This window comes from Azospirillum himalayense (assembly GCF_042657465.1).
In the GTDB taxonomy this organism is placed as follows: domain Bacteria; phylum Pseudomonadota; class Alphaproteobacteria; order Azospirillales; family Azospirillaceae; genus Azospirillum; species Azospirillum himalayense.
In genome coordinates this window covers 1-42,673 of record NZ_JBHSLC010000039.1, presented here as the reverse complement: position 1 = coordinate 42,673, position 42,673 = coordinate 1, and the positions used below count along the sequence as shown (strand labels likewise).

37 protein-coding genes, 3 tRNA genes, 1 rRNA gene and 1 pseudogene are annotated in these 42,673 nt (G+C 70.3%); 13 read left to right on the top strand and 29 right to left on the bottom strand.

The genetic code is table 11. The features are described from left to right. Nucleotides 1–81 (top strand): 5S ribosomal RNA (gene rrf / locus ACFPMG_RS35420); the annotation flags it as partial. A gap of 159 nt (nt 82–240) precedes the next feature. On the opposite strand, the gene ACFPMG_RS19195 is transcribed toward rrf, so the two are convergent. Next, the gene (locus ACFPMG_RS19195) at nt 241–867 is read right to left on the bottom strand and encodes an MSMEG_1061 family FMN-dependent PPOX-type flavoprotein (RefSeq protein ID WP_376996670.1); all 627 of its coding nucleotides are present in this window, start codon (nt 865–867) and stop codon (nt 241–243) included. 83 nt (nt 868–950) lie between these two features. Here ACFPMG_RS19195 and ACFPMG_RS19190 point away from each other — a divergent pair, with 83 nt between their 5' ends. Further along, entirely contained in the window at nt 951–1,718 is a 768-nt protein-coding gene (locus ACFPMG_RS19190) for an AraC family transcriptional regulator (RefSeq protein ID WP_376996669.1), read from the top strand. A gap of 87 nt (nt 1,719–1,805) precedes the next feature. Here the strand turns inward: ACFPMG_RS19190 and ACFPMG_RS19185 are convergent. The 18 genes from ACFPMG_RS19185 to ACFPMG_RS19100 all read right to left on the bottom strand — a co-directional run bounded on the left by ACFPMG_RS19185 (nt 1,806) and on the right by ACFPMG_RS19100 (nt 14,811). Continuing rightward, nucleotides 1,806–1,880, bottom strand: a tRNA-Gly gene (locus tag ACFPMG_RS19185). 4 nt (nt 1,881–1,884) lie between these two features. Beyond that, a tRNA-Asp gene (locus tag ACFPMG_RS19180) sits at nt 1,885–1,961 on the bottom strand. 4 nt (nt 1,962–1,965) lie between these two features. Next, nucleotides 1,966–2,041: transfer RNA gene (locus tag ACFPMG_RS19175), tRNA-Asn, on the bottom strand. Between the two features lie 94 nt (nt 2,042–2,135). Further along, nucleotides 2,136–2,498 (bottom strand): response regulator, encoded by a 363-nt coding sequence (locus tag ACFPMG_RS19170; protein ID WP_014200077.1) that lies wholly within the window; start codon nt 2,496–2,498, stop codon nt 2,136–2,138. 153 nt (nt 2,499–2,651) lie between these two features. Continuing rightward, nucleotides 2,652–4,100 carry a pilus assembly protein TadG-related protein gene (locus ACFPMG_RS19165; protein ID WP_376996668.1) on the bottom strand — a complete coding sequence of 483 codons (1,449 nt, stop codon included), beginning with the start codon at nt 4,098–4,100 and terminating at the stop codon, nt 2,652–2,654. Beyond that, nucleotides 4,097–4,696 carry a TadE/TadG family type IV pilus assembly protein gene (locus ACFPMG_RS19160; RefSeq protein ID WP_376996667.1) on the bottom strand — a complete coding sequence of 200 codons (600 nt, stop codon included), beginning with the start codon at nt 4,694–4,696 and terminating at the stop codon, nt 4,097–4,099. Before ACFPMG_RS19160 ends, ACFPMG_RS19165 begins: the two co-directional genes overlap by 4 nt. Before the next feature lie 5 nt (nt 4,697–4,701). After that, on the bottom strand, nt 4,702–5,271 hold the full coding sequence (locus ACFPMG_RS19155) for a TadE/TadG family type IV pilus assembly protein (RefSeq protein WP_376996666.1): 570 nt from the start codon (nt 5,269–5,271) through the stop codon (nt 4,702–4,704). A 9-nt stretch (nt 5,272–5,280) separates the two neighbouring features. Then, nucleotides 5,281–6,114, bottom strand: coding sequence for a tetratricopeptide repeat protein (locus tag ACFPMG_RS19150; RefSeq protein ID WP_376996665.1), 834 nt, complete (start codon nt 6,112–6,114; stop codon nt 5,281–5,283). Further along, nucleotides 6,111–7,133: a type II secretion system F family protein gene (locus ACFPMG_RS19145; protein ID WP_376996664.1), complete on the bottom strand. Its 1,023-nt coding sequence runs from the start codon at nt 7,131–7,133 to the stop codon at nt 6,111–6,113. Before ACFPMG_RS19145 ends, ACFPMG_RS19150 begins: the two co-directional genes overlap by 4 nt. After that, nucleotides 7,130–8,095 carry a type II secretion system F family protein gene (locus ACFPMG_RS19140; protein WP_376996663.1) on the bottom strand — a complete coding sequence of 322 codons (966 nt, stop codon included), beginning with the start codon at nt 8,093–8,095 and terminating at the stop codon, nt 7,130–7,132. Before ACFPMG_RS19140 ends, ACFPMG_RS19145 begins: the two co-directional genes overlap by 4 nt. 16 nt (nt 8,096–8,111) lie before the next feature. Continuing rightward, on the bottom strand, nt 8,112–9,503 hold the full coding sequence (locus ACFPMG_RS19135) for a CpaF family protein (protein ID WP_376996662.1): 1,392 nt from the start codon (nt 9,501–9,503) through the stop codon (nt 8,112–8,114). Then, complete coding sequence (locus tag ACFPMG_RS19130) at nt 9,500–10,717, bottom strand: AAA family ATPase (protein ID WP_376996661.1); 1,218 nt, start codon at nt 10,715–10,717, stop codon at nt 9,500–9,502. The genes ACFPMG_RS19135 and ACFPMG_RS19130 overlap by 4 nt, the downstream gene beginning before the upstream one ends. Then, nucleotides 10,714–11,379, bottom strand: a complete 666-nt coding sequence (locus ACFPMG_RS19125; protein ID WP_376996660.1) for a CpaD family pilus assembly lipoprotein — start codon at nt 11,377–11,379, stop codon at nt 10,714–10,716. Before ACFPMG_RS19125 ends, ACFPMG_RS19130 begins: the two co-directional genes overlap by 4 nt. Before the next feature lie 23 nt (nt 11,380–11,402). Beyond that, on the bottom strand, nt 11,403–12,851 hold the full coding sequence (locus ACFPMG_RS19120; protein ID WP_376996659.1) for a type II and III secretion system protein family protein: 1,449 nt from the start codon (nt 12,849–12,851) through the stop codon (nt 11,403–11,405). Nucleotides 12,852–12,881: 30 nt separating this feature from the next. Continuing rightward, entirely contained in the window at nt 12,882–13,760 is an 879-nt protein-coding gene (gene cpaB / locus ACFPMG_RS19115; protein WP_376996658.1) for a Flp pilus assembly protein CpaB, read from the bottom strand. Beyond that, nucleotides 13,751–14,323, bottom strand: a complete 573-nt coding sequence (locus ACFPMG_RS19110) for a prepilin peptidase (RefSeq protein ID WP_376996657.1) — start codon at nt 14,321–14,323, stop codon at nt 13,751–13,753. The genes cpaB and ACFPMG_RS19110 overlap by 10 nt, the downstream gene beginning before the upstream one ends. 39 nt (nt 14,324–14,362) lie before the next feature. After that, nucleotides 14,363–14,575 carry a Flp family type IVb pilin gene (locus ACFPMG_RS19105; RefSeq protein WP_051140969.1) on the bottom strand — a complete coding sequence of 71 codons (213 nt, stop codon included), beginning with the start codon at nt 14,573–14,575 and terminating at the stop codon, nt 14,363–14,365. Further along, entirely contained in the window at nt 14,572–14,811 is a 240-nt protein-coding gene (locus tag ACFPMG_RS19100; RefSeq protein WP_376996656.1) for a hypothetical protein, read from the bottom strand. The genes ACFPMG_RS19105 and ACFPMG_RS19100 overlap by 4 nt, the downstream gene beginning before the upstream one ends. A gap of 484 nt (nt 14,812–15,295) precedes the next feature. On the opposite strand from ACFPMG_RS19100, the gene ACFPMG_RS19095 reads away from it, so the two are divergent. From ACFPMG_RS19095 to ACFPMG_RS19065, 7 genes are all read left to right on the top strand, one after another. Further along, a complete protein-coding gene (locus ACFPMG_RS19095) occupies nt 15,296–16,465 on the top strand; it encodes a cytochrome-c peroxidase (protein ID WP_376996655.1) in 1,170 nt (389 codons plus the stop codon). Nucleotides 16,466–16,639: 174 nt separating this feature from the next. Continuing rightward, nucleotides 16,640–17,920, top strand: coding sequence for an imelysin family protein (locus ACFPMG_RS19090; protein ID WP_376996654.1), 1,281 nt, complete (start codon nt 16,640–16,642; stop codon nt 17,918–17,920). Between the two features lie 165 nt (nt 17,921–18,085). Continuing rightward, nucleotides 18,086–19,342: a di-heme oxidoreductase family protein gene (locus ACFPMG_RS19085; RefSeq protein ID WP_376996653.1), complete on the top strand. Its 1,257-nt coding sequence runs from the start codon at nt 18,086–18,088 to the stop codon at nt 19,340–19,342. 33 nt (nt 19,343–19,375) lie between these two features. Next, the gene (locus tag ACFPMG_RS19080) at nt 19,376–20,488 is read left to right on the top strand and encodes an imelysin family protein (protein WP_376996652.1); all 1,113 of its coding nucleotides are present in this window, start codon (nt 19,376–19,378) and stop codon (nt 20,486–20,488) included. 3 nt (nt 20,489–20,491) lie between these two features. After that, entirely contained in the window at nt 20,492–21,601 is a 1,110-nt protein-coding gene (locus ACFPMG_RS19075; protein ID WP_376996651.1) for a DUF1513 domain-containing protein, read from the top strand. A 135-nt stretch (nt 21,602–21,736) separates the two neighbouring features. Then, on the top strand, nt 21,737–21,994 hold the full coding sequence (locus ACFPMG_RS19070) for a hypothetical protein (protein WP_376996650.1): 258 nt from the start codon (nt 21,737–21,739) through the stop codon (nt 21,992–21,994). A gap of 30 nt (nt 21,995–22,024) precedes the next feature. Beyond that, on the top strand, nt 22,025–23,611 hold the full coding sequence (locus ACFPMG_RS19065; RefSeq protein ID WP_417281709.1) for a gamma-glutamyltransferase family protein: 1,587 nt from the start codon (nt 22,025–22,027) through the stop codon (nt 23,609–23,611). A gap of 45 nt (nt 23,612–23,656) precedes the next feature. On the opposite strand, the gene ACFPMG_RS19060 is transcribed toward ACFPMG_RS19065, so the two are convergent. Together ACFPMG_RS19060 and ACFPMG_RS19055 are read right to left on the bottom strand one after the other, a co-directional pair. Continuing rightward, nucleotides 23,657–24,997 (bottom strand): amidase, encoded by a 1,341-nt coding sequence (locus ACFPMG_RS19060; protein ID WP_376996649.1) that lies wholly within the window; start codon nt 24,995–24,997, stop codon nt 23,657–23,659. Nucleotides 24,998–25,161: 164 nt separating this feature from the next. Further along, complete coding sequence (locus ACFPMG_RS19055) at nt 25,162–26,229, bottom strand: Ldh family oxidoreductase (RefSeq protein WP_376996648.1); 1,068 nt, start codon at nt 26,227–26,229, stop codon at nt 25,162–25,164. 553 nt (nt 26,230–26,782) lie between these two features. Here ACFPMG_RS19055 and ACFPMG_RS19050 point away from each other — a divergent pair. Continuing rightward, nucleotides 26,783–27,262: a hypothetical protein gene (locus ACFPMG_RS19050; RefSeq protein WP_376996647.1), complete on the top strand. Its 480-nt coding sequence runs from the start codon at nt 26,783–26,785 to the stop codon at nt 27,260–27,262. 39 nt (nt 27,263–27,301) lie between these two features. Here the strand turns inward: ACFPMG_RS19050 and ACFPMG_RS19045 are convergent, their stop codons facing one another. Further along, nucleotides 27,302–28,318 (bottom strand): sensor domain-containing diguanylate cyclase, encoded by a 1,017-nt coding sequence (locus tag ACFPMG_RS19045; RefSeq protein WP_376996646.1) that lies wholly within the window; start codon nt 28,316–28,318, stop codon nt 27,302–27,304. A gap of 266 nt (nt 28,319–28,584) precedes the next feature. On the opposite strand from ACFPMG_RS19045, the gene ACFPMG_RS19040 reads away from it, so the two are divergent. Next, nucleotides 28,585–29,895 carry a solute carrier family 23 protein gene (locus tag ACFPMG_RS19040; RefSeq protein WP_114860497.1) on the top strand — a complete coding sequence of 437 codons (1,311 nt, stop codon included), beginning with the start codon at nt 28,585–28,587 and terminating at the stop codon, nt 29,893–29,895. Between the two features lie 68 nt (nt 29,896–29,963). Here the strand turns inward: ACFPMG_RS19040 and ACFPMG_RS19035 are convergent, their stop codons facing one another. From ACFPMG_RS19035 to glf, 4 genes are all read right to left on the bottom strand, one after another. Beyond that, a complete protein-coding gene (locus ACFPMG_RS19035; protein ID WP_376996645.1) occupies nt 29,964–32,918 on the bottom strand; it encodes a PAS domain-containing protein in 2,955 nt (984 codons plus the stop codon). A gap of 209 nt (nt 32,919–33,127) precedes the next feature. Next, nucleotides 33,128–34,894: an ABC transporter ATP-binding protein gene (locus ACFPMG_RS19030; protein ID WP_376996644.1), complete on the bottom strand. Its 1,767-nt coding sequence runs from the start codon at nt 34,892–34,894 to the stop codon at nt 33,128–33,130. Next, nucleotides 34,891–36,054 carry a beta-glucosidase gene (locus tag ACFPMG_RS19025; RefSeq protein ID WP_376996643.1) on the bottom strand — a complete coding sequence of 388 codons (1,164 nt, stop codon included), beginning with the start codon at nt 36,052–36,054 and terminating at the stop codon, nt 34,891–34,893. Before ACFPMG_RS19025 ends, ACFPMG_RS19030 begins: the two co-directional genes overlap by 4 nt. A gap of 142 nt (nt 36,055–36,196) precedes the next feature. Then, nucleotides 36,197–38,515, bottom strand: coding sequence for a UDP-galactopyranose mutase (glf, locus tag ACFPMG_RS19020; RefSeq protein WP_376996642.1), 2,319 nt, complete (start codon nt 38,513–38,515; stop codon nt 36,197–36,199). 576 nt (nt 38,516–39,091) lie between these two features. On the opposite strand from glf, the gene ACFPMG_RS19015 reads away from it, so the two are divergent. After that, nucleotides 39,092–39,484: a ribbon-helix-helix domain-containing protein gene (locus ACFPMG_RS19015; RefSeq protein ID WP_376996641.1), complete on the top strand. Its 393-nt coding sequence runs from the start codon at nt 39,092–39,094 to the stop codon at nt 39,482–39,484. 84 nt (nt 39,485–39,568) lie between these two features. Here ACFPMG_RS19015 and ACFPMG_RS19010 read toward each other — a convergent pair whose 3' ends face one another. Genes ACFPMG_RS19010 through ACFPMG_RS19000 form a run of 3 tightly spaced genes read right to left on the bottom strand, consistent with a single transcriptional unit; the run spans nt 39,569 to nt 42,184 of the window. After that, nucleotides 39,569–41,140 (bottom strand): GMC family oxidoreductase, encoded by a 1,572-nt coding sequence (locus ACFPMG_RS19010; protein WP_376996640.1) that lies wholly within the window; start codon nt 41,138–41,140, stop codon nt 39,569–39,571. A gap of 28 nt (nt 41,141–41,168) precedes the next feature. Then, complete coding sequence (locus ACFPMG_RS19005; RefSeq protein WP_376996639.1) at nt 41,169–41,735, bottom strand: Twin-arginine translocation pathway signal; 567 nt, start codon at nt 41,733–41,735, stop codon at nt 41,169–41,171. Nucleotides 41,736–41,788: 53 nt separating this feature from the next. Beyond that, the gene (locus ACFPMG_RS19000) at nt 41,789–42,184 is read right to left on the bottom strand and encodes a VOC family protein (protein ID WP_376996638.1); all 396 of its coding nucleotides are present in this window, start codon (nt 42,182–42,184) and stop codon (nt 41,789–41,791) included. A 190-nt stretch (nt 42,185–42,374) separates the two neighbouring features. Between ACFPMG_RS19000 and ACFPMG_RS18995 the strand changes: the two are divergent. Beyond that, nucleotides 42,375–42,673 (top strand): annotated as a pseudogene (locus ACFPMG_RS18995) (hypothetical protein); the annotation flags it as partial.

The window sequence follows — 42,673 nt, the reverse complement described above, 5'->3', positions numbered from 1 at the left end:
CCATTCCGAACTCGGCCGTGAAACGCCTCAGCGCCGATGGTACTGCGTCTTAAGACGTGGGAGAGTAGGTCGCCGCCAGGTCACCACGGCACACGCCAAATCATCCAAGGACGTGGACGCAGAAGGCTTCACGCACACTTGACAATCGGCTTCATGAACGGCAAGGCCGGCGCTTTCCCCCTGGGGGAAGCGCCGGCTTTTCGTTGTGTCCGACAGAGGGCGTTTCTGCCGCCCTGTGCCTCAGCCGTAGAGGTCGTTTCGCATCGCATGGTCGTAGTGCGCATTGATGGCCTCCGCGGCAGAGGCGTCCTGCCTGGTCATGGCGGCGAGCATCTGGCCGGGGGTCGGGAGCACGCCGCGCCCGACCCGCGATTCCGGAGCCCACAGCTTGGCCCGGTTCACCGCCTTGCCGCAGTGGAACAGCACCTCGTCCACGCTCACGACGATAACCGTCTTGGGAATTTTCGTCCCCTCAGCGAAGCTGGCGCGGAGATCCGCATCGTCCGAAACGCGGCCGCGCCCATTGATCCGCATGAAGACGTCCAGGCCGGGGAACAGGAAGAGCATCCCCAAGCGGTCGTCCTCCAGCAGGTTGCGCATGGACTCGATCCGGTTGTTGCCCGGCCAGTCTGCGAAGGCGACGGTCTTGGCATCGAGTATTCTGACGAATCCCGGCGGGCCGCCGCGCGGCGAGGCGTCCAGACCCGCAGCGCGACCGGTCGCGAGGCAGAAGAAGGTGGCCTTGGCGAGGTAATCGGCGTGGAAGGAGATCAACTCCGTCATGACCGCTTTCTGGACATGCTCCATGGGCGGGTCATAAAGCCGGTCGAGGTCGGGCGGGGGGGAGGGGGTATTCGGTGGGGTCATGGCTTTCTCCTGTCGCAAGCAGTCTAGCGGGCGATCGAAGGCAGCGCTAAGCTATGGCGGCCATTCGATAGCGGGTTGACGCCATGTCCGAGGAGCGGTTCGCCTTCGCCGCGAGTGATGCGCGCGACCCGATCATCGTCGCCATCTACGAAACGCAGGCTGAACATCGCGCGCTGGGGCTGCACAGCCACCCGCGCGGCCAACTCTCCGGTCTGCGCCACGGCCTGCTCACCATCGGCACGGAGACGGACACCTGGGTGGTTCCCGCCGAGCATGCGGTCTGGCTTCCGCCCCACCAGCCGCACCACGGCTACACTCACGGGGCCGTCGAGGGATGGAGCTGCTACATCGCGGAAGCCGCCTGCGCGACGCTGCCGGACCGGCCCTGCATCATCAAGGTGTCCGGCCTGTTGCGCGAGGCGGTGATCCGCGCCTCCGGATGGCAGGGGTGGGAGCTGGACGAGGCGCAATGGCGCCTTGCCATGGTCCTCCTCGACGAACTTAGGGCCTCGCCCGTCGACCCCTTCACCCTGCCCATGCCGCGCGATCCGCGCCTTCTCCGGATCGCGCGGGCCTTGCTCGACGATCCCGGGGATCGGCGCGGCATGGACGCCTGGGCCTCCTGGGCAGGCGTGTCCGAGCGGACGCTGAGCCGCCGTTTCGTGGCGGAGACGGGTTACAGCTACACCGCGTGGCGGCAGCGGGCGCGCCTGATGCGCGCGCTGGAGATGCTGGCCGAGGGCGCGCCGGTGACGACCGTGGCCATCGACCTTGGCTACGACAGCGTCAGCGCCTTCATCGCCTTGTTCAAGCGGACGCTGGGCGTGACGCCATCGGCCTATTTCGGCTGAGCGGGATGGGGCGGAGCGGGTGCCGGAAACGACGAGGGGCCGCTTGATGAACAAGCGGCCCCTGTAGACACTGTGGTGCCCCGAAACTGGAGCGGGCGAAGGGATTCGAACCCTCGACCCCAACCTTGGCAAGGTTGTGCTCTACCCCTGAGCTACGCCCGCAATGTGGCGCGAGTGACGGGACTTGAACCCGCGGCCTCCGGCGTGACAGGCCGGCGCTCTAACCAACTGAGCTACACCCGCAATATGGCTCCGGATGCTGGACTCGAACCAGCGACACGCGGATTAACAGTCCGCTGCTCTACCGACTGAGCTAATCCGGAACGGAGGCCGGCTTATACGGGTCCCAGCGGCGCAGCGCAAGCAGGAACTTCACCGGAGGGCGAATTTTTTCGCTGCCACCCTCCGGCGGTCCGGTCAGGCGACCCCGAGCAGGCTCTGCACCGCACGGACGATGCTGTCCTCGGAGAAGGGCTTCTGCACGACGGAGAGCTGGCCCGGCTCTTCCTTGGGAAGGTTGTCGCTGTAGCCGGTGGTGACCAGGATGGGCAGCTCGGGGCGCTGCTCCTGCATGCGGGCGATCAGGCTGGTGCCGTCGAAATGCGGCATGCGCAGGTCGGTGATCAGGATGTCGGCGGGATCGTTCTGGTCGATCTTGAAGGCATCGAACCCGTTGCGCCCGATGGTCACGCGGAAGCCGCGCTCCTCCAGGGTTTCGGCAATGGTGACCGCGACGACGGGGTCGTCCTCGGCAACGATCACATGAAAGGTCTGGGACATGACGGGCGGGCCTCTTGTCTGCACGGTCCTGAATCCTGTAGCCCATCGGGCGGCGGCGGACCAATGCGCAATAGGTCATAAACCGCCGTCTCCGCCATACCGCCCCCGGCCATGTAGCCAGCCATTCAGCGCCGGCCATTCAGTGCAGGTTGTTCAGCGAATGATCCGCAGGTTGCTGAGCTGGCCGGCGATGGTGCGGAACACCGTCTGCAGGTCCGCCGGCGTCGGGCTGTCGAAATAATGGTTCGGGCCGGGCGAGGCGCAGCTTTCGTAGAGGGTGCGGGTGGAGCTGCTGGCGCTGTCGCCGACGGTGATGGTGAAGAGCGTGATCCCCGCCGCCTTCATGTTGCTGCACAGCGTCAGCATGCGGTTGTTGATCGCCGTCGTCACCTGATTGGTGTCGGTGGTGCCCAGCAGCCCGTCGCTGAGGCGCTGGTAGCTGGTGTAGTCGCCCTGCGGCTTGTATTTGTACCACTCGTTGTTGCCGTCGGTCAGCAGGACGACCGCCTTGGACATGTCGGGCGTCCCGTAATCGAGCGGAAGCGTGTTCGGCGTCGTGCCGCCCCACAGGCCGCGCCATTTCGGCGACAGGGTGAACCATCCCGCCTGAAGCCCCTGGTTCGCCATGGTGCCGCCGCGGTTCACCGGCTTCAGCCCGGCGATCTTGGACAGCAGGGCCGAACGGTCGTTGGTCAGCGGCATGACCGGCGGCGGGCAGCCGAGGTTCGGGCCGGCCATGTCGTTGGTCTGGCGGTAGGTGCCGTCGTCGGTGATGTTGTTCGGGGTCCAGGGGTTGTCGTTGTTGTTCCCGTTGTACTGGTTGTTCGGGTACCAGAAGGGCTTGAAGGGCGCGGAGGCGGGCGGCGTGTCGGTCTGGTCCTGCGGCTGGGTGCGGGCGAGGACGCAGCCGCGCCAGCCCTGGGACGCCCATTTGGTGGCGTCGTAGCTGCCCGCCATCAGCCAGCTCGTCCGGGTCTTGCCGATGTTGACCTCCGCCGCGTAGGGGGCGATGGAGACCCACAGGTTCTTCGGCGGCGTGCTGCCCGGCCCGAACAGGATGTTGACGAGGTCGGTGGCGGCGCTGCGCAGCTCCCCGATGCGGTTGTTGGTCGCCATGGAGCCGGTGACGTCGAGCACCAAGGCCAGCTCCAGCCCGGCGTTGGCGCGCTGCACCTGGTTGGTGACGGAGATGGTCAGCTGGTTCACCCGCAGGACGCGCAGGAAGGTCGTCGGCAGGGTGGCGGTGACGGAGACGCCGACGCGCTGGTTCGTCTGGTCCAGGGTCACCGCCGGGGTGCCGATGGCTGCGCCGAGGAAGCCCGGCGGCAGGTTGGCCGCGACGAACATGGCGATGTCCTTCTGGGCGTCCGCCGACGAGTTCAGCATCTTGCCGGCGGCCAGCGCGCCGGCGTCGATGGCGGTCTGAAGCCGCGACTGCACCAGGAAGGCCCGGCCGTAATCCACCGCCAGCCCGACCATGCCCAGCAGCGGCACCGCGGCGGCGGCGAACATCAGCGCGGTGGCGCCGCGGCGGTCCCGCCGCACCCCTCCCAGAGAGGCGAGCAGGCGGGCCGCAGGCAGGAAGGACGTCCTCATCCTCATGGCCCGGTCTCCAGCGTGGTGAGCGTGCCGAGCCGGGGCTGGTAGACGGCCCTGGCGTAGAGCGTCGTGGAGGTCCCGGCGTTGCCGAGCCACGGCCAACTGAGAAGGTAGGGGGTGAAGCGGTAGAACAGCTCCGTGAAGATGGCGTTGTCGCCGCTCTGCTGAGTGAAGCCGGCGGGCAGGGTGGCGACCGCTCCGGCGGCGCCCAGGCGGCTGGCCGTGGAGCCGGAGCCGGCCCGCTGCTGCCACATCACCCGTGAGCCTTGGCCCATATTGGCGACCGAGCTGACGATGATCTGCCCGCCAGCCATCAGGTCCAGCGGCTGGGCGACCTCCGTCGCGGCGAGGAACAGCACGCCGACCTCGTTCCCCTTCACCACGGTCATGCCGGCGCGCAGCTTGTCGAACTGGGTGGCGATGTCGCTGACGTTGGCGGCGGTGCGGTTCAGGGTCAGGCTGATGCTGACGTAGCGCACCACGTCCACCGTGGCGGTGACCAGCAAGAGGAGGACCGGCGCCATCAGCGCCATCTCCAGGGCCGCGACACCGCGGCGGTCGCGCAAACGAATTTGGCGGAGTGGACAATGTCCCGTCATGCCGGTCACTCCCCCACCATGAAGGGCTCGTTGCGTACGGCCAGCCGGGCTTCGTGGACCAGCTCGGCCCGGCCGAGGATCGTGGCGCCGAGTCCGGTCAGCACCGGCTGGGTGTAGCGCAGCGCGTAGACGACGACCTGCCCGCTGCCGCCGAGCGCCGCCCCGGTCTGCTTGGCGTCCCAGTTGGTCGAGCCGCAGTTCAGGTCGGTCAGCGCGGTGGAGGGCGGAACCCCGCCGTTGACCTGCCCCAGCGTGGTGAAGGAGGCATAGCTGTGGCTGCGCACCGACAGGCGGCTCTGGTCGAGCACCCGCGAGGTCAGCCGGCGCACCGTGTCGCAGACCTGGGCGCGGCGGTCGGTGAAGCCGGTCGCCAGTTCCCCGGTGAAGCCGCTGCGGGCGGCGGCGCGGGCGGCGTGGTTGAGCAGACCGTCCACGGTCAGCGAGTAGGACACCTCGGCCAGCGCGATCATGCCCGCGATCAGCGCCGGAGAGACGATCGCCAGCTCCAGCGTGGTCAGGCCCCGGCGGTCACGCGGGAGACGAAGGCCAGGAAGAGGGCGGCTGCGGCTGCGCATGGGGCCGCCTCACGGTTTGAAGGCGACGAACTGGCGTGCCGTCTCGTAGAAGGCCAAGTTCGAGCGTACGTTGGCGTCGTCGAGGTCGAGCCGGGCCACGCGGGCCGCCGCCTCCAGATCGCCCTTCAGCCCATAGGCCAGCGCGAGGTTCTGGCGGACGCGGGGGGAGTCCACGCCGCCTTGGACCAGACCTTCCAGGATCGCCACGCCCTCCGCGCTGCCGTTCAGCGCCAGCGACAGGCCGAGGTTGGCCATGGCCGCCGCGTTGTTCGGCTCCGCCTTCAGGACGTGGCGGTATTCGCCCTGGGCCTCCGCGTGCCGCCCGGCGAGATCGAGGGCGACGCCGCGGTTCAGGCGGGCGCGCAGGTCGTCGTCGTTGCGGCGCAGCAGGGCATCGAAGCGGTTCAGCGCGTCGACGGGGCGGTTGGCGCGGACCAGCGCGCGGCCCAGCGCCGTCTGCACCTCCACATTGTCGGGCACCGCGGCGGCGGCCTTCTGAAGCTCGACCACCGCGTCGGCGGCGGACCCGCTCTCCGACAGGGTCTCGCCGAGCCCGAGCAGGGCGCCGACATGCCCCGGCGCCTGATCCAGCACCGCCCGGTAGAAGCGCACCGCGGAGCCGGTGTTGCCGGCCTCCTGCGCGGCGCGGGCGAGGCGGAGCTGCACGCGCGCCTTGTCGTCGAGCGTGGCGTTGGCCGTCGGGCCGCTCTTCGACCCCACCGGCCCGCCGCCCGGTGCCGAGGCGCAGGCGCTGACCGACAGCAGCAGGAGGGCGGCCGCCGCGGCGCGGCCCAGACCGGAGAGGCGCTTTCTGGAGGGCAGAAGGGACGGGGTGGCGATCATGGCTGACCTCCCTTGGTCTGGCTGTGGGGCGGGTTGGAAGGGGACTGGCTGGAATGGGCTTGCTGGCTGGTGCCGGCGCTGTCGAAACTGCGCGAGACGTCGAGCATGGCGGGGCCGCCGACGACGATGAAGACGCAGGGCAGGATGAAGACCACCATGGGCAGGGTCAGCAGCACCGGCAGGCGGGCCGCCTTCTCCTCGAACCGGGCGAGGCGCTGGGCGCGCATCTCCCCGGCCAGGACGCGCAGCGCCTGGGCCAGCGGCGTGCCGTAGCGCATGGCCTGGATCAGCGTCGTCGCCATGCCTCGCACGCCCTCCATGTCCAGCCGGGCGGCCAGATTGTTCAGCGCGCCGCCGCGGTCGGACAGCACGCGCATCTCCGCCGCGGTGGCCGACAGCTCGGCGCTCAGCGCCGGGTAGGCGGTCGCCACCTCACGGGCCACGCGGTCCACCGCCGCTTCCAGGCCGAGGCCGGCCTCGCCGCAGATCACCAGAAGGTCGAGCGCGTCGGGCAAGCCGTTGCGCACCTCCTCCAGCCGGCGGTCGCGCATCCGGCCCAGCGCCAGATCGGGCAGCCGCCAGCCGAGCAGGGCGCCGGCCACCACCTGGGCCGCGGCACCCGGCGCACCGATCAGCGAGGGCAGCAAGTCCCCCGCCGCCGCCGGGACCAGCGCCATCCCGGCGCCGATGCACAGCAGCTTGATGCCGAGCAGGGAATAGAGGTGGCCGGGCTGGTTGTAGCCGGCGGCGATCAGGCTCCTGCGCATCCGCTCCCGGTCGGCGGAGCCGACGAGCGGCGTGCGGGCCAGTGCGGCGCCGATCCGGCTCAGCAGGCTCCGGCGCTCCGCCTCTGGCAGGGCGGAGGGCGCGGTTCCGGCGCGCAGACGCTCCAGCCGGGCCTGCAGCCGCTCACGCAGAACGCAGGAGCGCAGCCCGGCCACCCCGGTGAGGATCATCAGCACGCCGAAGCCGAGCAGGACCGGTTGCGGGATCAGGCCGCCCATCACGCCGCCGCTCATGACAGGGTCCTCCGGATGAGGAGCTGCATGGAGCCGACGCCGACCAGCAGCAGCCCGCCCGCCACCGCCAGCATCGTCTGGCCGCTCGGCTCGTCGATCAGCCGCATCGCGTAGTCGGGGTTCAGCATCGCCATGCCGCCGCCGGCCAGGAAGGGCAGGGCGGCCAGCACGGCGGCGGAGCTGCGCGCCTCCGACGTCAGGGCGCGGGTGCGCATCTGCACGCGGCGGCGCTGGCGGATCATGTCGGCCAGATTCTCCAGCGGCTCCGTCAGGTTGCCGCCGGTCTCCCGCTGCAGCAACAGGGTGACGACGAAGAAGCGGAACTCCGGCAGGCGGACGTTGGCGGCGGCGCGGGCCAGCACGGTCTCCAGGTCGATGCCCATGGCCGTCTCGTCGACGATGCGGCGGAACAGCGGGGCGATCGGCTCGGACAGTTCGGTCCCGACCATGCGCAGGCTTTCCGAGACCGGGATGCCGGCGCGGGTGGCGCGAACGACGAGGCTGATCGCGTCGGGAAGCTGGTTCATCAGCGCCTCCAGCGTCCTGCGGCGGCTGGCGGCGAAGACGAGGCGCGGGGTGACCAGCAGGGCCACGGCGGCGGCGGTCGTGGCGCCCGCGTCGCCCATCACCGGCCCGCCCAGCCACCAGCACAGGCCGGCGGCGATCACGGCGTAGAGCAGCGCCCGCCACAGCCGGATGCCCGGCGGCAGATAGACGGTCTGGCGCCGCGCGTAGAAGCGCGACATGCGCCGCTTCACCCGGTCGGCGAGGGTCAGGGACCCGGCGCCGGTGATGTCGGGGCTGCCGTCCTCCGTCACCGTCCGCGCCTCCGCCGACAGGGCGGCCAGCCGGCGGCGCAATGCCTTGTGGCGGCGGAAGGCACGCAGGGTGGAGAGGGCGAACAGCAGCGTCCCGACGCCGAGGAGGAGGGTGGCGAGCTGAAGGGCCTGGATGCGGTCCATCGCGTGTCCTCTCCCGCTACAGGCTGGTGGTGGCGGCGTTCCAGGCCGCCTCCTGCCCGAAATAGGCCAGCCGCTCGGCGAAGCGCGGGCGCAGGCCGGTGGTGGCGTAGCGCCCCTCCAGGATCCCGTCGCGGTTCTCGCCGCGGAACTCGAAGGTGAAGAGGTCCTGGGTCAGGATCACGTCGCCCTCCATGCCGACCAGCTCGGTGACGTGGGTGATGCGGCGCACGCCGTCGCGCATGCGCTGGACCTGGACGATGACGTTGACCGCCCCGGCGATCTGCTGGCGGATGGCCCGGCTGGGCAGATTCATCCCGGCCATCAGCACCATGTTCTCGACGCGGCTCAGCGCGTCGCGCGGGTTGTTGGCGTGGATGGTCGACATCGACCCGTCATGGCCGGTGTTCATGGCCTGGAGCATGTCGAAGGCCTCCGCCCCGCGCACCTCGCCGATGATGATGCGGTCAGGGCGCATGCGCAGCGCGTTGCGGACGAGGTCGCGCTGCGTCACCTGCCCCTGCCCTTCCAGGTTGGGCGGGCGCGTCTCCAGCCGGACGACGTGGGGCTGCTGGAGCTGGAGTTCGGCCGCGTCCTCGATGGTGATGACACGCTCGGTCGCCTCGATGGGGCGGGACATGGCGTTGAGCAGCGTCGTCTTGCCCGAGCCGGTGCCGCCGGAGATGATGACGTTCAGCCGGCAGCGCCCGATGATCTCCAGCGCGCGGGCCATCGGCTCCGACAGGCTGCGGAACTCCACCAGCTCGCGGAAGCCGATGGTGCGGCGGGCGAATTTGCGGATGGAGATGCAGGCGCCGTCCAGCGCCAGCGGCGGCACCACGATGTTGACGCGGCTGCCGTCGGCCAAGCGGGCGTCGACCATCGGGCTGGACTCGTCCACCCGCCGCCCGACCGCCGAGGCGATGCGCTGCGCGATGTTCAGCAGATGCCCGGCGTCGCGGAAGCGCACCGGCATCTCCACCAGCTTGCCGCGCTGCTCGGCGAAGGTGCGCGACGGGCCGTTGACCATGATGTCGGTGATCGCGTCGTCGGCCAGCAGCGGTTCCAGCGGGCCGAGCCCGATCATGTCATGGACCAGCTCCGTCGCCAGCGTCGCCTGCTCGCGCCCGTTCAGCTGGCTGCGGCTGGTGGTGGCGATGTCGTCGATCAGCCGCTCGACCAGCGGGCGCAGCGTCTCCGCCGGCATATCGGCGATGGTCGCCGGGTCGATGCGGGCCAGCACCTGCGACCGGATGTCGTTCAGCGAGCGGTTGACCGGGCGGACTGCGGCCAGCGGCGGTGCGGGCGCCGCCACCGGGGCCAGCGCGGCGGCGGGCTTCGGTTCCTCGGCCGGCGGGCTGGCGACCGCCAGGGAGGGGGGTGCGGCCTTGCGGCCGAACAGCGTGCTCATCGCCGCACCCAGCGGCGGAACAGGCCGTCCTGGGCGGCGGGCTGACCGGCGACGTCGGCGCCTAGCCGCTCCATCGCCTCACGGAAGCGGCGGCAATGGCGGAAGGCCGGCTCGCCGACGCCCGCGGCGACGGCCAGCGGCACCGGGCGGTAGGGCAGGGCGTGTTCCGGCGGTTCGCCCAGCGTGCGCATCAGGTCCGCCGCGGGAAGCTCGCCGGGGGCACCGCGCCGGTTCAGGACGGTGACCAGACGCCCGCCGCCGGCCCGGCGCGCGATGGCGGCGCGCAGCCGCACCAGATCGCGCAAGCCCGCGACGCTGGCGTCGCCGACCAGGACCACGATGGACGCCGCCTCCAGCGCGGCGCGGGCGGCTCCGCCCTGGGCGCGGCCGGCGTCCACGACGACGTAGTTGTGGCGGGCCTGCAACCGGTTCAGCACCGACAGGGCGGCGGTCGGCGCGATGTCGATCACGTCCTCCACCGGCTCCTCGGCCGCCAGGACGGACAGGCGGTCGGAGGCGGCGACCATGGCGCGCTCCATGAACACGTCGTCCACCCGGTCGGGGGCCTCAACCGCCTCGCGCAGCGCCGGCTCGGGCCGCAGGTTGAGGGCCAGCGCCACGGTGCCGTTCTGCAGGTCGAGGTCGACCAGCGCCGTGCGCCCGCGCGCCCCATCGGCCAGCCAGCAGCCCAGATGCACCGCCACCGTGGTCGTGCCCACGCCGCCGCGCGCGCCGACCACCGCCACCAGCTTGCCCAGACGGCCCGGCGTCTCGTCCGCCGCGGCGCCGGCGCCGGCGCCGGCAGCGCGCAGCGCCCCCTCCAGCAGGTCGCGGGACAGCGGCTTGAACAGATAGTCGGTGACTCCGATCCGGCGCAGGTCGCGGTAGAGGCCGATGTCGTTGCTGTCTCCGACCGCGATGACCCGCACCGACGGGTCGCAGACTCCGGCCAGCGCCTCCATGGCGGCCAGCGGCTCGGCGACGCCGGACAGATCGACCAGCAGCAGGTCGGGGGAGCGCTGGCGCGCCAAGTCGCGGGCGGCGTTGCGGATGTCGCCGGTCCGCACCTCGCAGGGCAGCAGGGATGGGGCAGTGCGGGTCAGCAGGGCGGCGCTGGCCGCGTCGGCGACGTAGGCGAGCAGGCGGGGACCGGTGCCGCGGGCGGCGTCGGCCGGCGACGGCGCGTCGCCGAGCAGGGTGGCGAGCAGGCTCATTGGTCCTCCTGGCTTCCGTTCAGGGCGGGGGCCAGCAGGAAGGCGCTGGATGTGTTCCCCTTCACGAAGGGCTTCACCTTGTCGGCGCGGTAGCGCTGGACGGCGCCGGCCATGCGCTGGCCGTCGGCCGGCACGGTCTCGCGGCCCTGCAGGAGGTCGCGCGGGTCGGCCAGCATCAAGGCGAGGTTGCGCTGGTTGCTGCAACCCAGCGCCGCGGTCGGGCTGTTCTGGTACCAGCCGCTGTAGATGTCGCTCCACGCCGCGCAGTCCGGGGCCAGAGCGACATAGCTGGTCACCTGGAGCGCCGGGGCGCCGGTCTGGTCGGGGGCGAAGGTGACGTTCTCCGCCGGCACGCCGGCCCCGCCCAGCAGGGAGACGGTGGCGGCCCGCGCCGGGGCGGCCAGCAGCGGGCCGGTGACCGTCACGTGGGGGGTGGTGTCGCGGCCCAGCCCGGCGACCGTGCGGACCACCCGGGCGCGCTCCTCCGCCGCGATGGCGCCGCTGCGCGGGTCGATGGCGAAGGGGACGGCGTTGCTGAGCGCCTTCACGGCGGGCGTCTGGGCGGCGGGCATTGGCGGAGGTGTCTGTGGTACGGCGCAGCCGCCCAGCAGACCCGTGAGGAGTGGCAGAAGCAGCATCGGCGTTCGCATGGCTCTGGGCATGGCGCTGTGCTCCGCGAAGGGGGTCATTGCAGGGTGAATCCGGCGTCGCCGTGCAGGCGGGTGGCGCCTGGACCGATGGTGATAGGGGCGGTGCCGGCCGCGCTGCTGCCGCCCGGCGGGGGCTGCAGGCTCTGGGCGCGGTTCAGGAAGATGCGCTCGACGTCGGTCGCCGCGACGAAGCCGTCGGTCGGGGCGGACAGGGCGTTGGCGGCGGACACCGGACGGACGAGGTAGGGAGTCACGACGATGACCAGCTCCGTCTCGTTGCGGCGGAACTTGCTGGAGTGGAACAGCGCCCCCAGCACCGGCACGTCGCCCAGCCCCGGCACGGCGTCCAGCGTCGCCGAGGTGTTGTTCTGGAGCAGGCCGGCGATGGCGAAGCTCTGCCCGCTGGCCAGCTCGATGGTCGTCTCGGCACGCCGCACCGACAGGCCGGGGATGCGGATGGAGTCGACCACGACGGCGCCGTTGTTGGTCAGCTCGCTGACCTCCGGGCGGACGCGCATGCTGATCTGGCCGCCACCCAGCACGGTGGGGGTGAAGTCCAGGCTGACACCGTATTTCTTGAACTGGATGGTGGTGGTGCGGTCGTACTGGGCGACCGGGATGGGGAACTCGCCGCCGGCCAGGAAGCTGGCGGTCTCGCCGGACAGGGCGGTCAGGTTCGGCTCGGCCAGCACGGTGATGAGACCGTCCTCGGCCAGCGCGTCCACCACCGTGTTGATGTCCACCCGCCCATTGCTCGAACGGTAGCTCCCTCCGATGGAGTTGGTGGGGGGGAGGGCACGGATCAGGTTGCCGGCGGCATCGAGAATGGGGCGCCCGGTGGCGATCCCGAAGGCGAAGGAGCCGATGTTGAACATGCTCTCGAAATTGACGCCCAGATCCTTGGTCACCTGGCGCGACACCTCGGCGACGCGGACCCGCAGGTTGACCTGGGCGGGGGAGGCGACGGTCAGGCGGTTGGTGACGGTCTGCCCCTGCCCGACGTAGCGTTCGGCCAGCTCCACCATCTGCCGCGCCGTGGCGGGGGAGGAGACGGTGCCGGTCAGTGTGATGCCGTTGCCGGTGCTCTGCACGTCGATGGCGGCGTTGGGCACCTGCGCGACCAGCTTGGAGCGCAGGTCGCCGATCGGCATGGTGACGACGACGCTGAAGGAGGCGAGCGGCTTGTTGTCCGCCGACAGGGCGTAGACGCTGGCCCGCCCCGGCGTCTTGGCGACGATGAAGAAGGCCTGCGGGCCGGACGCCTGCACGTCGGCGATTTCCGGGGCGGAGGTGAAGACGCTGGCCGCCGGGGCCGGCAGGTTGACCGGCTGTCCGCCGCCGACCTCCAGCGTGATCTCGCGGGGACGCTGCTGCGCTTGGACGGGCGATCCGGCCAGCGCCGCGAACAGCCCGGCCAGGAGGGCCGCCCCCATGATCCTGAAGGCCGCGACCCGGCTTGTGGTGTTGATGATTGCCATCGTCATGAGTTCGTCCCCCTGGGTCGGCGCGCCGGTTCAGCGTTCGAGCGTTTCCGTCTTGGAGCCGCGGATGATGAGCAGAGCCGGGCGGCGGGCGGCGGGCGCCTCCGCGCTGTGGGCTGCGGGAAGCTGGCGCAGGGCGGGCGACACGTCCTCGGCCCAGGTGGGGGCCGAAGCGGCTTCCGATTCCCCGGCGGCGAGAACGGTCTCGTCGGCGAGCAGGCTGCGCAGCGCCAGCGAGAGCTTGCCCATGGTGGCGGCGACGGTGACCGTCTCGCTCTGACGGGCGGTGACCTCCAGCGTCACGGTGCGGGGGATGCGCCCGTCCGGCCCGTTCTTCGCCATGCCCGCCTCGCCGAGCTGCTGGTCGATGGCGATGACGCGCAGGTTCTGGAGCACGGTCTCGCCGACGGCCCGGCTGCGCAGGTCGCGCCCCGCCTGGGATTCGAAATTCTGGGTCAGGATCAGGTCCACGCGGTCGCCGGGCCAGATCAGCCCACCGGTCGCGCTGACCGCGTCCACCGCCACCGAGACGGCGCGGCTGCCCGGCGACAGGACGGCGGCGAGGAAGCCGCGCTCCCCCGGCGCCACGATGTGCCCGGCCATGATCGGCTCGCCCGCCGCGAAGGACCGGCGGGTGACGGCGCCGCTGTAGGCGCTCTCGACCACGCGGCCCCGCACCATGTAGCCGTCCACCAGACGCCCCGGCGGCCACGGCTCCCAGCGCAGATCCTCGGCGCGCAGCAGCATGCCGGTGGAGATCGGGCGGGCGGCGACCAGCACGGAGTCCATGGGCGCCTGGGGCGCCGGGACCGCGACGGCGGCGGTCGGAGCCGGCAGCATCGAGAAGGACACGTAGCCCACCAGCGACAGACCGACGAGCAGCAGGGACAGGAAAAGCACTCTCAGAACCATGCCGCTCCTCCGGTGGGGTTGGAGAGGGTGAGCAGTCCGCCGGCGGCCAGGGCGACGCCGTAGGGCACGGAATGGCGGGTGGCGATGCGGTGCGCCTCGGCCGCCATGACACGGGCGAGAAGGCGAACCGGCGTGGACCGTCCGCCGAAGCGGCGCAGCAGCCGGCGCGCCGGGCGCGCGTTGCGCAGGGCCAGCCACCCGGCGAGATAGAGAAGGGAGAGACCCCCGCCGGCCAGCGCGGTGGCGGTCGCAAAGGGGGCGGCCCGCTCCACCCCGACCAGCAGCAGGATGGCCGAGGCCAGCTTCACGTCGCCGCCGCCCAGCCAGCCCCGCCCATGAAGGGCGCACAGGGCCAGGAACAGTATGGCGGCGGCAGCAAGGCTGACCCAGGGGAAGGGAGCGCCCTGCCACAGCGGAAGCACGAGGCCGAGGGTGGCGAGGAGGATGGACACCGTGTCGGGGATGATGCGCCGGCACAGGTCGTCCGCCGCCGCCCAGCCCAGCGCAAGCCCCGCCATGGGCAGTGCCAGGGAGAGGGGATCGAAGACCGCGATCGTATCCATGGCAGGGCTTTGCGTGGGAGGGAGGAAAGGTGGCGGCGCTTACGGGATGGTCGTCGAGGTGCCGCTGACCGTGGTGCCGATGCCGGTGAACAGGGTGCTGACGTTGGTGCCGAAGGTACGGGCGCCGCCGATGATGACGAGCGCGACGAGCGCCGCCGCCAGACCGTATTCGAGGGCCGTGATGCCCTTGCGGTCCTTGGTCGCGGCCTGGACCGGGGAAATGATGGCGCGGATGTTGGCGAACAGGGTCATTGATTGTCTCCGTTGATAATTGTGATGCGAAGGGTTTTCGCTTCAGTGCGGTGAAGCGGATGGGCTTGATTACTGATTTTCAGGGAATGCACGGCGTCTGTGATTTGAAGGATGGCGAAGGCCGGTATTTTATTAAACCTATCGATAGGGGTAGTCCGGCGGGCCTGCGCTGTTGTCTTTGCCATCCGAAACGCAACTTTCCGCACTGCTTCCAGGCAAAGCGCGGGCATCGCCATGCGCAAAGGCGTCCCGTCAAAGAAACGGGAAGAAGAACGCCATGTGGGGAGGCGAATGACGGACGGATTGCTCTGGAAGGAAATTGTTAGAATTTGAAGTGATTATCGGATTATGCCGGGATCGCGCCGGTGTGGTGGCCGCCGCTCCCTTCGCGGCGTGCGGAGAATTTGGAGTCCCGACGGTGGTGCCGGCTCACCCCGGAATGGCGGGAAGCCCGCCGGTTGGCGAAGCAGAGTCGGTAGCCGGGTCGGGGTACCCTTTTCCGTCAGGCCGGAGCGCCCGCACCGGATCGTCCATCCGGGAACGGGGCTGGACGAACGGGGCGAGGAGTTAATCCCACCGGTCCTACGACCAGTGGCAATAGGTCGCACCTTCGTGATAATGAGAATAACTATCATCCAGGCCGAAGGGCATGGATACTGCCGGCGGCCCCCGCCATGGATTGCGGCCCTGGGCCATCGCCGTCAAGGAGCGAGAGTCAGGATGTCATTGTTCGGCAAATATGTCGCGCCGGCCGCGGCGCTGCCCTCGTTGTTGATCGCTGGCCTGTTGATCGCCAGCGCGTCCAGCATGGCCGCCGATCCGGCGGAGTTGCAGAAGGCCAAGGCCGAGCTGGGCAAGGCGCTGTTCTTCGACAACAACTTGTCCTCCACCCGCAGCCAGTCCTGCGCGACCTGCCACAACCCGGAATTCGGATTCGCCGATCCGCGCGGTGCGGCGTCGCTGGGGGCCGACGGCAAGTCGCTGGGCGACCGCAACGCGCCGACCGCCGCCTACGCCCACCTCGCCCCGCGCTTCGGCTTCAAGGCCAGCGGGGTTCCCTTCGGCGGGCAGTTCCACGACGGCCGGGCCGCCACCCTCCAGGAGCAGGCCGGCGGCCCGCCGCTGAACCCCGCCGAGATGGCCATGGCCTCCAAGGCGGAGGTGCAGGAGCGGCTGAAGGAGAACGCGGATTACGCGCGGAGCTTCGTCGCCCTCTATGGCGCGGGGGTGCTGGACGACGCCGACCGCGCTTATGACGCGATGACCGACAGCATCGCCGCCTTCGAGAAGACCGACGTCTTCTCGCCCTTCGATTCCAAGTACGACCGCTATCTGCGCGGCGACTACAAGATGACCGGCGAGGAGGAGCTGGGGATGACCCTGTTCTTCTCGCAGCAGTTCACCAACTGCAACGTCTGCCACAAGCTGAACGCCATGCCGGCGGCGACGAACGAGGTCTTCACCAATTACGAGTACCACAACATCGGCGTTCCGGTGAACGCGGAGCTGCGGGCGGCCAACGGGGTGGCGGCGACGCACATCGACCGCGGGCTGGCCGAGAATCCGGCGCTGAAGGGCCAGAAGGCGCATGAGGGGAAGTTCAAGACGCCGACCCTGCGCAACGTCGCGGTGACTGGCCCCTACATGCACAACGGCGTCTTCAAGGACCTGGAGACCGTCGTCCGCTTCTACAACAAGTACAACAGCACCAAGCCGGCGGACCAGATCAACCCGGAGACCGGCAAGCCCTGGGGCAATCCGGAAATCGCCGCCACCCTCTCCATCAAGGAGCTGGAGGAGGGGCCGGCGCTCGACGACCGCCGAATCAAGGCGCTGGTCGCCTTCATGAAGACGCTGACCGACGCTCGCTACGAACCGCTTCTGAAGTGAGCGCGGGCGGGCGGGGCCGCCACCATGGCCCCGCCGTCCGCCGCAAATTCGGCAATGCGCGCCCTGCTTGGCAATTGCATCTTGACAATAAGAGTGATTAGCGGCGCATGTTGAGAATGCTTCGCACTTTCATGGCTCTCACGCCACCGATCACCGACGCTTGAGGAGACCTTCATGTTCAAGCACGCCTCCGGCTTTGCCGCCGCGGCTCTCATCGCGCTGGCGCCGCTCGCCGCCGACGCCCAGTCGTCCAAGCCCGCCTACAAGGACGTGGTGAAGACCTACGCCGACATCGCCCAGGCCAGCTACGAGGACTCCGCCAGCACCGCCAAGGCGCTGAAGAAGGCCGTCGACGCGCTGGTGGCCAACCCGTCGGAGGCGACGCTGGCCGCCGCCCGCACGGCGTGGCTGAACGCCCGCGTCCCCTACATGCAGACCGAGGCTTTCCGCTTCGGCAACCCGATCGTCGACGAGTGGGAAGGCAAGGTCAACGCCTGGCCGCTCGACGAAGGCCTGATCGACTATGTGGACGAGGGCTACGCCGGCGGCGACAGCAACCCCTTCGCCAAGGCCAACGTGATCGCCAACCCGAAGATCAAGGCCGGCGACAAGACCATCGACGCCCGCAAGATCACCAAGGAGCTGCTGGCCGACAAGCTGCACGAGGCCGGCAAGGTCGAGGCCAACGTGGCGACCGGCTACCACGCCGTCGAATTCCTGCTGTGGGGCCAGGACCTGAACGGCACGGGTCCGGGCGCCGGCGCTCGCCAAGCGACCGACTACGCCAAGGGCAAGGACTGCACCAACGGCAACTGCGACCGCCGCGCCCAATTCCTGACCGTCGCCACCCAGATGCTGGTCGAGGATCTCGAGGAGATGGCCAAGGCCTGGAGCGCCAAGGGCAAGGCCCGCGCCTCCGTCGCCAAGGCCAAGGAGTCAGAAGGCGTCGCCCGCATCCTGACCGGCCTCGGCAGCCTCAGCTACGGCGAGCTGGCCGGCGAGCGCATGAAGCTCGGCCTCATGCTGCACGATCCGGAGGAGGAGCATGACTGCTTCTCCGACAACACCCACAACTCGCACTATTACGACCAGGTCGGCATGGTCAACGTCTACAACGGGCGTTACACCCGCGTGGACGGCAAGGTCGTGACCGGCCCGTCGCTGTCGCAGTACGTCGCCGCCACCGCGCCGGAGGCCGACGCCAAGGTGAAGGAGGCGATGACCGCCACCACCGCCGCCATGAAGGTCATGAAGGACACCGCCGACAGCGGCAAGATGGCCTACGACCAGATGATCGGCACCGACAACGCCGAGGGCAACGCGATCGTCTCGACCGCGGTGGACCGTCTGGTCGATCAGAAGAAGGCCCTGGAAGGCGTCGTCGCCGCCCTGGGCGTCTCGGTCGAACTGGCCGGTTCGGACAGCCTCGACAACCCGTCGGCTGTCGGGAAGTAAGACGTCGGCAAGTAAGCCGGCGGACCACGGGTTGCGACCCTTCTTCCCGCGTGGGGCGGCGTTGCCCGCTCCCCACCGACCGCCCGAGCGGGGGGAGGGGCCGCAGCCCGGCCTTTTCGTCTTCATGAAATGGGGCACTCCGCCCGACCGATGCCCGCCCGACCTATGAAAGCCCGTCTTGCCTTCCTGCTCGCCCTGCTGCCGGCCCTGCCGGCGGTGGCGGGCGACCTCGACACCCGGATCGGCGAGAAGCTGTTCCGGCGGATGTGGGTCAGCGCCCCGACGGTGACGCACGCTAACGACGGGCTGGGGCCGCTCTACGACGCCCGCTCCTGCGCCGCCTGCCATCCGGCAGCCCGCCAGGGGCGGCCGCCCGATCCCGATTCGCCGGACGACCGTGGCGTCGGCTACGCGCTGAAGCTCAGCGGCGACCCCGTCTATGGCCGGCAGATCCAGACCAACGCGGTGCTCGGCTTCGCCATCGAGGGCAAGCCGTCCCTGAGCTACCGCGAGGAGACGGTGCGCTTCCCCGACGGCGACACGGCGACGCTGCGCCGGCCGGTGGTGACCGTCACCGACCTCAATTACGGGCCGCTGGCCGAGGCGACGACCATCTCCGCCCGCATCGCCCCGTCCGTGCGCGGCATGGGCCTGCTGGAGCGCGTCCCCGAGGCCGACATCCTGGCCGGCGCCGATCCGGAGGACCGCGACGGCGACGGCATCGCCGGACGCCCCAACTGGGTGGCGCCGGAGGGCACGCGGCAACTCGGCCGCTTCGGCTGGAAGGCCGTCCACCCGACGCTGCACCGCCAGAATTCGGAGGCCTTCAGCCTCGACATCGGCATGTCGACCCCGGTCTATCCCGAGCCCTGGGGCGACTGCACCCCGGCGCAGACCGAATGCCGGAACGCCCCGCACGGCGACTCCCCGCAGTATGAAGGGCTGGAGATCCCCTCCACGGTGATCGGGCTGATCGACGGCTATCTGCGCACCCTGCCGCCCGACGGCGGGCTGGAGGCGCCGCGCGACACGGCGGGAAGCGCGCTGTTCGCCGCCACCGGCTGCGCATCCTGCCACCGCCCCTCCTTCACCACGGCGGAGGACGCGGCGCATCCCGCGCTGTCCCGCCGCACGATCTTCCCCTACAGCGACCTGCTGCTCCACGACCTGGGCGAGGATCTGGCCGACGGCGTGGCGATGGGCGAGGCGCGGGGCCGCGACTGGCGTACGACGCCGTTGTGGGGGCTGAAGCGGCTGGCCGATGCCGACGGCACACTGGCCCTGCTCCACGACGGGCGGGCGCGCAGCGTCACCGAGGCCATCCTGTGGCACGGCGGCGAGGCGGACAAGGCGCGCGGCGCCTTCATGGCCCTGCCGCGCGGCGACCGGGAAAAGTTGGTGCGTTTCGTTCTGGGGCTCTAAAGTCCACACGGTTTGAATGGCATAGGTGATGAGATGCAACGCCGCCGCATGATCGGCCTGATGTCGGCCGCCGCCCTGTCGATCCTCCTGCCGGGCCGCTTCGCCCTGGCGGCGCGGGAGCCGGCGGGAGACGCCGCCGTGCTGGGCGGTCTGGTCCGAACCCACGCCCTGCCGCGCTTCGACGCGCTGGCCGCCGCCGCCGGCATCTACGCGGAGCGGCTGGCCCAGTTCGCCGCGGCGCCGACGGTGGACGGGCTGGAGGGCTGCCGCGCCGCCCACCGCGCCGTCTACGACGCCTGGGCCGGCGTCCAGCATCTGCGCGCCGGGCCGCTGTCGACGGAGCTGCGCGCCGACCGCATCGCCTTCTGGCCGGAGCGGGCCGGGGTGGTGCAGCGCCAGATCCTCGCCATGCTGAAGGCCCGCGATCCGAAGCTGCTGGAGCCGGGCGGGCTGGCCCGCCAGAGCGCCGCGGTGCAGGGGCTGACCGCGCTGGAGCGGCTGCTGTTCGACGAGGGCGTCACCGCCGCGTCGTTCCAGGGCGACGAGGCCGGGCGCTTCCGCGGCGCGCTGGCCGCCGCGGTGGCGCAGAACGTCCTCACCATCACCCGCGAGGTCCGCGACGGCTGGAAGGCGCTGGAGGCGCCGCTGGCCGCCGGGGAGCCGACCGCGCTCGGCCCCGACGCCGGGTCGGCGGTCAACGTCCTCTTCACCGGGTCGCTCACCGCGCTGCAGGTGGTCGCCGACCAGAAGCTGCTGGCGCCGCTCGGCCCCAACGCCGGAGAGGCCAAGCCGGCGGTGGCCGAGGCGCTGCGCAGCGGCCAGTCGGCCCGCAACGTCCGCATCAACCTGGAAGCCCTGCGCGCCCTGATGCTGGGCGAGGGCGGCGGCCCCGGACTGACCGCGCTGCTGCCCGCCGGCGACGCCGGGGCCCAGGCCCGCCGCGCGCTGGAGGAGGGCTTCACCGCCGCGGTCCGCGCCGCCGAGGCGATCCCCGCGCCGATCAATGTCGCCGTCGCCGATCCGGCCAAGCGCAAGACCGTGGAAACCACCCTGCAACGGGCCAAGGACCTGCGCAACCTGCTGACCGGCACCGTCGCGCCGCTGCTGGACATCAGCATCGGCTTCAACGAACTGGATGGAGACTGAGCGATGGATGCGACCCGCCGGGGCACCCTGCTCTTAATCGGTGGCGGCCTGCTCGGCGCCCTCCTGGGGCCGGCGCGGGCGGAGACCGCGGGAGGCACGCTGTTCCTCAACGCCTACGCCACCGCGGCGGCATCGCCGGACTATGGCGTGGCGGCTCTGGACGGGGTGGGCGGGGTGCGCTTCACCACCCCGACGCCGGGCCGCGCCCATGGCGTCGTCCCGCACCCGACGCGGGCCGAGGCCGTCGCTTTCGCCCGCCGTCCGGGACGCTGGTTCATGCCGCTGTCCTTGGTTGACGGGCGCCCGGGGCCGGTGATCCGCGCGCCGGACGACCGCCGCTTCACCGGTCACGGCGCCTTCTCCACCGACGGGCGGCTGCTCTATGTGGCGGAGGACGACGTGCCGCGCGAGACCGGGTCGATCGGAATCTACGATGCGATGGACGGCTACCGCCGCGTCGGCGCCATGCCGACCCATGGGCTGGGGCCGCACGAGCTCCTGATGATCGCGGACGGCACGGTCCTGGCGGTCGCAAACGGCGGCGTCATCACCCACCCGGACACCGGTCGGGCCAAACTGAACCTCGACGAGATGGACTCCTCGATCACCTACGTCGAGGTGGCGAGCGGGAAGCTGCTCGACCAGGTCCGCCTGCCGGAGGAGCACGCGAATCTCGGCATCCGCCACATCGCCGCCCTGGCCGACGGCGGCATCGCCTTCGGCGCGCAGGACGAGCGGCCTGTCGGCATGCTCCAGCCGCTGACCGGCACGCACCGTCCGGGCGGCGGCGCGGTGCGCCTGTTCGAGACGCCGGACGACGAGCTGTCCCGCTTCGAGGGCTACATCGGCAGCGTCGCGGCCGACAAGGGCAAGGTCGCGGCCAGCTCGCCCAAGGGCGGCATCATCGGACTGTGGGACGACGCCACCGGCGCATGGCTGGGGTCGGGGGCGCTGCCCGACGGCTGCGGCATCGCCCCGGACGGCGACGGCTTCCTGGCGAGCAGCGGGCTGGGCAACCTCCGGACGGTCGGCGCGGCGCCGGACCTGCCGGGCGACGGGCTGCGGCTGGCCGACTTCCGGTGGGACAATCATATGACTCGTTTTGCCATATGACTCGTTTTGCCACCTGATGCGCCGTCCGTAAGTCCCCTATGAAAAAGCGCCGGGCGGCGGCCTGTACGGTGGCCCGCCGCCCGCCGTGCTGGTAGGCTTGGGATCACTGCCGCCAAGACACTGCCGCCGGACGCCATGATCGTCGATGAATATCTGGGGTTTCGCGCCGGGGACGAGGTTCTGGACCTTGCGGAGCTGACCGCCGGAACCGCGCGCATCAAGGAACTTCACCTCGTGCCCAGCGATTGGGCGAACGGGCCGACCGTCATCGCCGTGATGGTCAACGGCGCCGAGCGTTACGTCATCCAGCTCAAGAAGGTGCAGATCCACTCCGCGAAGGAGCCGGAGGTCCGGAACCGCCGCGTCATCCCCCTGCGCCGCGACCCGCACTGACCCGTTTCCCGATCTGGAGGGCGCCCCGTCGTGATTCGTGACTTCTGCCGGCCCGGACGGTCGGCGCTGGTGGCGACGGAGGCCGCGGTGGCCACCTCGCACCCGCTGGCGAGCGCGGCGGCGCTGGAGATCCTGGCGGCGGGCGGCAACGCCGTGGACGCGGCCATCGCCGCCGTCGCGGTGCAATGCGTGGTCGAGCCGCACATGACCGGCATCGGCGGCGATGCATTCGCCCTCTACGCCCCGGCGAACGGGGCGGTGGTCGCCCTGAACGGCAGCGGACGCGCGCCCGCCGCCGCGAGCGTGGAGCGCTTGGCCGGGCTGGGCGTTACCGGCGAGATCCCGCGCCACGGCGCCCACGCCGTCACCGTGCCGGGCGCCGTCGCCGCCTGGACGCGGCTGCACGCCGACCATGGGCGGCTGCCGCTCGACCGGGTCTTCCTCCGCGCCATCCGCTACGCCGAGGACGGCTACGGCGTCTCCCCGCGGGTGGCTCAGGACTGGGCGGCGGCGGCACCCCTGCTGGTGGCGGACGAGGGCTGCCGCGCCGTCTTCCTGCCCGGCGGCCGCGCGCCGCGCGCCGGGGAACGCCACGCCCAGCCGCTGCTCGGCCAACGGCTGCGGGACATCGCGGCGCACGGGGCGGCCGCCTTCTACACGGGGGCTACGGCGGACTCGCTGGTCGGCTTCCTGCGCGCGCGCGGCGGGCTGCACACGCTGGACGACTTCGCTGCGGCGCAGGACGGGGCGGAGTATGTGACGCCCATCGCCACCGACTACCGCAGCTACGAGATCCTGGAATGCCCGCCCAACGGCCAGGGCCTCGCCGCGCTGATGATCCTGAACGCGCTGGGCGGCTTCGACCTGTCGCCCTCGGTCGGCGACGCCGACCGCCACCATCTCCACGCCGAGGCGACCAAGCTCGCCTACCACCACCGCGACGTCCTGGTGGGGGAAGGCGGATCGGACGCCGCCGCGGCGCTGCTCTCGGCGGAAGCGACGGCGGCGCTGCGCCGCCGCATCGACCCGGCCCGCGCCCAGGCCCCCGCGCTGTGGACCGAGGCGGAGCACAAGGACACGGTCTGCCTCAGCGTGGTCGACCGCGACGGCAACGCCATTTCCTTCATCAACTCGATCTTCCACAGCTTCGGCAGCGTGCAGCTCGACCCGGCGACCGGCGTCCTCCTGCACAGCCGCGGCACCTCCTTCCGCCTGATCGAGGGGCACCCCAACGCCCTGGCGCCGCGCCGCCGCCCGCTGCACACCATCATCCCCGGCCTGATCCGCAAGGACGGGCGCGCGGTCTGCCCCTTCGGCGTGATGGGCGGCCATTACCAGGCGGCGGGGCACGGCGCCTTCGTGTCGGCGGTGCTCGACCGCGGTCTGGACGTCCAGACCGCCATCGACCAGCCGCGCAGCTTCGCCTTCAACGGCGTTCTGGAGATCGAGCCCACCGTGGCGGAGGACACCGCGGCGGAGCTGGCGCGCCGCGGCCACGCGGTGGTCCGCCGGGACGAGCCGATGGGCGGCGGGCAGGCGATCTGGATCGACCACGCGGCCGGCCTGCTGATCGCCGGCTCGGACCACCGCAAGGACGGCTGCGCCCTGGGATTCTGAAGGGGAATTCTGATGGGGGCGGCCGGGTGCGCCGCCCCCCTCGCGTCAGGCGCCCACCACCGGCTCCACCGCCGCGGCGATGGACAGCAGGCGGCGGTCTGCCCCCGCAGCACCCACCAGCATCAGGCCGCTGGGCAACTCGCCGGCGCGCTGCATCGGCAGGCTGATGGCGCAGCGGTCCAGGAAGTTGAACAGGGCGCAGTTGCGCAGCAGCAGCAGGTTCAGCCGGGTGAACGCCTCGTCCTCGGCGAAGGCGTCGATGCGCGGCGCCAGCAGCGGCACGGTGGGCATCAGCAGCGCGTCGTAATCCGCCGTGCTGCGGTCCGTGCGGGCGATCAGGTCGGCGCGGCGCAGGGTCACCTCGATGTAATCGGCGGCGCTCATGGTCTGGCCGCGCTCGATGCGGACGCGGACGCGGGGATCGTAGAGGTCGCCCTTCTCCGCCAGCAGCGCGCGGTGCCAGTGGGCCGCCTCCGCCGCGGGCAGCCCGCCCTTGGCGTTGGCCGGGCCGATTTCCGCCAGCTCCGCCATGGGAATCCCGACGATGCGCGCCCCGGCCTCGGACAGCCGGCGGCAGGCGGCGTCGAAGGCGGCGGCCACCGCGTCCTCCATGCCGTCCAGCACCACCGTCTGCGGCACGGCGAAGCGCAGCCCGGCCAGCCCGACCGGCGGCGGCACCCACTCCGCCTCGCCGGCCAGGACGGCGTCGGCGATGGCGCAGCATTCCACCGTGCGGGCGAGCGGCCCGATGGAATCCAGCGACCAGGACAGCGGCAGGGCGCCGCGCAGCGACACCCGGCGCTGCGTCGGCTTGAAGCCGACGATGCCGCACAGCGCCGCCGGGATGCGGATCGACCCGCCGGTGTCGGTGCCGAGCGCCAGCGGGACATGGCCGGCCGCCACCGACACCCCGGCGCCCGACGACGAGCCGCCGGGGATGCGCGCGGGATCGGCGGGGTTGCCGGGGGTGCCGTAATGCGGGTTGATGCCGACGCCGGAGAAGGCGAACTCCGTCATGTTGGTCCGCCCCACCACCACCGCCCCGGCGGCGCGCAGCCGGGCCACTGCGTCGGCGTCGCGGGCGGCGGGGGCGGCGCCCTCCAGCGCCCGCGACCCGGCCCGCGTGACGTGCCCGGCCTCGTCGAACAGGTCCTTGACCGAGATCGGCAGGCCGGCCAGCGGGGAGGGGCGCTGCCCGGCCCGGCGCAGCAGGTCCTGGGCGTCGGCCGCCGCGCGGGCTTGCTCGGCGTGCACGGCGGTGTAGGTCTTGCGCGCCTCCTCACCCCCGGCCGCGATGGCGGCGAGGGCGGAATCGACGAGCCGGCGGCTGGTGGTGGCGCCGTCGTCGAGCCGGCGGGACAGGGTGGCGATGGTGGGCGTCGTCATGGCGGGAACCGACCGGGTTTGAAGGAGGGAAGGGGCGTCATACGGCCGGCGCATGAACAGTTCCATGATCGGCCGGCCGTATGACCCTTTCGCACATGGCTGCGCCATGTGCTGTCGGGTTTGAACCGAAGGCGTTTGATGGAGGCCATCAAACGCCTTCGGTATCAGGCGTCGCCGGCCAGGGCGCGCAGTTCGGCCAGCCGGGCGGGGGCCAGTGGGATGCCGTCGCGCAGGGTGCGGACGCGGCGGGCGTAGCGGCGCTCGCCCGGCATGCGGTCCTGCCCCGCCTCCTTGACGTTCCCGATGAGGCCGGCGACGCGGTCGGCAAAGGCGCCGGTCCCGCCGCGCTCCGGGTCGATGACGATGAAGAGCTGGCCGGTGCAGGGCGTCTCGGCGCCGGGATGGGCCGACCAATCGACCTCGCGCGAGTATTTGCCGCCGGTCAGCGCCGCCGCCAGCACCTCGATCATGAAGGCGATGGAGCCGCCCTTGTGGCCGCCGAAGGGCAGCAGGGCGCCGCCGTCGAGAACGGCCCTGGGGTCGGTGGTCGGCTTGCCGTCGCGGTCCACGCCGGAGCCGGCGGGGATGGCGTGCCCCTCGCGCGCCGCGATGCGCACGTCGCCGTTGGCCATGGAACTGGCCGCCTGATCGAACACCATCGGGTCGCCGCCGGCCACCGGGGTAGCGAAGGCCATCGGGTTGGTGCCGTAGACTGCGGCCTTGCCGCCCGGCGGCACGACGCAGGCGAAGCTGTTGACGAAGGAGAGCGCCACCAGCCCCTCCCGCGCGAAGGGCTCGACATCCGGCCACAGGGCGCTGAAATGGTGGGAGTTGCGGATGGCCATCACGGCGACGCCGTTGTCGCGCACCATCTCCAGGAAGCGGTCACGGGCGGCCAGGAAGGCGGGCTGGGTGAAGCCGTTGGCGGCGTCGACGCGCAGGAAGGCGGGACCGGCCTCCTCCACCGTCGGTTCGGCCCGCCCGTCCACCCAGCCGCTCTTCAGCGAGCCGACATAGCCGGGGATGCGGAACACGCCGTGGCTGGTGGAGCCGTCGCGCTCGCAGGACGCGCAGTTCTCCGCCAGGATCGCCGCCACCCGCTCCGACGTGCCGTGGCGCAGGAAGATGCGCTCCAGCAGCGCCACCAGATCGGCGAAGGCGACCGGCGTTCCGGTTTCCGCGGTCTGGGCGAAGGCCGCGGCGGCGCGGCGGCTGGGGGTCTCGTCACTCATGCTCGTCCCTTCCGGTTCTCGTGTTCTTCTTGCGGGCGCCCCAGACTCTTGCCGGTCCGCTGGTCGCCGGGCGCACCATAGCGCGCGGCGGCGGGGCGGGTGAAAGGGAATGGCATCCGCGTGTCCGCAATCCGGCCCAGCGGGCGTTGGAATGAAGGGCTGGCTTCGTTCGTAATCCTGAATGTGCGTAAATATAACTAACTGACTTTGTTGGCGAATCGGGCAGCGGCGGGGAACCATGACGCCGCCGGGCCCGTTGTCTGGGGGCCTGCCGGCCGACGGCGCATCCGCCGGTCGTCCCGGTGCTCCGGCACGGAGGAGCGGCAAATTGCCGCGGCCATCGCCACGCGGGCGTGAAAGCGCGCGGAATCAGCCCTGCCATGCTTCCGGTGGGTGTTGACGGGCCGATGTTGCGGTGCACAATAAACAACGAACAGGTCGAGCCCATAAGGCGCTTGTCCTGGATCAAAGTCACGGACCTGCCTTCCTGTCAAACAGACGGGGACACGCGGACGCCGGTTGCAGCGGTTGAGTGTTTTGTAGAGGGACCACGATGCGCGATCATTCCAGCCGTCACGGTGATTCCGGTTTCGATTCCGGAGTCCTCTGGGGAACCTCCATCGCTGGCATCGCGCTGTCCGGCCTCATGGCGTTCACCTGGAATCCCGCGGATGCCTCATCGTCCGGGCCGGCCTCGGCCATCATCGATCGCGGCGCCCACCAGCTCGAACACGCCGCCTGCACGGAGGCGCTGTCCACCCTGCTGGCCCGCTTCCGCGACAACCCGGACGTTCTCTGGATTTGGGTGGAGCAGAGCGTTCCGACGGGCCATGGGCTGGTCATGCGGACCAAGGCCACCTCGGTGTCGCCCGATGCGCCGCGGCCCTACGCCTTCCGTCCCAACGCCGCCGTGAATCCGGAGCAGGCCTGCGGCTTCACCAGCAACTCGGTTCACGCGCTGTCGATGGGCGGCATCGCCCAGCCCTACGAGGTCACCGCTCCCGATCCCTGGAGCGTGGCCGGCGGCCCGTAAGGCGCCGAAAATCGCCGCGGGCGGTGTCTGGCCCGGACCTCAGGCCCGGGCGGCCCGCCGGATCTTCTTCTGGACATACATGGCGGCGTCGGCGGCGCGCAGCGCGTCGTCGGGCGTCGTGGTGCCGGGGTCGGCGCTGACCACCCCGACGCTCGCCCCCGGATAGTCGAAGGCGCAGCTGTCCAGGCGGTAGGCGCCGCGGATCAGCGGCTCCACCCGCTCGCGCAACGCGTCGGCGGCACCATCCCCCTCGGCACCGGGCGTGGCGCCCATGCCGATGATGATGAACTCGTCGCCGCCCAGCCGGCCCAGCGTGTCGCCCGCCCGCAGCCCCGCGCCGATGCGCCGCCCCACCTCGGTCAGGAACGCGTCGCCCGCCTCGTGCCCGTGGGTGTCGTTGATGGCCTTGAAGCCGTCCAGGTCGATGAAGCCGATCAACACGCTCTGGCCGGCCCGCTCCGCCATGGCGAACAGCCGGTGCAGTTCCGCGACCACGGCGCGCCGGTTCGGCAGGCCGGTCAGCGCATCGGTGTAGGAATAGGATTCCAGCGCCGCGTTCAATTCCCGGAACTGGGTCAGCAGCTGTTCGCGCTGGATGTGAAGGGCGATCAGCGAGGCGAACAGGCGCAGCACCTGCTCCCCCTTGGGGGTCAGCGGCTTGCGCTCCGAACTGGCGGCGCAGAGCGTGCCGAACAGGCTGCCGTCGTCGAGATGGACGGGCGTGCTGACATAGGTGCGGATGCCCAGCGCCGCCGCCGCCTCGGAGTCGCCCCAGCAGCCGGGCACGTCGTCGGTGTAGAGCTTCCCCTCGTCGAGCGCCCGCTTGCACAGCGTGCCCTCCCACGGAACGGCCAGCCCTTCGGGAATGGTCAAGGTCTTGGTGTTGCAGGAGAAGAGGATGCGCTGGATGCCGTGCTCCAGCTCGATCCGGGTGAGGTAGGTGGCCTCCAGCTCCGTCACCAGTTCCAGAAGCGACAGCAGGGGCCGAGTCAGCTCCTCCACCGTCTTCGCCGACGAAAGAGTGTCTGTAAGTTGTGCAAACAGTTCGTCGGCCATGGGTTCAACCACTCTAAAAACAACCGCTCAAACCCGCATCGCGTGCAGGAGCGCAGCGTCATGTCCAATCACGGGAATTTTATCAAGCTTCATACTAACGAATGGCCTATGGCTTAGGCAACGGTTGAATGATTTCACGCCTATGACGGTGCTGTCGGGCTCTATAAGGGCCTTGTGCCGAAAAATTCCGCATGGTGGCGTTTGACCGGGCAGGCCGTCGCGGAGTAACCCTTGCCGCGCAACCACCGACACGGGAACCGCAGTTCATGACAGCCCCGCGCGACCGGGTGCTGGACGTCCACGACCGTCCGCCCCCGGCCACCTTCCTTCTGCTCAGCCTCCAGCATCTGTTCGCCATGTTCGGCGCCAACGTGCTGGTGCCGATCCTCACCGGTCTCGACCCGTCGGTGGCGCTCGTCACCAGCGGTCTGGGCACCCTGATCTATCTGGCCTTCACCAAGTGGCGGCTGCCCGCCTATCTGGGCTCCTCCTTCGCCTTCATCGGCCCGATCGTCGCCGCCACCCAGATCGGCGGGACCGGCGGCGCGCTGGTCGGGGCCTGCGCGGCGGGGGCCGTCTATGTGGCCGTCGCCCTGCTCATCCGCGCCTTCGGCGTGCGCTGGCTGCTGGCCATTCTGCCGCCCATCGTCGTCGGGCCGGTGATCGTGGTGATCGGCCTCGGCCTCGCCTCGGTCGCCGTGGGCATGGCGCAGAACACCGCGGGCGGCGGCGAGTACAGCCTGCCGCACTTCCTGCTGGCGCTGGCGACGCTGGGCAGCATCTTCCTCTACTCCATCGTGCTGCGCGGCTTCTTCACGGTGGTGCCGATCCTGCTGGGCATCCTGACCGGCTATGTCCTGGGCGTGGTCTTCGGCATGGTCGACTTCGGACCAGTCGCCGCCGCGCCCTTCCTGCGGATGCCCGACTTCCACCTGCTGTTCTCCGGCATGAAGGAGGGCGTCTCGGCCTGGGCGATGATCCTGCTGGTGGCGCCGGTGGCGCTGGTCACCATCGCCGAGCACATCGGCGGGCAGATCGTGCTGAGCCGCGTCGTCGGCCGCAACTTCATCGCCGATCCCGGCCTGCACCGCTCGGTGTTCGGCGACGGCGTGGCGACCATGGTGGCGGGCGCGCTGGGCGGTCCCCCGGCGACGACCTACGGCGAGAACATCGGCGTGCTGGCGGTGACCCGCGTGTTCAGCGTGTGGGTGATCGGCGGCGCGGCGACGCTCGCCATCATCCTGGGCTTCGTGGGCAAGCTGTCGGCCTTCCTGTCGAGCATTCCCACGGCGGTCATGGGCGGCGTGTCCATCGCCCTGTTCGGCGTCATCGCCTCCTCGGGCATCCGCACGCTGATCGAGGGCAAGGTCGATCTGGGCGACAAGCGCAACCTGCTGATCTCCTCGACCATCCTGGTGATCGGCATCGGCGGGGCGTCGCTGAAGTTCGGCGACGGCGGCTTCGTCGTCTCCTCGATGGCGCTGTCGGCGCTGATGGGCGTCGTCCTGAACGCGGTCCTGCCGGGCCGCGGCACCGGCGGCGATGCCGAGGCCATCCTGTCCTCCGACCACATCTGAGCAACCGGATCGCGGCCGGCCAAGGCGGAGTCCCCCCGGGGGCTCCGCTTTTTTATTCCCCGACCTTTTTACTTCTCTGCTTGGCCCATCAGGATCGCGTCGATCCGCCCGACCAGCTCGTCGATCCGGTAGGGCTTGGCCAGCACCGGGATGCCGGTGGCGCGGGCGATGTCCTCGCTGTAGCCGGTCGCCAGGATGACCGGCAGGCTCGGTCGCCGCTCGCGGGCTTCGCGGGCCAGGTCGATGCCGCTCATTCCACCGGGCATCACCACGTCGCTCAGCAGCACGTCGACCCCGTCGTCCGCCAGATGGGGCAGCGCCTCCTCGGCGTTTGCGGCGGACAGCACGGCGAACCCGGCGTCCTCCAGCGCGGTGCTGACGGTCATGGCGACGATGGGATCATCCTCCACCACGAGGACGCGGCCGTGGCGCCGTGCGCCAACCGACGGCGGCACGATGGCGGCGGGAAGGGCGGGCTCCACCGCCGGAGCCACGCCGGAGCGCCGAAGCAGCAGATGGACCGTCGTGCCGTGGTCCGGCGCGCTGTCGATCCAGGCGGTGCCGCCGGCCTGCCGGGCGAGGCCGTAGACCTGGGCCAGCCCCAGCCCCGTCCCCTTGCCGAGGTCCTTGGTCGTGAAGAATGGCTCGAAGGCGCGGGCGGCCACCGCGGCGGGCATGCCGGAGCCGGTGTCCGACACCGACAGGTGCAGGAATTCGCCCTCCACCCCCCGCGGATCGCCGGGCGCAAACACGCTGTTGACCGCCTCCACCGTCAGTTGCCCGCCGGACGGCATGGCGTCGCGCGCGTTGACGGCGAGGTTGATGACCGCCAGCTCGAACTGGGTCGGGTCGACCTCGACGGGCCAGAGATCGTCGCCGAGGCGGAGGTCCAGCGCGATGTCGGCGCGCAGCGCCCGCTCCAGCAGGGCCGACATGGCGAGCACCCGGTCGCGCACGCCGATGGATTCCGGGCGCAGGCTGTCGCGCCGGGCGAAGGCCATGAGCTGCTGCACCAGCTTGGCCCCGCGCCCCACCGCCTGCTGCCCGGCGTCGAGCAGGGCATGGACCTGCGGCTCCCCGGTGCGGCGCCCGATCATCGACAGGCAGCCTTCCAGCGCCTGGAGCAGATTGTTGAAGTCGTGGGCCACGCCGCCGGTCAACTGGCCGACCGCCTCCATCTTCTGGGCCTGGCGAAGCTGGTCCTCGGTTTGCCGCAGGGCGGCGTCGGCCTCCTTCTGGGCGGTGATGTCGCGGCCCACGGCGTGGATGAAGCGGTCGTCCGGCACGGCGACCCAGGACAGCCAGAGATAACGCCCGTCCTTGTGGCGGTAGCGGTTCTCGAAGCGCGGCGTGGTGTGACCGGCGCCCAGCCGCGCCGCCTCGGCCCGCGTGCGCTCCAGATCGTCGGGATGCACGAAGTCGAAGAAGTTGCGCGCCGCCAGCTCTTCTTCCGTCCAGCCCAGCAGGCTGGTCCAGGCCGGATTGACGGCGTGGATGGTGCCGTCGAAGCGCGCCACCAGCATGACGTCGGTGGACAGGCGCCACATGCGGTCGCGGTCGGCGGTGCGTTCGGCGACGCGCTGCTCCAGCGTTGCGTTCAGGACGCGCAGCGCGTCCTCGGCCCGCTTGGCCTCGGTGACGTCGCTGCCTTCGCAGAAGATCCCGGTCACCCGCCCGACGGCGTCCTTGATCGGCTGGTAGATGAAGGTGATGAAGCGTTCCTCCGCCGGCGCGCCGGGGTGGCGGGCGACGCGCACCGGCAGGGCGTGCCCGACGAAGGGCTTCCCGCCGTCGTACACGCGGCCCAGCAGCTCGAAGAAGCCCTGCCCGGCGACCTCCGGCATGGCCTCGTGCACCGGCTTGCCGATCAGGGGGCGGTTGCCGACCAGTTGCCGGTAGGAGTCGTTGGCCAGTTCGAACACATGGTCCGGGCCGCGCAGCACGCACATGAAGTTGGGCGACTGCCGGAAGAGGGCGCGCATCTGCTCCCCCTCCGCGGCCAGCCGGGCGTTGGCATGGTGCAGCGATTCCTCCGCCTGGGCGCGCTCCAGAGCCGACCATGTGCGCTCCGCCACCTCCTCCACCAGCCGCACCTCATCCGGGTGCCAGTGCCGGGGCTTCCGGTCATGGACGTAAAGGGCGGCGACCATCCGCCCGTTCTTCACCAGGCTGGTGGTGATGGCGGAGGCGATGTTCAGCCCGGCGAAGGCGGCCTGACGGTCCGGCGCAGCGCAGCGCGGGTCCGTAGCGGCGTCGTGGATGGTCAGCGTCCCGCCGCTGCGCAGCGTGTCCAGAAGCTCCGGCCCGAAGCTCAGCAGGTCATGGGTGCCGGCCTGATGGTCGACGCTGCCGTCGGTCCAGTTCCGCTCCGTCGTGAAGAAACGGGCGGTTTCGTCCACCACGCCGTAACCGACGCGGCTGACCCCCAGATGACGGCCCAGAGCCTCCTCCGCCGCCGCGGCCACCGCGAACGGGTTGGAGAGCTGGCGCAGCCGGGCCTCCAGCTTCAGATGGAAGTCGGTGCGCCGGGCGGCGAGCACCTGCGAGGTCGTCTCGATGGCGGCGCAGAACATCCCCGGGATGCGCCCGTCCTCGCCCCGCACCGGGGTGTAGGAGAAGGTGAACCAGGCGTCCTCGCGGAAGCCCCGGCGCTCCATCGGGATCAGCAGATCCTCGTACCAGGACGCCTCGCCGGACAGCGTGCGGTCGACCAGCGGCTTGATCTGGGGCCAGATGTCCCACCACACCTCGGCGAAGGGACGGCCGAGCGCTTCCGGATGCTTGGCTCCGAAGATCGGCACGTAGCCGTCGTTGTAGAGGAAAGACAGCTCCGGCCCCCAGGCCACGAACATGGCCTGCCGGGAGGACAGGACGACGCTGACGATGGTGCGCAGGCTCTGCGGCCAGCCCTCCGGCGGTCCGAGCGCCGTGGACGCCCAGTCGTGGGAGCGCATCCGCTCTCCCATCTCGCCCCCGCCGGACAGGAAATCCAGGTCGCCACCGAGCACCGGCAGATCCGTCATGCGACGGCTCCGCGGGTTTTGCTCGGTATGGGGGTTTGAATTCCGGGGCTGCTATCGTCGGTCGTGGCTTTCATCGAGCTTTCGGGCCGAGGCGAGGTTGCGTCTGGTGTCTTAACACACAACGCCCGGAAAGATAGCTCGTCGAAGGGCCGTTTTCCCTAACCGTTCCGGCTGATGCGGCCTCCGCGCCACGGTGCGGAGGCCGTCATCTACTCCGCCGCGAAGCCCTGCGCCTGGAGTTGCCACAGGGAGTTGAAAAGTCCGCCGCGCCGCCGCAGCTCCGTGGGGTGGCCGTCCTCGGCGATGCGGCCGTCCACCAGGACCAGGACGCGGTCGAAGGCCGACACGGTGGACAGGCGGTGCGCCACCGCGACCACCGTCCGCCCCTGGGCCAGATCGGCCAGCGCCGCCTGGATCTCCTGCTCCGACTGGGTGTCGAGGGCGGAGGTCGCCTCGTCGAGGATCAGGATCGGCGCGTTCTTCAGGAAGGCGCGGGCGATGCCCAGCCGCTGCCGTTGCCCGCCCGACAGCCGCACGCCGCGTTCGCCGACCAGCGTGCCGTAGCCCTCCGGCAACTGGCGGATGAAGGCGTCGCAGTAGGCGTGGCGGGCGGCCTCGAACACCTCCTCGTCGCTGGCGTCGGGGCGGCCGTAGCGGATGTTCTCCAAGATCGGGCGGTGGAACAGCGCGATGTCCTGCGGCACCACGGCGATCTTGGCCCGCAGGTCGTCCTGGGCGAGCGCGGTCAGCGGCTGGCCGTCGATGAGAATGTCGCCGCGCTGCACGTCGTCCAGCCGCTGGATCAGGCTGATGATGGTGGACTTGCCGGCCCCCGACGGCCCGACCAGCCCGACCTTCTGCCCGGCCGGGATGATCAGGCTGAAATCCTCCAGCACCTTGCGCCCTTCGGGATAGCGGTAGGAGACCCGCTCGAAGGCGATGGCGCCGCCTCCGGGCTTGGCGGGCTCGGCCGGCGCGGGGTCGAGCACGTCGTGCGGGCGGGCGATCACCCGCAGGCTTTCGTCGATGGCGCTGACCTGCTGGGTGGCGGTGACCAGCGCGAAGGCGAGGTCGCGGGAGCCGTGCAGGATGCGGAAGGTCAGGGCGCTGACGATCACCACGTCGCCGGTGGTGATCGTGCCGTCCCGCCACAGCAGCAGCGCCCACAGCAGCATCGACCCGGCCATCACCCACAGGCAGATGTCATGGACGACGCGGGTCTTCTCCAGATGCATCCAACTGCGGCGGTGCGCCCCGGCCTCCACCGTGAAGGCCTGCCGCAGGCGCTCGCGCTCCCGCCCGCGGGCGGAGAAGGCCTTCACCGTCCAGACGTTGGACACCACGTCGACCAGTTCGCCGTTGGTGCGGGCGGATTGCTCGGCGAAGGCGTGGTGCACCGTCCGCCCGCGCAGCCCCAGCCCGACGATGGCGACGGCGACCACCACGGCGAACATCACCAGCGCCGCCGCCATCCCCCAATGGATGGTCAGCAGCACCAGCACCGCCCCCAGGAAATCGGTGACCGGCGGGACGATGCTCCAGGTCAGGGTGCGGAAGATGGTGGTGGCGGCGTTCTCGGTGGCGGCGATGCGGTTGCCGAGCGACCCGGCCAGATGCTCCGAGAAGTAGCGCATCGAATGGCCGGTCAGGTGCCGGAACAGGTCCAGCCGCATGTCGACGCCGGTCGCCAGCACCGTCCGGCAGCCGAGCCAGCCGCCCAGCCGCCACAGCACATTCTCCGCCGCGATGAAGCCCAGGAAGAGCCCGAGCGGAGTCCAGACGTCCGCCGCCGCCCGGTCGGGGGAGGCCATGGCGTCGATCAGCAGCTTCATCCCGTACTGCACGGCGACCGCGCAGCCCGCCGCCGCCACGATCACCGAGAACAGCCCGCCGAAGGACCAGGGCCGCCGCCGGATGTAGCGCAGCAGGAAGCGGCCGGGACGGTCCGGGATGGTGTCCGTGTTGGAACCGCTCATTGAGCCGCCTGGAGTTCCGGCCGGCCGAACTGCGGCTGGCCGAGCAGCGCGCCGACGCGGGCCTGAGCGCGCTCCAGGGCGGCGGCCAGCGGCTGATACAGGCAGCGCCCGCCATCCTCGTCGCACAGGCCGTAGAGCCCGGTCTCGCAATGGCGGTCGTTGGCCCAGCCGGGATAGTCGAGGATCGGGTAGAGGCAGACGCCCTCCACCGGCACATCGGCCTTCAAGGCCGTGATCACCTCCCCCGTCACATAGTCGAGCCAGGGCACGCGGGCGTCGCTCTCGGCGCCGGTCTCGGCCACCAGGACCGGGCGGCCGTAGCGCCGGTGCACCTCCGCCAGGATGTCGGCGAAGGGACGGTAGCGCGGGTCGTCGCGCCCGATGGTGCCGCCCTTCAGGAACCACTGGTTGTCGGAGTAGTAGTTGACCCCGATGACGTCCAGATACTCCGGCTTGCCGCCCAGCCCCGGCCAGGCGTGGCCGCCGATCATGTCCCACGCCTCGTACTGGGCCAGCCGGGCCTCCTCCGCGGCCCCGGCGTCGCCCTTGCGGTCGGGGCGGGGCAGCACGTTGATGACCGGATCGACCTGGACGATGCGGGCGCGCGGGTCGGCGGCGCGGATCGCGTCGATGGCCGCGATGCTGGCGCGGACGAGCTGGTGCTTGAGTTCGGCCCCGCGGCGCTCGGCCATCGGGTTGAAGCGCTTCATGTCGCCGCCGGCCCAGGCCCAGTAGGAGATTTCATTGACTGGGCAGTAGGCTGGCGCCGTCACGCCCTCGTCGCGCAGCAGGGCGGCGGCGGACCCGGCGAAGCGGGCGAAGCGCTCCACGAAGGCGGGGCGCCAGATGTCGATGTCGTCCGGCCAGCCGTAATGGCAGAGGTCCCAGATCACCTGGACCCCGGACTCCCGCGCCGCCCGGACCATGGGCAGCAGGCTGGACCAGTCGTAGTGGCCCGGCGTGGTCTCGATGAGGTGCCAGCGCACGCCGTCGCGCACGCTGCGCAGGCCGTGCGCGGCCATGCGTTGATAGTCCTGCGCGGCCAGCCGGTCGTGGCCGGTCGCCGCGATCAGGTCCAACCGGCGCCCGTCATGCCGCCGGTGCGTCGAGCATTCGAAGCCGCCGAGGAAGACGCTGTCGAACAGTGTGGGGGTGTGCATGGGGGTGCTCTGTGTTTTTTTGGCGTTCGAGGTGTGCGGAGTCTTGCCCCCTCCCTAACCCTCCCCCGCTCTCGCAGGGGAGGGGATTAAGCTCCCTCCCCTGCGAGAGCGGGGGAGGGCCGGGGTGGGGGCAAGGGTGCGCCTAATCCCCCATCCCCGCGACCCGCACCTCCCGCTCCGCGCCCAGCGAGCCGAAGGCCCGCGCGGCGGCGGCGAGACCGCGGCTCTGCTGCTCCTCCTTCTCCAGGCGGGCGTAGACCGCCAGAGCCTGCGCCACCACCTGATCCATGTTGTAGTAGCGGTAGGTGCCGAGCCGGCCCAGGAAGATCACGTCCGGCGTGTTGTCGGCCAGCGCCTGGTACTTGCGGAACAGCTCCTGGTTCTCCGGACGGGGGATCGGGTAGTAGGGATCGCCCTGAGCGGAAGGGTACTCGTAGGTGATGCTGGTCTTCGGGTGCCGCTGCCCGGTCAGGTGCTTGTACTCGGTGACGCGGGTGTAGGGCACCCCCTCCGACGGCTCGTTCACCACGGCGACTGGTTGGAACCACTCCCGGTCGACCGTCTCGTGCCGGAAGGTCAGGGAGCGGTAGGGCAGCTTGCCGAAACGGTGGCCGAAATACTCGTCGATCGGGCCGGTGAAGACGATGCGGTCATAGGCGATCTCGTCGCGCACGTCGTCGAAATCGGTGTTCAGCATCACCTTGATGTTCGGGTGGTCGAGCATGCTCTCGAACATCCGCGTGTAGCCGTTCAGCGGCATCGCCTGGAAGCTGTCGCCGAAATAGCGGTCGTCGTCGTTGGTTCGCGTCGGCACCCGCGCCGTCACCGCCTTGTCGAGCTGCGACGGGTCGAGGCCCCACTGCTTGCGGGTGTAGCCGCGGAAGAACTTCTCGTACAGCTCCCGCCCGACCGCGCCGACCACCACGTCCTCCGAGGTGCGGACGTCGGCGGCCGGTTCCGCGCGGCTCTTCAGGAAGGCGGCGACGCCGGCCTCGTCGAGGTCCAGCCCATACAGTTGGTTGACCGTCGTCCGGTTGATCGGGATGGGGACGAGCCGCTCGTCCACCCGCGCCAGGACGCGGTGCTCGTAGGGGCGCCACTTGGTGAAGCGCGACAGATAGTCGGCGACCGGCTTGGCGTTGGTGTGGAAGATGTGCGGGCCGTAGCGGTGGATCAGCACGCCCGCGTCGTCGTAGTGATCGTAGGCGTTGCCGCCGATGTGCGGGCGCCGGTCGATCAGCAGGACGCGCTTGTTCAGCCCCGCCGCCAGACGCTCCGCCAGCACGCTGCCGGCGAAGCCCGCCCCGACGATCAGATAGTCGAAGCCGGAACGGCGGCCGGCGGCGCGCCCGTTGACGTGCTTCGCCGGATGAATGGCCGGATGGTGGATGGCCGACGCCGGGCGATGGGCCGGCGGCGCGGCGCGCCCGCGCTGGCGGGCCTGCTCCATCAGCGTCTTCATGCAGCCCTGGGTCTTGTCCCAGGACATGTCGCGCAGGACATGGTCGGCGGTGGCGCGCAGCCGTTCCGGGTCGGCGGCGTCGGCCAGGGCGGCCGCGACGGCGGCGACGAAATCCTCCGGCGCGTCGGCGATGCGCACGACGCCGCTGTCGCCATAGCCGCGCACCACGTCGGTGATCGAGGTGGAGACGACCGGGCGCCCGGCGGCCAGATATTCCGGCGTCTTGGTCGGGCTGATGAAGCGGGTGGACTCGTTGCGCGCGAAGGGCATCAGGGCGACGTCCCAGCCCGCCAGATAGTGTGGCAGGTCGTCGTAGCTCTTCGGGCCGAGATAATGGATGTTCGGACGGTGGGGCAGGTCGGCCGGGTCGATCTTCACCACCGGGCCGACCAGGACGAACTGCCAGTCGGGCCGGGCCGCGGCGGCGGCGTCGAGCAGGGCGATGTCCAGCCGCTCGTCGATGACGCCGTAGAAGCCGAGCCGCGGGTGGGGGATGGCCGCCTGATCGGCGGGCTCCTCGACGATGCCGCGGGCGGCGGCGAAGTGGGCGACGTCGACGCTGCTGGGGAAGGCATGGGCGTTGGGGTGCAGGGTGCGCTTGGCCTCGTAGAGGCTGACGCCGCCGGTGAACACCACGTCGGCCCGCGCCATCAGTTGACGCTCGCGCTCGACCAGCTCCGGCGGGGCGCCGTGGAAGGCCGACAGCTCGTCCATGCAGTCGTAGACCACCAGCGCCCCGCGCAGATGGCCGGACAGGCCGAGGCTCATCGGCGTGTAGTACCAGAGGATCGGATCGGTCACCCCCTCCTCGGCCAGATAGCGGTCGAGCAGCTGGCGCTGGGCGGTCACGGCCGCCTCGCCGTCCATGCCGGCGGGCAGGCGGGGCACCAGAACGAGGACGCCCTCATCCTCGCGCACGTCCAGCCAGGGCTCGGGCGTGTCGTTGTGGATCGGCTCCTCGACGAACAGCACGCGGTGGTCGCGCGCGAATCGCGACATAAGATGTTGTGGACGCTGATAAACGAAGCTCCAGCGCAGATGCGAGAAGCAGATCAGGGTTTGCGAGGGCTGGGTGGTGAACTCGGAGTGTGGAGAGTCGGCGGTCGGACGTGTTCTTTTTCGGTTTCTGCCGATTGGGAACTGGTGTTGGCCGGCCCAACTCATGTTTCCATCCTCTCTTCAATGACGTGTCGTCGGGTTGCCGCCGGGGAATTCGCCACGAATACAGTGGATTTTTGCGGCGCAGCGGAATGGCGTCGAAAACCGGAAACCAATAACGTGGTCGGCAGGGGTGGGTTCCGTGACAGAAATGCGCTGCGGAAACGGTTCCCCGATTTTTCAACGCTCGTTCTTTTGCGTCGGGTTGGCTGAGGTAAGCGCATATTTCAGCGGGCGGGGGTGGTATCTGGGGAAGACTGCGCGTCTTCAGTGCGTTTCGACGCGCGCGGATACGGTGATGTTTCTCTCTCTTCACTCGACCTGTGCGGGTCCCGTCTTTCGGAAATTAATGCGCATTACGGATTTTCCGTTCATAGTGCATTCAAGGAGTCGGGGAAGTTTGGAAGGAGACGAGGGATGTGCCGAATTTTTGCCGGTCAGGACCCGGAGCGCTTCCGCATGGTAACCCGGCGGGTCCGCCTCAGCGGTCATTCCACGAGCGTCTGTCTGGAAGCGGCCTTCTGGAACGCGCTGGAGGAAATCGCGGCGATGCAGGGCGTCTCTCTGGGTCGCTTCTTGTCAAAGTTGCACGACGAAGTCTTGGCCCGCGGGGTGGAGCGGCGCAATTTCGCCGGCCTGCTGCGCTGCGCCTGCCTGACCTACGCCCAGGAAGTGAAGGGCCACCGCCCCTGCGTGGAGGAGCTGGAGCGGGAGGCGCGCACCGATTTCGCCGCGGTGGCCGCCGCCGGTCTTCCGGCGCGGATTCCGGCCGCCGTCACCACTCCGGAAAAAGAACGCGAGACGGCCTGAGCGCAAAAGAGAGCCCCCCTCCTCCGTCCGGAAGAGAGGGGCTGTAATCCGCGAAGCGTCCCGAATAATGGGACAGAACAGCGATCAGATCGCGTTCTTGGCCATTTGGCCGGCGATGTAGTCGGCTTGCCGCAGCGCCAGCGCGACGATGGTCAGGGTGGGATTTTCGGCCCCGCCCGTGGTGAACTGCGAGCCGTCGGAGACGAACAGGTTCGCCACGTCGTGGGTCTGGCCCCACTTGTTCACCACGCCGTCGCGCGCCTTCTCGCTCATCCGGTTGGTGCCCAGATTGTGGGTGGATGGGTAGGGCGGCGTCGGGAAGCTGCGGGTCGCCCCCACCGACTCATAGAGGGCCATGCCCTGCCGGTAGGCGTGCTGGCGCATGGCGACGTCGTTGGGGTGGTCGTCGAAATGGACGTTGGGGACGGGCATCCCGTGCTTGTCCTTCTTGTCGGCGTGCAGGGTGATGCGGTTGCTTTCCTGTGGCATGTCCTCGCCGACCAGCCACATGCCGGCCATATGGTCGTAGCCGTCGAGCGCCGAGGTGAATTCCCGCCCCCAGGCGCCGGGGTCGAGGAAGGCGGCCATGAAGGGCAGGCCGAGCGACAGGGTTTCCATCTCGTACCCGCCGACGAAGCCGCGGTCGGGCTTGTTCTTCGCCTCGTCGCGGATGATGCCGGCCATGGTGGTGCCGCGGTGCATGCGCACCGGCTTCTCGAACACACCGTAGACCGAGCCGGTCATGTGCCGCATGTAGTTCCGCCCCACCTGGCCGGAGGAGTTGGCGAGACCGTCCGGGAACAGGGAGGATGCGGAGTTCAGCAGCAGGCGGGGGCTTTCGATGGAGTTGCCGGCCACCGCGACGATGCGGGCCTTCTGGCGCTGGATCGCCCCGTCCTTGTCGGCGTAGACGACGCCGGTCACCTTGCCCTTGGCGTCATGCTCGATCTTCAGCACCTGGGCGTTGGCGCGGACCTCCAGCTTGCCGGTCTCCTCGCCCTTGGGGATCTCGGCGATCAGGGTCGACCATTTCGCCCCGGACTTGCAGCCCTGGAAGCAGAAGCCGATCTGCTGGCAGGAGCCGCGCCCGTCGCGGGGCTCCGAGTTGATGGCCATGTTGCCGGTGTGGCACTCCGTGTAGCCCATCTTGTCGGCGCCGGCCTTCAGGACCTTGAAGTTGTTGTTGCCGGGCAGGCCGGGGATGCCGTTGGTGCGGGTGACGCCCATGCGGTCCTCCGCCTTGGCGTACCAGGGCTCCAGCTCCTCCAGCGTGATCGGCCAGTCCAGCAGGTTGGCGCCGGCGACCTCGCCGTAGGCGGTGCGCGTCTTGAACTCGTGCGGCTGGAAGCGCAGCGCCGCACCCGCCCAATGCACGGTGGAGCCGCCGACCGCCTTGACGATCCAGGCCGGCAGGCCGGGGAAGTCGCGCGACACCCGCCAGCTTCCCGAGGTGGTGCGCGGGTCGAGCCAGGAGATCTGGGCGAAGCTGGCCCATTCGTCGTTCTGGAAATCCTCCATGTTGTGGCGGCCGCCGGCTTCCAGGATCACCGTCTTGATGCCCTTCAGCGCCAGTTGGGTGCCCAGCGTGCCGCCGCCCGCCCCGGAGCCCACGATCACCACGACGCTGTCGTCGTTCAGGTCGAATTTCGCTGCCATGGCTGAAACATCCTTCCTGAGACGGTGGTCAGAGCCACTCGATGTCGTTGAATCCGCGGTCGATGTAGCCGCCCTTGGCCGCGCTCTCGCCCTCGTAGCCGAAGAGCGGCCAGACCTCCTGGTTGTTGTAGATCCCGGTGACCAGCCCGCCGCGCACCGTCTGGAAGAAGGGATCGGCCTCGATCTCGTGCAGCAGGCGGACCCGGTCGGCCTCCCAGCCGACCTCCGCGTAGGGCGCGTCGTGCTTGGCCTTGGCCAGCCGGTCGAGCTTCGCCATGCCGGACTCGTACAGCTCCTTGAGCGCGGCGTCGGCGGCGGCCTTCTCGTCCTGCGCCTTCATGGCGACGGCGTAGAAGCGGTCGGCGAGCCGGTCGTGCGGGTAGATGTCCCGCGACACCCGGATCAGCGAGCGCATGGTGTCGGGCGCCAGCGCCTTGGTTTCGTACCCCCAGGCCTCGCGCGGGCAGAGGATCGCCCCGCCCGACACCAGGATGGCCGTCGCCGCGGCGGCGGTGGCCGAGGCCGCCAGGAAGGCGCGCCGGTGCATGGTGGAATTCGGGGCGGGTTTTGCTGTTGTGCTCGTCGGAGAACGCATGGCTTCCTCCCAAGACCGATTATGATTTTTGCTTCGAGGGGGCCGCGCCTGTGTCAGCGGTAGCGGCCGTGGCGCTGCAGGACCTCGATCTTGTAGCCGTCGGGGTCCTGGACGAAGAAGAAGCGGGCCATCAGCGCGCCGTCCCGCGCGAACTCCTTGATCGGGTTGGGGCTGTAGCCGAGCGCGGTGAAGCGCCGGTGCTCCCCGTCCAGATCATCGACGCAGACGGCCAGATGGCCGTAGCCGTCGCCGTGGGCGTAGGGTTCGCTGCGGCCGTGGTTGATGGTCAGCTCGATCTCGAAGTCGTTTTCGGCGTTGCGCAGATAGACCAGGGTGAAGCCGTCGAAGGCGTAGCGGTCGGCGATTTCCAGGCCGAACGCGCGGGCGTAGAAGTCCCGCGACCGCTCCTCGTCGAGGACCCGGATCATCATGTGGATGGCCTTGGCCATGGGGGCTGGCTCCGTTCCGGTTGGTGACTCCAGCATGAATGTTAGTTGGACGGATTGTTGGTGTGGCAGTAAGTATCTACTACAGGCCGGACGCGAAGGGGGTAGCCCCGATGGTGGTTTTTCTCCCTCCTTCCGGGACGGCTCTTGGGCCGTGATGGCGTATCCTCATGGCCTCGAAAAGGAGATTGCCATGCGACACGGGATGGGCCGAACCGTCGCCGCGGCGGGCCTCGCCACGCTGGTGCTTATGGCCGCACCGGTGACCCAGGCCGCGTCGCCAACATCGGAGGGGCGGGCGGAGTGGCGTGGCTGGCTGTCCGACAGCGCGGGTGGGCTGCGCGACGGGGCGGAGCGCGCGATCATCCTCGGCGGCGCCCTGCTGTACCAGAACCGGCACACGGTGGCGGGGCTGACGCTCGGCTGTCTGGCCGGCGGGGCGGTGGGGGCGACGGGGGCCGTCGCGGCGGGCGCGCCGGCCGGCGGCGCCGC

Excerpts from the sequence above, each read along its gene's own strand:
- ACFPMG_RS19055 (WP_376996648.1), bottom strand. The coding sequence starts at position 26,229 with ATGAGTGACGAGACCCCCAGCCGCCGCGCCGCCGCGGCCTTCGCCCAG.
- ACFPMG_RS19170 (WP_014200077.1), bottom strand. The coding sequence starts at position 2,498 with ATGTCCCAGACCTTTCATGTGATCGTTGCCGAGGACGACCCCGTCGTC.
- ACFPMG_RS19010 (WP_376996640.1), bottom strand. The coding sequence starts at position 41,140 with ATGGCAGCGAAATTCGACCTGAACGACGACAGCGTCGTGGTGATCGTG.
- ACFPMG_RS19145 (WP_376996664.1), bottom strand. The coding sequence starts at position 7,133 with ATGAGCGGCGGCGTGATGGGCGGCCTGATCCCGCAACCGGTCCTGCTC.
- ACFPMG_RS19075 (WP_376996651.1), top strand. The coding sequence starts at position 20,492 with ATGGATGCGACCCGCCGGGGCACCCTGCTCTTAATCGGTGGCGGCCTG.
- ACFPMG_RS19060 (WP_376996649.1), bottom strand. The coding sequence starts at position 24,997 with ATGACGACGCCCACCATCGCCACCCTGTCCCGCCGGCTCGACGACGGC.
- ACFPMG_RS19035 (WP_376996645.1), bottom strand. The coding sequence starts at position 32,918 with ATGACGGATCTGCCGGTGCTCGGTGGCGACCTGGATTTCCTGTCCGGC.
- ACFPMG_RS19190 (WP_376996669.1), top strand. The coding sequence starts at position 951 with ATGTCCGAGGAGCGGTTCGCCTTCGCCGCGAGTGATGCGCGCGACCCG.
- ACFPMG_RS19165 (WP_376996668.1), bottom strand. The coding sequence starts at position 4,100 with ATGAGGATGAGGACGTCCTTCCTGCCTGCGGCCCGCCTGCTCGCCTCT.
- glf (WP_376996642.1), bottom strand. The coding sequence starts at position 38,515 with ATGTCGCGATTCGCGCGCGACCACCGCGTGCTGTTCGTCGAGGAGCCG.
- ACFPMG_RS19110 (WP_376996657.1), bottom strand. The coding sequence starts at position 14,323 with ATGGATACGATCGCGGTCTTCGATCCCCTCTCCCTGGCACTGCCCATG.
- ACFPMG_RS19070 (WP_376996650.1), top strand. The coding sequence starts at position 21,737 with ATGATCGTCGATGAATATCTGGGGTTTCGCGCCGGGGACGAGGTTCTG.
- ACFPMG_RS19100 (WP_376996656.1), bottom strand. The coding sequence starts at position 14,811 with ATGGCGATGCCCGCGCTTTGCCTGGAAGCAGTGCGGAAAGTTGCGTTT.
- ACFPMG_RS19105 (WP_051140969.1), bottom strand. The coding sequence starts at position 14,575 with ATGACCCTGTTCGCCAACATCCGCGCCATCATTTCCCCGGTCCAGGCC.
- ACFPMG_RS19135 (WP_376996662.1), bottom strand. The coding sequence starts at position 9,503 with ATGAGCACGCTGTTCGGCCGCAAGGCCGCACCCCCCTCCCTGGCGGTC.
- ACFPMG_RS19125 (WP_376996660.1), bottom strand. The coding sequence starts at position 11,379 with ATGCCCAGAGCCATGCGAACGCCGATGCTGCTTCTGCCACTCCTCACG.
- ACFPMG_RS19080 (WP_376996652.1), top strand. The coding sequence starts at position 19,376 with ATGCAACGCCGCCGCATGATCGGCCTGATGTCGGCCGCCGCCCTGTCG.
- ACFPMG_RS19160 (WP_376996667.1), bottom strand. The coding sequence starts at position 4,696 with ATGACGGGACATTGTCCACTCCGCCAAATTCGTTTGCGCGACCGCCGC.
- ACFPMG_RS19085 (WP_376996653.1), top strand. The coding sequence starts at position 18,086 with ATGAAAGCCCGTCTTGCCTTCCTGCTCGCCCTGCTGCCGGCCCTGCCG.
- ACFPMG_RS19155 (WP_376996666.1), bottom strand. The coding sequence starts at position 5,271 with ATGCGCAGCCGCAGCCGCCCTCTTCCTGGCCTTCGTCTCCCGCGTGAC.
- ACFPMG_RS19150 (WP_376996665.1), bottom strand. The coding sequence starts at position 6,114 with ATGATCGCCACCCCGTCCCTTCTGCCCTCCAGAAAGCGCCTCTCCGGT.
- ACFPMG_RS19045 (WP_376996646.1), bottom strand. The coding sequence starts at position 28,318 with ATGGCCGACGAACTGTTTGCACAACTTACAGACACTCTTTCGTCGGCG.
- ACFPMG_RS19030 (WP_376996644.1), bottom strand. The coding sequence starts at position 34,894 with ATGAGCGGTTCCAACACGGACACCATCCCGGACCGTCCCGGCCGCTTC.
- ACFPMG_RS19015 (WP_376996641.1), top strand. The coding sequence starts at position 39,092 with ATGTGCCGAATTTTTGCCGGTCAGGACCCGGAGCGCTTCCGCATGGTA.
- ACFPMG_RS19025 (WP_376996643.1), bottom strand. The coding sequence starts at position 36,054 with ATGCACACCCCCACACTGTTCGACAGCGTCTTCCTCGGCGGCTTCGAA.
- cpaB (WP_376996658.1), bottom strand. The coding sequence starts at position 13,760 with ATGGTTCTGAGAGTGCTTTTCCTGTCCCTGCTGCTCGTCGGTCTGTCG.
- ACFPMG_RS19040 (WP_114860497.1), top strand. The coding sequence starts at position 28,585 with ATGACAGCCCCGCGCGACCGGGTGCTGGACGTCCACGACCGTCCGCCC.
- ACFPMG_RS19140 (WP_376996663.1), bottom strand. The coding sequence starts at position 8,095 with ATGGACCGCATCCAGGCCCTTCAGCTCGCCACCCTCCTCCTCGGCGTC.
- ACFPMG_RS19130 (WP_376996661.1), bottom strand. The coding sequence starts at position 10,717 with ATGAGCCTGCTCGCCACCCTGCTCGGCGACGCGCCGTCGCCGGCCGAC.
- ACFPMG_RS19120 (WP_376996659.1), bottom strand. The coding sequence starts at position 12,851 with ATGACGATGGCAATCATCAACACCACAAGCCGGGTCGCGGCCTTCAGG.
- ACFPMG_RS19090 (WP_376996654.1), top strand. The coding sequence starts at position 16,640 with ATGTTCAAGCACGCCTCCGGCTTTGCCGCCGCGGCTCTCATCGCGCTG.
- ACFPMG_RS19195 (WP_376996670.1), bottom strand. The coding sequence starts at position 867 with ATGACCCCACCGAATACCCCCTCCCCCCCGCCCGACCTCGACCGGCTT.
- ACFPMG_RS19050 (WP_376996647.1), top strand. The coding sequence starts at position 26,783 with ATGCGCGATCATTCCAGCCGTCACGGTGATTCCGGTTTCGATTCCGGA.
- ACFPMG_RS19005 (WP_376996639.1), bottom strand. The coding sequence starts at position 41,735 with ATGCGTTCTCCGACGAGCACAACAGCAAAACCCGCCCCGAATTCCACC.
- ACFPMG_RS19000 (WP_376996638.1), bottom strand. The coding sequence starts at position 42,184 with ATGGCCAAGGCCATCCACATGATGATCCGGGTCCTCGACGAGGAGCGG.
- ACFPMG_RS19095 (WP_376996655.1), top strand. The coding sequence starts at position 15,296 with ATGTCATTGTTCGGCAAATATGTCGCGCCGGCCGCGGCGCTGCCCTCG.